Consider the following 57,671-nt stretch of genomic DNA (forward strand, 5'->3'; position numbering starts at 1 on the left):
AACTCTTTCTTAGAGTCGTTTCCGTGAGGGTAAGGGGTGTGAATCCCTTAGCGGAATAGGTTCCGCGTTCTAAACGACCAGTTCAGGTCGCGCCTGCTCATTTCACCCCGTCACAGTATGGTTCACAATTTGGTCATGCAATGGGTAAAAGCACATTAAGTCCCGTTATTTGATTTACCGGGCATCTAAAACCCCTGCTTCGGCAGCAAAATTGTGAATTTTAGCAGTGGTAATATCCTTTAGTATTGGCTTAACATCACCCAAAGAATCCAGCCATTGTAAAAGTTATAGCCTAATCCAAACTACTATCCCACAGACCGATAAAGTGATCAGAGCCAACCACAGATGATAAATCATGCCAAAGGGTTCTTTGCACACCCTCCATGTCTGCACTAATTTCACCACCGTAAAGCAGTATGCGGCTGAGAGCATTATTAAACAGGCGACAAACTACTTCCGGTAAATGCAAGCATCCATTACAAGCACCACCTAAAGTCTCTTCACAATAAGGGTCAAACATACAATCGCCTCTTTCTTGCAAAAGGCTTTGGAATGCTTGATCTAGACGCTGCTCAAAGAAGGTTTTCAGTCCGCCAAGAGAAAATTCTTGTAAGCGATTTACAAAAACGATGGTTTGGTTGAGACTAAAAAGTAAATGTTCAGAAAGAGCAGTTTCGCCGAAACTGCTTTGGTCAGCGATCGCCTTAATTAACAGATGATTGGCACTGTGTAATGCCGAACTCACCAACCAGGGAATTAGAAAATCTGGAGACAAATTATCATCAAAAGCTGGCCCACTACGGCTAGTAATCCGACTATGACGCTCCAAAAGCCAAAGTGTTGGTTCGCTGATGCTAGCTGGATCGGGAGCTAAATTATTGGCATGGAGCCATTTCACAATCCTTTTGGCATCAAACTGGAACAAAAGTGCCTCAGTTGTTAGTTTATAAACGGGCATGGGAATCCAGTTTCCCTTTGGTTCGTCACCTGCCAAATCAAAGTTTTTCCGGTCAAATGCCCACAATACAGCAGCTTCTGGTTGGTGAGATAAGCGAGTATACCCATAAGCGAGATGCAAAACAGGTAAGTCTTGAATCACCGTCACTTGACTAATTCCCAGGCTTTTACGCATTAAATCCCCTGCTGCTTGTAGATTGGCACAGAAGGGAGAGCTAATTTTACCCAAATCCTTGACAGTATCATTAAGGGTTTTACGCTTTAAATCCATTAGCACAGCATAGTCACTCAGTTGCTCTCGAAGAGTGCGAGCATTTTCCTGTGCTGTTGTTAAACTTTCTCCGCGATCTCGTGTTTCTCTTTCAGCCTTAGCATCTCCTAAAAGTTGTTTTGTACTAAGAGAAAGTTGTAAGAGTGCTTTTCTCAATTCTGCAACTACTGGGCCTCCTGCCTCACTCTCTTGGACTTGTTTTTTGTTAGACAAAATTGTTTGGATTGTTGCTTCATCTAAACCACTCATTTGAAGCGTTTTAATTAATTGCTCCAATTCCTTTTGGTCTTCCTGTGTACCTTGACCAAGAACTCGGATAATTTCTGTTATTTCACAAATATTTTTACATTGACTATTAAAATAACCTAAATGGATTGCTAAAAGAGCAGAAAGAGATTCTGAATGAGCTAAAAACTTTTCAACATTTGGAGTTGGGTTAATTCGAGAAATTGAGTGAACAACTTGAAGCTTGTTATCAGAAACGTTAGTTAGTGTCATCATTGGGCTTGGCGGTTTTCCAGTTCTTGCCTCTACAGAATCCACCACATCGGGACGCTTCATAATCGATTGCCTTGCTAAAGGAAGGACAATTGTTTCTGCGTGATTACAGCCCTCAATCTTACACCGCCAGCGTTTTTGATACCCTCTTTCTAAAACTAAATAATCTAAATCGTGAACGGGACAAACTCTGGGGGTTAATTGAACCATTGTGCCATCAGCATGAGCAAACACAAATGGAATTTCGTTTAAGGTAGGATGACCACAACGATGGCAGGTCGCATCTGCCTCTCCTCTCCATTGTCTCATGTAACGAATCGCTCCACATTTAGCGCATTCGCGCACATCTAATCTTTTCCCATTAACCGATTGAGTAGTAACAAAAACACATTCTGCGGTGTATCTTCGGAAGGCTTCCATCTGAGCATCTAAATGCTTCCAACGAGTTAATTCTTGCCGCACAGCATCTTGTAAATCCCTACCCAAGTCATCTATTTTACGTGCATAATGTTTAATAACTTCAATAGTCCCAATAGGAATTGTTGCGACACTTCCAGGTTCAAATCGGCGTAATATTTGACCTTTAGAACGAGTATATGATTGTTGACTCATATTTATTCTCCGGTTAAAAATAGTTAGTACCCAGTAATCCGAATACCAGCATCTACATCTCGCAAAGACAGTAATAAGCGGAAATCATCAGGAATATCATTTTTTGTTAAAGCACTTGTTACTTGATTCGATTCATTAGGGTCTTGTACAATGCGCTCAATTTGAGAGAGGAAAGCGTTTTCTACTAAGTTTAATGGTCTTTGAAAAACCTCTCCTTCTGCTAAACCACTTGGATTGAGAGTTGTAGAAATTTTGTGAATTACTGCGCTCAAACTAACTGGTGAACGTCCTGTTCCAATACCATGAATTAAATCTCGTAATTTATCAATTTTGTCCAATTCTGCTAGGTCGATTTCCTGATTTCCTGGGCGCGTCATTGGACCATCAATGTGAAGCAAACGCCCAAGCAGTAAACCAAAAGCTGTTCGATAAAGTGCATTGTGAGCAAAGCGGTCAATGGGAACAGCTTCCACCATTTGGTCTAAATATTCGTGCGCTTTCACAAAATAGTCGAAAATAGCTCTTTCACGAGCGCGTTGCGGTCTGAATAAAATAAACACTAAACCAGGAACAGTTCGTCCAGCACGACTTGATGCTTGGATATATTCAGCTGTTGTGCTAGTCCATCCGTAAAACAACATCAAATTGAGTCGGTCAATATCGACCCCATGAGAAATTAAACTGGTTGCTACTACATCTGATAGTCGTTCTGGGTCATCCGGTTTTAAATTTCTCTGTGGTGTTTCCATCCGCTTGAGAACTTCTTTAACTACATCAATGCCATCATCTCCAGAAAGAGTTATTGCTTCTGGAAGCATAGCATTGGCTTTGTCTTCTCCAAATTGTTCTCGTAATACTGCTTTTACTTGTTCATTAATAGAACGTCGAATATCAGAACCATCATTTTTTGAGTTTACATAAGTACAGCAAAGGTCATGCTCATCAACCAACTGCAAAAATTGATCATCGGTTAAAGAACTTAGTCCATACTCTACCTTATAATTTGTAGGATTATTACGAATAATTTCTAACTCAGTTCGCAAAGCTAAAATTAAAGACATTGAAGCATCAAGGGCATTTGCGGCTGTCGGGCGTAGTCCAATAAAGCCTCTGGTTACATAACGGCTATGTTCGTTTGCATAAAAACTGCGCCCCTGAGCAGGCCCTCGCACTGGAAATTGAGAAAGTTCTCGCCAGTAAAGATGCCTGATTTGTTGTTCTGCCCCTTCAATCGTTGCGGTTGCTGCTAGTATTTTAGGGCGGTTAGCTCCTCGTTCTTGGTGAATGGCATCGATGAGAGCTTCATAATGACCATCAAAAGTCCCCAACTCTTCGCGCAGTAGGTGTAACTCATCCTGAAAAATCAGAGGTATACCAGGGTCAACAGGTGGTGTAGAGATAAGTTTTAAATTCTTACGAGTACATCCACCTACTGAACCCTGTTTATGACAAGTATAGTTAGCAGCAAAACCATGCACCGAACAAATATGCGATGCTGCGCCAAACAAAGTACGACTGGCTGGACGGAAAGTGATGTTGGCAATTTTATCGAGAGTTCCTACCAGCAAAGTCGGTAGTCGGCTATAAATATCTTCATCAACTATGTAGAGTGGAATTTCCCGACCGCAAGCACCTTGAGGTAAAGGTTCATTGAGAGGACCACAGCGATGTCGAAGTTCTTTGGTTTGAGGATCAATGAAAGTGTGAACATTTTCTAATCCACAGTAGGGGCAACGCATCACCATACGATACTGCTGGATAGAGCTAGGAACGTAGTAGCCAACATCTGCCAATGTCAAATATTTAGGAGGTTGTACACCCGCAGCTTGCATTTGTTTTCTAGCTTGCCCTTTGTACTTTTCAACCTCATCAGGAACAGATTTAAGAGAGTTAGGGCTATTATCTCGACCGCCGTAATAACCCACTGTAAATTCAGGTGTTTTAGCTAAATCTGGTTGTGTTTTTCTGATTTCATCAGCAACAACCAAAGTGTCCAAAAAGCGTTGCAACTGTTGATAAGTTAGTAAGCGCAAGGGATAGCGCAACCAAGCCACAACACCCCAATCTCGACCCCGCAAGCGGTCAAAAAATGCTTGAGTCAGGATAATTCCCATTACTGCTTCGGATTTACCACCGCCTGTGGGAAAATGAACCACAGCCGCATGGTCAACCTGTGCTAGGGCGTTACTAGCAAAATCTCCTGTCCATTGTCGCGCTGCCAAGGCAGCAAGGTTAGACACAATGTAAACTATTTGGAAAGGTCGCCAGTTTTCATAAGGAGATTTATGACGCTGTTTGCGTTTATCGTCAATTTCGGCGAACGTTTGGTTCATTAGATTAAAAGCTCGCCGCAACTGTGCATATTTTGGATTTGATAAGACCTGAATACCTAGCTCAAATCGCTGAATTTCTTGTTGAAAATTGTCCAAATCTTTTTGAGCATCAGTGCTATGTTGAGTCCCTCCTGTTTGTGGATGTTTTTGGTTAATTAATGCTTGCCAATTATCTCGATACTCCTGCATCTGAAGCAAAATCGATTGGAGTACTTGTAGGTCAGCATCTCCATCAGCTTTTGCCAAATTTTTAAAGGGTGCTTGAATGCCAGCAGTATAAAGTCTTTTTTGCCAATAAATTGGTAAAAACTCAGTCCAAATACGAACTACACCATTAATCTCCTCAAATTGCGGTGTACAGTTAATTCCTTGAGCAGGAACAGTAGAATCAACTTGATAAGATATCTGAAATCGAGATAATTCTATTGGTTGCCAAATTTCTTTCGGTAATTTAACTGCAAGACTTGCTCCAAATAAACCCGTATCTCTTGGGTCGCCAAAACCATCAATTTGTTCACTTTTATTTCTCAGAAATAAGCGTAGTCTCGTTTGTCCGCCTAAACTTCGTCTTTGCGCTTCTACCTGAACTTTGAAGTTAACGGGAGCAACTTGACCTAACTTAATTTCACCGTCAGCAGTGGTATTGTCATTTTTATTGTTCCTTTTTTTGTTAGCTATTCGCTGACGCAGTTGTGCTTGTAATGCTTTATAATTCTCTGCTTGAGCAAAGGCAACTTCGGGACCAGTCAAATCATCAATGGTTGGATTTAGTCCTAATAACCAAGCCAAAGAATCTGCTTGATGTGCTTCAGTGATATTTTTTAGTTGTTCTGTAATATCTTGATTAAGTTTGGCAAGAGTAAGAGAACTATCTAATAAATCTTGAATAGTAGAACTGATATTAGCACTGATATCAAAACGCTGCCACATTGGTCGAAGTGACCTGTCAACAGTTTTACTCAAATCAATTTTGGGTAGAAAAACGCTGAAACGAATGCTCAAATCAACAGGTAATTGCTTTTGATTCCAATCTGCTGCTAAGTTAATTACTAAACCACAGTTACTAGGACGAAAAGTATTTTGCTGCTCACTACTGACTGTTGAAGCTGCTGGTAACGGCGAAAGATACCCAGTTGGCATTAAGCGTCGAGGTTCGGTTGAACCTGTGACAACACTTCGATGGTCAGATGTTCCTGTTATGTGACCGCGTATACGCCTATAAAAACTCTCAACAAATTGTCGATGTTGTTCCTGTCTTTGAGAATCAAATACATTTAAACCTTTGTCAGTCAAAATTGATTCTGGGTCAGTTGTTGAAGACTGATTGAACGGCTTTTGTAATGCTAATGCTTCTTCAGGTGTACCAAAATCACCAATCTCTTGAGGTAGGGTCAGCTCATCTCCTTTAAAAAACTTGCGGACAAGACTCATTACCTCGCCAATAATGTGTTGGTTGTATTTAAAAGTATCTCCAAAATTATTGTCATAATTTATAATTTGTAATTGACGATTTGCAATCTGGTCGAACTGGCGTGAAAATGTGAACTGATGTTGTTCATCACCAATTGACATACAAACCTTCAAGAAATTTGTGTCAGTGTTTGGTTGAATTTTCAAGACTTGAGTCTTCATAATTTTTTAAGATATAAGATATATGCCTTGAAGCGTCCAGTATTGCAAAAAAGTATATTTATCCATTTTATATTGGGTTTGATTCCAAGGATCTCGAATGCAAAGCCTGCCATCAGTATCGAAACCATTAACTACGACTAAGTGACCCAGACGAGAGCGTTGCTCTCGAAGCTCTGCTATCCAGAATCCTGTAGACATGAGTACTTCTAGCAGTTCCTCATCATTTGCTCCTGGAATGTCTAAGGAACCCTCAATCCATTTTCTCGAAGTATCATTATCTAGTTCCTGAATTGATTGTGCTAAAATGTATACATTTACAGGAGTACCGGATACTGAAGCAATACGTTCCTGACTAATGTCATTGACTCCAAGGGCTTTCAGTAATATCTCAGCACAAGCAGGGCCACAGGAGAGGCTATCTTGTTGTTTGATAACCGTAGGGTCGTCCACTTCATCAATAACTTGCCAATTCCCTCCTGCGCCGGAAAATTCAAGCTTTGATTTTTCAGTATTCAATCGTCTCCTTATAATCTCTGCTCGGCAAAGTAGTTTATCTCACCAAGTGTTACTCCTGGTCAAGTCATATCTTATTTACCATAAAATTTCCAGTAAGGGTAGTGTTACCGAAGGTGTCACCAGAGTGGAAGTAATCTACAAATACTACCATACAAGCGTTTGAGCCTTTATATTGATTCTAGATAGCGCAAAGCACCCACGCCCTAGCGATCAAAGTTGCTGTGCTGCTTACATTTCAAGGGTTTCAGATGCTATTTACTGGATGTGCTTAACTTAACAACTTTAACCGCTTGATCTCATCCTAAAAAGACGATTATAGGGAAATTCAGGCGGTTGACGAATTAGTTGAGGTTTAGACTGTACCTTTAACACCAACATTGCATCTCGCAGCTCACCAACAGTGATAAAAACTTGCTCGTATTGAAACACAATTTCATCTGATTTTCGCTCTTTCCATCCTTCTTGAGCGCACGCAGATATCACTTGACCAAGTTGTCTACGCTTAATTCTCAAGTCATTAGCTTTTAGCCAAAATTCTTCAAAACCTGAATGAGCTAAAGGTGGTACAAACCAGAAGAAATGTTCTTTTTCACGAGGTAGGCTGAGAAGGTCATCACCACTCATCCAATTGTACTTAATTGTTTCTTCACTAATTGGTATAAGTGTGTTACGCCGAATTTGTTGGCATACAGTTGCCAATTTCAAATTTTTAACTTGCTTTTTTACTAACTCCCGCCAACCTTCCAACTGGACGCGATAGAGATAGTTAACTTTAGTATCCTCCAGTAAACCAGCCTTTTGAGCAAATAACTCATCACGAGTCATACCATCAAATAAAACAATATTTGTTCCCGCAGTAATTTCTCTGACGGCAACAACCTGAGCTTTTTTACTTAATAAAACTAAAAAGTCACTTCCAGGTGCTACCCTAATTTTCCAACCAGGCTCAAACTCTACTAAATAATGCGAATCTAAATTATTTGAAATATAATTTTTCAAACCTGAATCTAAACTACTTACACTCAAATTACTGAAGCTTTCTTCAATTTTTGATAAATTGATACTCTTGCTTAATGTACCTTTTCCTGTATTAACTACCTGAACTGATGTATATTCAGGACTAAAGCCGTAACGTCCTAATTCTTTCCCTAGGTCTTGATTTTCAGTTAATCTCTGCCAAGTTTTACGATGCCATTCTCTAGCATCAATTTCTAAATTGCTCCACCATCGTTCCGCACGCTCCGATAGGAATGACCACAGCAAAACATCAATATGGCGGAAGAAAGTTGTTTGCAAGATATCCCGGTGACAAGCCTTTGGCTGACCTATAACTATAAGTTTTTCTCCACCCATCCCTCGAATTTGGCTAAGTGGTAAAATTTTAGGTACAGAAGAAGAGGTATTTCCTATCAAAAACTCCTGCAAAGCATTAGCTATTTCTGAATTTTCAACTCCGATAACGGTTTTCCCATCAGATGCTTTGATGATTTCAATAAAAGGATTAGGGTTGAGTTTTTGTAGTCTGAGTGCAAGAGAACTGAGAAGATTATACAAATTTAGAGCTTTATCATCTTGAGATTTATTTGCCGCACTTTGTAAGCGTTGGAGTGCGCTTTCTATAAATTTACTCCAGAGGAGGTAAAAAGGTAAAACTGGAGACGAGAGATGTCGCCAAATTTTCCATCCTGTGACTCCAACATTTCTAAGCTGAGGTTGTTTAGCTAAATCAATAAGTAAATTAGATGTTTCTTGGAAAAGCTCTGCTATTTTTTCTTCATCTTCAGTATCAAAGTCAAAAGTTTTGATAATTACTTGTGATTCTCTCAATGATTGACGTTTTCTTTCAAGCAATAAATAGCTCTCTTCAATTGGATGAATTATTCCACTATTAGCAAAAAGACCCCGTTCCTCTGGATAAGAACGCAAAGACCAGAAGTCTATTGCCCAAAGTGAGATTCCCCAGGGATGCTTTTTCTCATGGTATTCAATGTCTCTCATTACCCAAGGAGGAATGATTCCCACCATAGGAATTCCTTTCTGTCTACAAACGGTAGCTAATTCATATGCTTCATTGCCATAGGTAGATGGAGATGGATAAGTTCGCCCAGATGGGTCATCAATTACAACTAGGGAGCAATAATTTGACTGCTTTAGTAATTCAGCCGCATCTGAAAGTGACCTTACCGTTACAACTCTTAGACGTTCACTTCTTGATGATTCATCAAATTTATACGCGGGTAAACAAACAATCCTCTCTCTGAGAAGGTAGTCATCGTCCTGTTTTTCGACAATATTAAATGCTCTAGTTGTTCTTAAATTAGAGATTTGACCATTATCTTGAGGTCGAATCCAAATAGCAAAATCTTTAGCGGATACTGCATGATTTGTACTATAAATATCTCTTAATTCTCTAGGTATATGTGCATAGTAGATGATTAAAAGGATGCCGAGAGAAACGGGAGAAACAGGAAAACTAATAAAAAGTTGCCGACGCTCAGAAATATTTAAAGCAGATAAATAAACTAGGTCTTTTTCTAGCGGATGTATTTGTATTGAGTGCCTATCCGTTTTTAAACAGCCAAGTATTCGGTCGAACAATAAATGTCTGACTTCTAATTTAGGGCTCTTTGGCTGTGTTTCCTTGATGGAAGCACCAGACTCATCGTACACTTCATGGGTTGGTTCCGGATTAAAAATTTCTCTAAAAATTTCTCCCCAAGGCCGTTTTGTGCAAGCTTGTCTAGCTAAACTTATTCCAGCTTGAGTTTCAGTAGGAGAACCATCTTTAGGTGACACTGCTGCAATCTGCTGTAGACGTTCTGAGTTTAAGTTGTTTCGGAGGGTCGTTGCCAATGATGGGTCTACAGATGAAATACTTGTCACATCCAGACCAAAAAGTATACGAATAGTTTCATCTAGCGATGGTTCTGCTGGCATCCACCCTGTCCTGTTTAGACCATACTATATAAAAGATACCCAAATTATCTAAGTAACTACCAAAAGTACTTGGGAGGATTCACTAATCTAGTTAGAAAATACAGCTATTAGTAAATCTCAATTTCTTCAAGCTTCAGTTTATTCAAGTAACTAAATTTACAGATATTTACGAAGTTTTACTGTAGTAGGCTGCACATTTGAGCAAAACCGCTAGTGTGAGCATTGATCCAGTTGTCTAATCAAAGATTGTGCGATCGCTTTTGCCAGTATAGGAGGTACAGCGTTACCAATTGCTTGGACGACTGAATGATACTCGTGTCCTAACCGAAAATCGTCTGTGAAGCCCATTAATCGAGCTAACTCACGAGGAGTAAGTGTTCTTTCATACTTATAATGGTAAGCAAAATCTGCGTGACCTTGCACTGTGGGACTGTGACCTTCTGGAAGCAAGCGACGGTAAGCGCTGTAGTGACTGCGCCTCAGCTTTCCACTTGTTGGGTCGCCAGGAATTTTATAAGTTAAGGGTTCGGGTAAATCTCTCCAGTTGCCACCTGGTATAACAGCTTTTAACCTACAAAGAGTTTCTGGTCGTATGCGTTGAACTACATGACCATCAGTTTCCTTTAATTGCTGTCTTGCCCATTTTTGATAGGCACTTTGAGGAGGAGTTGAGTAGGAGCGATTACTTCCATGAGTTTTGCTTTCCAGGATTGGCAAGTCTGAGATTGCCTGTTCTACATTGACCAGTTGCTCTTCATCTGGATTAACTAGACGCGATCGCCAAGGCTCCTTAAGCTTTGGGTAGTATAATATTTTTCCATTTTGCTCATCTCTTTGCCACCAAAAATTATGATGAGGAATATCCAATCCTTTTGGAATAATTGGAACTTGCCCAACATCCCATCTAATACCCACCACAAATAATCTTTTTCTTCGAGAGGGATTTCCAAAGTTTGCAGCTTCTACCACTGCATGAGTAACAGAATAGCTGTTTCGCCCTCTTAACCTACCAATAAATCGTTTAAATACCCGAAAATTTTCTAGAGTCGGCACATTTTCATAAATAAAACCAATGGGATTTAACTCTCGCACAATCTCAGCAAACTTCATTACAAGACGATTATGCGGGTCTGAATCTGTATCTTGACCATTACGAATTTGTGTGAAACCTCGGCAGGGGCTACCACCAACAACTAAATCAACTCCACCATTAAATCGAATTTTTTCAAGTAATTCTCTTATATTTGAAAGTTTAGATAAGTCAAGATTTAATACACAAGTATTTGGTAGATTGCGCCTGTAAAGAGCCAGAGCAGGATTATGATTATCTACTGCCCAGAATGGTTCAATAACTCCAGTAGCTTTCAATCCCCAAGATAAACCACCCATGCCACAAAATAGATCTAAGGCTTTAAGCGCCATCAAATCGTCTCCCCAAAGACAAGAAAGAATCTGCACGAAACAAATCAATTATTGGAACTATATATGTTTATATTTCAAGAGAACAATTACACAGCCATACTTGTGAGACACTTGCCGTCTTGGCGGTTCCCGTCGTTAGCGCTAGCGGTAGCGAGGAACGAGCGTCTGGCAAAGTGTCGAACCCGAAGGGTGAAAGCGGCTTTGATAAAGTCTGAGTTCTATCTACGTAGCAGGCTGTATTTTTATTTTCCGTAACTTTCTGATTGATCGGTAAAGGTAAATCCTGTATCTGCATTTTTGCTAATTTTACACTCGCGCTTCGTGCATCATATCTTACTAAAAGTTTAAGTTCCAATGCTAATCGAATTACTGCTGAATCGATTTCCTAGTATTGCTGGGATTGATATCCCCCCACACAGGAATGCTAATCGAATTACTGCTGAATCGAATTCCTAGCGAACCCTTGAATTTTGTATTGCGCCACACTCACAGCTACAATCACCTGTATATGGGACTTTATTACATCCTCTCCTTAGCGGATAACGTTATCCGCCAAATCTGACTCATCCCCAAATAACAAAGAAATTCTCAACCAACTATCGTGACTAAAACTCGCATCATTACGTTATTCAACCAGTCAGGGGGCGTTGCCAAAACAACTTTGACTCACAATCTGGGCTACCATCTCGCAGCCAACAAGCACCGCGTCCTGCTCGTGGACATGGACCCACAGGCATCTTTAACCAACTTCTTGGGTGTAGACCCTGAAGAACTAGAAAAAACTGTCTACAACGCGATAATTGATGAAGAACCATTATTTGTCTACCCTGAAAAAATCCAGGGTATGGCACTGGCACCCACCAATATTAATTTAAGTGCCGCCGAACTCCTCCTACCAGCTGCCACCGCACGAGAATATCGCCTCCACGAAGCCCTTGCCCCCATCCGCGATGATTACGATTTTATCCTCATTGATTGCCCCCCGTCCCTTGGCATTTTAAGTATCCTCAGCCTAACTGCTGCTACCCACATTCTCGTACCTATTCAGTGTCAATTTAAATCTTTCCTGGGTACAGACCTACTGCTTGATACTGTCGCCAGGGTTAAAAAAAAGCTCAACAAAGGACTACAAATTGCTGGGTTTATTCCCACAATGCTCGATAGCCGCACCGCACAAGAAACCCGCACTCTCCAAGCTGTGGAAGAACAACTTTCCCAAATTGGTACGATATATCCTCCTATCCCCAAATCTATCGCCTTTGCGGATGCCTCCGAGCGCAGAATGCCGTTGGGAATGTATGATAAAAAACACGCCGCAGTCAAAATCCTAAACAAGATTGCCAAAGAGTTAGACAAATTAAAAGTGGAGTCGTCGGGCTAAACCCACAGGTCTGCCACACTTACTAGGAGGTTCTGTGAGTAAAAAAGACGCAGCGTACACCGCAAAACTCAAACACGCCAACCCAATAGATTTAATGTTTGGCGGTAGCGAAGATGAACCCGCAACGCCATCTAACAAATCAACCAACACGATTCTCATCCAAGAAATTAAATTACCGCCCACCCAACCCAGGCGTTATTTCGACCTCAAAAAGTTGGAAGAACTTTCGCTATCTATTAAAGAGCTAGGCATCCTCGAACCATTAATCGTGCGCTCTCAACCAGATGGAAATTATGAACTCATTGCTGGCGAGCGTCGTTTCAAAGCAGCTATTATGGCTGGGTTGGAAGAAGTGCCTGTCGTCATCAAGGAAATGGACGACGACACGGTTAAGCAGGTGCAATTAATTGAAAACCTCCAGCGTGAAGATTTGAATGCGTATGAGGAAACAATCGGAATTTTGGAGTTACTGGCACTGCGCCTCAATTCAACCCAGGATGAGGTAATCAGCCTGCTCAACCGTATGTCCAAGGCTAATCGCCAACAAGCGGATAACGTTATCCGCCAAAAAGAAAACAAGGAAATCTTTACCCTTGATGATGTTATCCATCCTTCAGATGATAAAAAAGCGGATAACGTTATCCGCCATGAAGAAAATGTTGTAGTAGAAGGTATATTTGCCTCTCTTGGTAGGCTTTCAGCTGAATCTTTCCGTACTAATCGCCTGCCATTACTCAATCTCCCTGAAGATATTAAAGAGGCACTGCAAAAGGGGTCAATTGAGTACACCAAAGCGCGTGCGATCGCCAAAGTGAAGGAGGATGTAAAACGCGCTCCTTTACTGCAAGCAGCAATCAAAGAAAATTTATCACTTACAGAAATCCAACTCTTGATACGAGATATCTTCGCTCAGGAGAAAGCAGACACTACCCCATCACTTAAAACCCAGTACAAGGAATTAAGCAAACAACTTGGTTCATCCAAAGTCTGGGATAACCCAAAGAAAAAGAAAGCGTTGGAGAAATTGCTCAATCAAATTAAAGTACTCTTGGATGAAGAACAAGCCATTACAAAAACTTAAATTTCCGACTCCCGTAACTTGTAGTCTTGTCATATGTATGACAAAGTTCGATTAAGCACCTAACCGTTGCTGCATGATTTGTTGTGCCAGTTCGTAGTCACGCCCAACGAGGTAGGAAAAATGATAGTAGGAGGCAACATAGAAGTCACAGTCATGATTCTGATAGCGGTCAGCAACCGCGAGAAACCCGTAGCGGGCATCACTTATATCAGAGAACCAAGTACTGTGGTAGGTATCAAATAAAAATAACGTCAGCGAGTTTTTATCTAAGCTTGCATTCAACCGCAGTAGATGGAGATGGGGATGGTGGGCACGTCCTATTGGCAGGAGTAAGTCATACCCATCAAAGTTAATAAATTCTGCAAGTTCGCCTTCGGTATAATCATCTGTGCGCGGATTAGGCAGTAAGTACTCCCAGCGGATAAAAAACTCGTGTTTAGCATCAAATCCGGGGTCGATATCGATTCGCCAATATTCACTTTGGCAAAGTTCCTCAAGCACTGATGCAGGTAAATCTGTAATTTTCATCGCCAATTTCTCCAAGCGCGTGGAAATATCATCTTGCACAAAGCTCTGCTGTAAAGAAGTTAAGTCGGTCATACTCCACCTAAATATTCCGTAATAAACAGCAGTTACCTGGGTTTAATCTCCCCTCTCTAACGATCGCGCCATCAAATAAGCTTCTTCTGCCGTGTACCGAGTACCTATGCCGCCCACAACATTTACTATGTACTTCTGCTTGCTCTTGTGGCTAAGTCGTTCTAGGTCTACAGGTGATTCAGTGTGCCCAAATACCATATAATTGGTACTAATCTCCTCCACCATCCACACCGTAATCCTTTGAAACTCGTAATTGGCGAACACTTGAGCTGCATGTTTAGCTTTTTCTAAGTCGGTCATCGCCTGCTACTCCAATCGCACCTTAATTAATTTACCACCTTTTTTAATACATATGTACCAATAAATAGCGGTATAGGTGGCGTAACAGTCCTTTACAAGCTGTCCTAATTTGCAGCTTGTCCTCGCAGGCGTGAGCACTTTGTGAGCGTCCTTTCTACGACTCTGCCTCCACTTCAGTATCCTCATCTTCAATCGCAAACTCGCTAATGTAGTCCCGCACAACACGCTCAAAAAATAGGGGAGCAGGTAAGGTAGTCCAGTCTCTATAGTGACCGAAACTATAGCGCAGTGATTCTACAAGCAAAGCAAGATTGTCGGGATTATCCCCCGGTTGTTTCAAAGCAACAACTATTTCCAGGGGATTTGGAGTTGGCCAGTGACCCAAAAATGCTTTTCTTGTTGCAATTCGATGAACTGCTAACCCAGCTTTGTTATAAAGTTTATCTCTGGAACCATCATCTTTTTCAGCATGGATGTTAATTCGGGTTGGTAGGTAGCAACTTTGTCCCCTGGAATACTGATGAGGCATTCTCTTTCCCACAGACAGATAAGCAAAACACCCAGTTTGATTTGTCTCTGTTTTTTTGGGAGTCAACCGAAATAATCCCGTAGAACTAGAAGCAGAAGGAATTTCAATGCTGGGGGGCAATTTTTGTAGTTCTTTTATAGACCGTGTATCTTCTAACGATGTTTCTGCCAACTGTCTGGCTTTTTTCTCAATAATTCCAGGGGCAAGGTCTTGACGAATCCGAACTATGCGTGCGCCTTGCCACTCCTGCTGCATCCACTGATATTGCTGCCCAAGGTCAATTTGATTAGTATCCATCCTAATATCAGCAAGCCAAGGCCACAGTTGAACGCAGTTAGAAGAATCAATCATTATTAATGGCTGTGCCCCTTCTTCCACAGAATTAGAAATAATCTGTTTTACAAATTCCATGAATCGAGTCTTACGCACTTCATTTTTATCACCCAGTTTTACTGGAGACAGTTGAGCAATGAAGGCGATCGCATGGCTAAAGTCTTTCCACGGACTAATTTCTAAACGATTTGCTTTTTCATAAGCACAGCACAGTTCGCATTTGCCTGTATCTACCTTAAGGCGCATTGCTACTGCTAAAAATGTATCTTTGATTGGGCCGCGAACACGACCCCTCTGTTTGCGGACAATTGTAATACTCAAAATTTCTTTTGGTCTGGCTTCAGGTGAGATATTTTCTAAGTATTTGTCAACTTTTTCTTGCACACTATCAATACGACCAGAATGGGCAGAAAGCAAATCTTTCAAAGCTGCTTGTAGGCGATGAAAGAAATTTCCAAGTTTGAAACGTTTTGTTGTTAAAGTCTTGCCCATCGGTTCCAAAAACTGCACGCAAGCACCTGCTTTTGCAGCCAGTGCTTGACGGGTTGAAGGTTTGTTCACCTTATCATCAGGTCTAACAGTCTTCTGACCGTCTGGGTCTGGGTAAAATTTCGGTGCTAGTATGAGACAGAAAGTTTGCTGTCTGCGGTCTTTAATTTGTTGAGCTATTGATTCCCATGCTTCAACCCGATGGCGCGATCGCTCTTTTGCTTTCAATTTGTTACCAGGCAGCAAATCTCGCAGTCCGTGGGTATTAGCAGGCAAGCGGTTAAATAGAACTTCGAGAGTATCCCCCCATAAAAGGGGAATAATAGCTTTTAGTAACTTTACTTCCACTTCCAAGCCATCTTCATAAAATACAATTAGCGACAAACGCTCGTTGGGATACAGCCGTCGCATAGCTGCTTGGTTTGCCTGAATAATAGCTTGAAGTTCCTGGGTCTGGTCTGGTAATTTGGGTTTGCTAAATTTAAGAGCTTTTCTTCCACTATCAATTGCTTCTAAACTGATGCCAAAGTATTTGTTTAGTATGCTGTTAAGTTGACTATCGTCTAGTCGATCGAGGTAGTTCGGGGTAAATTCCGAGTAGGGTTTTGGGTTGCGATTCGAGTTAGGGTTTTGATCGGTATTTGTTTCAAGAATTTCCAGAGCAGCACCAAGCAACGTAGGTAAGTTAATCATGCGTGATGCAATATCATCCAGTTTATGCTTGGATTTAATTGGCTTATAACTGTCGAACGGTTTTATTTTTAATGGTTTGAGAATTTTTGTTATTTCCTCAAAAGCTTTTAACTTATCAATTTCCGGTACACCCTTTTCAATTCCATCTTCTTCGGAAGCATCTTCGTATGAATCGGAATTGTCTTGAAGCCCATCGCGGTAAGTAAGCAATACTTTACATTTCTCGTTTGACGCTGCACCCAATGCAATTTGTTGCCCATCAAATGGCTGCATTGATAACTTGAGTTGGCGACGTATAGCTTCAAAATCTTTATCTGTTACCCAACACCAGTTTTTATTTTTATCCTGTTGACAGATTATTTTGAAACTAAAGGCGCGGTCAGAATAGTCTTCAGAAAAGATATAGCCACTAATATCTCGGCGGTCAACAAAGCTGGGAGATTTTAATTGGGTGAGCCAGCGACGTTTGGAAACATCAATTTTCAACAAAGGCTGATGTAAGGATGGGTAAGTCACAACTTCCAGTCGTATTACCAAACTAAATTTTCCGGCGATGGGATTGGTAATCAGTTCTGCCATACCATTCGTAAGTGTTCCACTGCTGGAAATAATGCGTTTTACCGAACCTAAGCCTTGGAAAATTTCATGTCCGGCAATTTGGCGAGCAACAAAGTCTGCTAGCATTCGATAGGCATGTTTATCTTTTGCCTGAGTTGTGCCTGTTTCTTTTGACCAATCCCAAGGTAAAGTATGGGATTTAAATGGAGAAATTGTTAGCAACTCATTCTCTTCTAGAAGGTCTTCCAAACGCTCGATAACTTCTGGCAATACTTTTTCTTTTTTAGCAAAAGGTTTGACATAGTTAGTTATCCAATCGTTGAGAATTGAGCGCATAACCTTTTTAGTTTCTTCTTCATTACCGCCATTTATGTAAGCAAAAGGTTCTGGCTCCCTCGTATTTTTAGGATTTAATGTATATTTATCGAACCCTAAATATGATTGAATTCTTGCTGCATTGTTCAATCCTACTTCTAAAAGTCCTCGCAGAGATGCATAGGGGATATTTTTGACATTAAAAGCTTCATTACTGGAACTTACTTTTAAAATTTCTGCAAAAATTCCTAGAGATTTCTTTGTCCACGCAAGTGTGAAACCTTCTACTAATATTGTTGGTAAATTGTCTGCTACGGTCAAAGCTAAAGGATATCGTTCGATCAGCTTGGGAACTCTTGATAGTGGAACGTAAAAAGTTTCTGAGAGCAAAGTAAATTCTGCTATTTCATCTTCATCTAAAATCAATGATTCTTCATCCATCTCGGATAAATCTACTCCTACAGATAAGTAAGCTTCATTTAACTCAAAATCATCAGAAAAGTTATTACTCATGATTGCATCTCCTAAAAATACTAAAAATTATCGAATAGTTCTTAGTCTATCAACTGTTATTTTGCTGGCATTACCCCAATCGTAATAATCGTTGCGCTGTAAATAACCAAGGCTTTGGCTACACATCATCACCTCTTAAGACATACGATTTTGCAACCATGATTTTTTGAGAATAGATTCAATTTTTTCAGCATAATTTCGTATTCAACAACATACTATAAATGCAATATTTCTGAAAAGAATTTAATCTTCATTAACTCTTACACCGGCATTTTACTTTTTCAGTTTCCATGCACTTTACATTTCCAATAATTGTGAAAATTCATCGAAATATTCTTCGTCTGTCAATTCTTCTTTTGAACGCATACTTTCAGGATAAATTACGCCTTCAATTCGCCGCAAAGGTGTCAGAAATGCGCCGTAAAGTTCCTGATAAATTTCTCGAGTTACAGGGTCAGGATGATTTACACATTCTTCTAAGATGATTCGCATCTGCACCAACATACTGTCTCGCCCAGAGTCGGGTTTATCCTTTGTGGATTGAATCGCCCAAGCTGCGTCCACAAAATAAACTGCTACTGGACAACCATTCCGCATACCTCGCCCAATTGTTTGCAAAATGGCAACCATTTGATTAGCTGTAAATGGTCTAAATAGATCGGAACCAAGACGGCTAGCCATCAAGGGTTCGCGTAACAATCGATTGGCAGATCGCCAGAGATTTTTTCGAGACTGGTGCCAAGAAGAAGCGATCGCGCTCAGGTCTTCTGCTTCGGTAAAAACTTTACTATCAAATTCTTGCGTTGACCGTCCTGCTAGGCTGTACAAAAGCTGCATATCATCCGTGGACGGATGAGGACGAGTGAGAAAGTAAATCGAGCCAATTGCAGCATCAAGTTTCCTTTGCCCTTTGGTGAAAACAATATTTACGCCCCGACCAATTGCAAGTATGGGGAAAATTAAAATATCGCAGGTTTCATCATCTCCAAGTGCTTCGCACTGGGCAGTTGTAACAAAATCTGTCGGTTGCTCTCCTTCTTTTAGGGAGCGAACAACTGCTTTTGTGCGTCTGCCAACCTCTGGATGATAGTCGTTAAGAAATTTTTTGATAGTGCGAGCTTGCTCGTAGCTATTGACGATTAAGGCTGCTTTGCGGTGTATGCCGTCTTTTACATCAAAATTGCGGATAGACTTGAAAATTTCTGATTTTGTAATGCCACCCCGTACCAATGCGTCCACCATTCGCTTGAGATTGCGTTCCTGAAGTTCGCCAGCGCCACTGTATCGCAGGGGTTCATCGCCACGCTCGCGATCGGGAATCCATTTGAAGCGGTAAACACTACGCTCCGAGTCATTTATTACCTTCGACGAAGCTGAAGGCGTAGACGAGGCAACACTTGCATTCTTAAACTGGCGCGGTTTGAGTAAATAATGCGGGCCAGCATTAATGTGGTAAGCCGGACTTGCTTCCAGAAATGATGTTGCCGAGGTCATTAAAATAGCTGGTTTTGATTGTTCCCCATCTGCTTCTAACAACTTATAAAAGCGGTGCATCAACATTCGCGGCGCACCTACAAAGGTAATATACGAAAGTTCTACATTTCGAGCGGTGGTACGAGTTGTCTGTGCTTTCTTGAAACTGTATTTCACCCCAGAGAACGAACCGAGAATATTTTCCGGGATAATCTTTCGCAGTTCTGGCGTTGCTGTAGACTCCACAATTGGTTCTCGGATTAGCCCTTCTGCCACCATTGTCCTGGTTCCCGGTACAATGCGTTGGTAACCCAAAATCATGAAAGTGACTGACACCAACAATGTAATTACGTCGTTTGCTTCGGTCGGGGGTTGACGGTCAAGAAAGCAGAGGGGAAGAAACAATTCGGCAATCTCTTCCACAATTTTGTCGCGTTGCTTAATCGAATCCTCAGCTAGGTAACGGCGAAAGTGCTTAATTAAATTCTGCCACTGTGGTTCTAGAACATTACGGTTTGTTTCTAGAATTTGAGCGCACAAATCAGCTTTAGCCCAGTCTGTTTCCTCAATACCTGTACGGTTGTAAAAGGCACGGTAAGCTGCTGATTCCCAAACTTCAGTCAGCGCCCGACTTTTACTGAAACCAAGTTTGACTTCAAGGTCATCAAGGCGATCGCGTTTGGAGTATTTCTCAAAGCCATCTAATAAATCACTAACAATCCTCAGTACGGTTAGCAGTTGGTTTTCGTAACGTTCTCCCACCCGCGACGAGGGCATATTCTGAATGGCGGTCATTAGCGAAGTATTGTGATTGCCAAATTCCGCTAAGTAACGACTGTAGAGTTCTACATCCCGGTCAGATAGTCGATGATTTTCCCCACGAGCAAAGCGGTTATGGATTTGTTCGAGAATTTCCCGGTGAATTGACGTGTCCGAACCTGAGATGCTTAAAGTTGCTGCCCCGTAAGCATCCAAAACTGATTGCACCATGTCGGCTTCGTCAAACACAACTACATCGAACGTGCGAGCAATCAATTCAAAATATCGCAAATTCTCTCGAATCGCATGAGGTGGCACTTGAGTATCGAGGGAGCGCACATGACCAACCCAAATATCTGCGTCTATCAAATCTCGCGGTGCTTTGTTACGACCGCACATTGTCCACAAAGGACATAGACACTTCTTCATTTGCCCTTTCTTACCCCCACCTTGCAAAATCTCTTCGCAAGGTGCGTAACCAAAACCCCACATCGAAGTATCAGCATTTGAAAAGGCTGGTAAAACACAATTCAAACTAAATACTTCTGCCCCTTCCAAACTGTGGGCAAAGCCACCATTACCTCCACCAGCTGCAATTGCCTCAGCAATATTATCTGCATGACGACGACGAGTCTCATCACTTTGACCCACTAGCATTCCCACTTTAACTTTATGAAATGCCAGTTGAGCCATGTACTGTCTGGCTACTTCAATGGAGGGGAAAAGAAACATGGCTTTGTAACCGTTTCGTCCCAACCAAATAGCTGTCAGCACGAGAAGCGTTGTTTTACCAGCCCCTGGCAAGCCAATTAAATGCTTGATGCCCTCTAGTTCCAATGTGTCATCTTCTTTCCGCAGTCCCTTACCAATAGACGGTATCATCAGGTCAAAGTGTTCAAAACGACTCGCCCAGCTCCCAGATCGCCGTTCGGGATTTTTGGACTCACGCTCGTCCATCTCAATAGCTAAGTCGCGTAGTTCTTTCAGGGGAATGCGGATTTTTCCTTTGGGCTGGCGATTGAGAGAATGCGTGCGGCGATCGGCAAGAGGGGCGGTGATAGGATTGATTGGTACTCTCACTGCCGTTGTCTCTTGACCTAAAGAAACCACCATTGGCTGACGAGGGTCGGCAACCGTTGCAGTATGTAGCTGATAGGACATTGGCGCATTGAGAATTTTACGCGCTTTTGCAATCAACGGGTCTTCTAAAGGGTCTGTTCTTTTGAAGCGAAGCGTCTGAGCGTCAATCTCATAGGTTCCTTTTGTTTTGTTGCAGTAGTGATGGTCGTTATAAAGCGCCACCGCGTGTTTTACTGACTGCTCTGTAACATAGGTCAGCGACATCTGCCGCATATTGAAAATGGCTTGACGAGCTTGCTTTAATTTAGGTGCATTCAAGATACTCGCCATGCCTGACATCGCCACTGGTGCATAGTCCAGTGAATTAGTACCAATAAATTCTTCCATCAATACGCATAGCCAACAAATTCGGTCTGCACCTTGCCAGAAATTAGGTTTGATTCGCATAAGTAAAAGAAAGAAGGAAGAGGAAGAATGGGAAAGCTTTTCTCAGATTATTTTTGCTGGTTGGAATGTTACGTTTAATGATTTCCACCGATTTACTAAGCTGTCACGTCTTTACTTTTCTAAAGCATTTTTGATATATCAAGGGTTACGGTCTCCAAAAAGTGCAACTTGTAGCTCTGACAACTTACATCTGTTTTAAAAACTCAATCACCAAGGAAACTGGCAGAATTTCTAAAGTAGTGGGGTCTCCCTTTTTATCGAGTGTTGACTTTAGGGTCGAAATGTAACTAGGGTTTTCTTCAATTAACTGGTCGCTAATAGCAATAATGCGACGACGATAGTGAATCAATCCCCCAATGCTACGGTTGAGGCGTAGAGCTAGAGATACAGGACTTGTGTAAGATTTAGCATCAATACCAATTGCCCGTTCATTTATCGACACATCACATAAATCAGATTCTGGGTACAATTCAGCATTTAGCCCGTGTTGTCGAGCTGTATCAAAAATTTCTAATTCATCAATTGCTGGGCCAGTCCAGTAGGTGAGAATTTGAGGCTTGGCAATCAATAATTGAGTTGGGTCTAACTTCTCCAAAACTTTTGGTCTTTTGCGGCTGTTACACTGGCGGATTGGGCAGCGCCCTTCTGGAAAAATTTTCTTATTAGGATGCGGTCGCATCAACGTGCCACAGTGGGCGCAACGATGAGCTAGCCCTTTGATTAGCCAGATATCTGGTACTGAGTCGAAGAATGTGTCAATTATCGTCCCCTGTATGGGGGTTAGGTTGTTGTCAACCAAATAATCCCATAGTTGATGTTCGACTATCAGCGAGTACCTGCCAACTAGCTCCCGTAAAGCAGTGTAGGCTTTGTGCTGGCGACGACTTCCCATTCGCTCAGTTGCCTCACGCAAGTATCTATGCAGCCGATGCTCAATCACATTGTCTTCGCCAAAGGCTCCACTGATAGCAGCAATCTCCGAACAATCTGAGGTTGGTACGCGCAAGTCTGGGTCAATTAGGGTAACTCCACCGAAGCGAAAATCAGAGTCGCGAAAAACTTCCAATTTCCATTGCTCGCAAACAAGCGAGTATCTAGCACGTTCCAAAACAGTATGCACGCAAGCAGCGCTATCGGTTAGTCCTTCTTCTATATATAGACGACCCAACTTACACATTGCCTTATAGAGTTCGGGTGGCATACTGTCGTGTTGGCACACGATTTCTCTACCAGAAAGAACCCGGTCATATTGGCGAAGAATTCCCTGCGCCAACAGGACAATAGCATCTTCAGCCAAATCGGATACTTGGCGATGTCCCGTAGATAGTGGCAAAGGAGTTGTTTGCATTGCAGGTGACCAGATGGGGTCAAGACCATCAGCTTCTGCAATGATTTGCCTTTCTAAAACATCTTCTGGAAATGAAGGCAAAACTTGAGCGATCGCTGCGAGTGTCCAACCTTTCTTTAATAAAAGAGTAACCGCCAAGCCCTCCAAAATCTGACGAAATCCAAATTCTTGTCCTTTGGGTTGTGATAGGAGTTGCTTCGCTCTCCACGAGCGAACAGTACGTAGTGCAGGTGGTTCAACTGAAAGCCCAAGCTGCTCAATCTGGCGTTTTAATTCTTTTGCAAGGGTCTCCGCAGTTCCCTGCCACTGACGCACGTCGTCAAAGTACATGATTAACAAAAATGTATTTACATGAATATGTAAATACACTAATTGATGTAAATTAGAATGTCAATTGGTTTTGTTGGCATAGAGTTAAATTAATTTGCACTAGTGAGGAATATGCATGAAACTAACAGCAGAATCTCTGGAATTTGCGCGAAACCACATTCAACGCTTTTATACGTCTGACTTTTTCCCATCTTCAGAAGTTTTAAATGCACTTTGGGCTGATTGGGATGAAATACAGAAATTCTTGTCTAGCGAGTCAATTCAGGAACTCGGACACCCTCCCCTGATAATGCAAGCTCCTAAAGCACGAGGGGGCTACCGCATCGTACATGATCCGAATCCGTTTGACTCCCTAGCTTATACAGCAATAGCTCATACTCTTGCACCATATATTGAATCACGGCGAGAGAACTTAGGCGATCGCGTGTTCTCCTATAAGCTTAATGTAAATAGCCGAGGTGATTTCTTTGATGAGGCGCATAACGGTTTTCAACACTATACCTTGCGCTCTTTGGACTTAGCAAATAGTTTTGACTACGTTCTAGTCACAGATATCGCTGCATTTTACAACCAAATCTATCTTCATCGTCTACAATCCTCAATTGAGTTGTGTCACTCAAATCTCACCAGTATTTCTTCTGCGGTAGAGGAGTTCATGCTCAACTTGAATGAGCGTGTGTCGATAGGTATCCCTGTTGGTCCCGCACCTAGCATTATTCTTGCAGAAACGGCATTGCTTGATGTTGATCAATGGATTCAACAACGGGGTTTTGAGTACGTTCGATATGTTGACGACTTCCGAATTTTTGCCAACTCAAAATTAGATTTAGAAACCCTATTACAGGATCTCGTTGGGTATCTTTACACGAACCATCGATTAACTCTGGCATCAGAGAAAACCTTTATTTTACCCACTGAAACGCTAGTTGAGCAGTATCTTGATTCGCCTGAATCCAAAGAAAGAGATATTATACATGCAAATATTGCTCAGTCTATAGCTAGTCAAACAAGCGTTGCTTTTCGTACATCATTTACTGAAAACCCACCTTCATGGACTAAATTAAGTCCTGAAGAGCGGAGTAAGCTGTTAAATAGCTTGCTGCACAGCATTCTCCAACAGAATCACTTAGATCTTGGGCTTGCCCGACATCTCTTGCGTCGTGCAAAGCACGCAAGACTCAGAGCAATTATTGTTCCTCTTCTGGATAATATCGAGTTCTTTATACCAGTCTTTCGTGATGTCTGCCTCTACCTCGATCATGTAATGAATGACGATGCTATTAATAGAAATCTTGATCGTCTTGAAATAATAATTCGTAATCAATCTATAATCACTAGGAGTTCTTTCTGCTCAATGTGGTTGCGTTGGCTCGTGACTCGGAAGCAAGGCTACTCAAAATCTCAAGTGGTACGTGACTTCATAATGGGTGAGGCAAAACCCCTCCGTTTTCAAGCAGATCATGCAAAACTTTTTGGTCATGAAAGTTGGGTTAAGGAACACCGCTCTAACTGGCAGCAACTTGGCTCCTCAGATCGTTGGTCACTATTACTTGCTGCAAGCGTGTTAGGTGTACGTGAACGTACGGTTTGGATGAACCAAGTGTTGAGAAGTGCAGATCCGATTGATCGTGCCATAGCCCGGTACGTACTTAGCTATGGAGGAGCCACCTAACAAACGTAGTACAGTGGACTGACTGAAACCGCCTGTGAAGTTGCCAACCCTGCAATAGCTAAATCACGTATTAGATTAGTTCTAGAGAATAGATAAGCTCACAACTTCTCCTGAGATTTGGCAGCTAGTGAATGAAAGGCGCTCTCCTATGCTAAAAAAAGCGTTTTTGATTTTTAGAAGGAGTAATTTTTGATTTGCTCACAGTTCCAGTCCCTGCCTCTGCGGCTGAGTGTGCCTCTGTTGCTCCTGGCACTTTGGTATTGCACACAGTGCCGCATTCCAATCTTGGGCTTTGGGTTTGACCAAAGTAGCCTGTGGTAACAGTTCCCTAATGTTTCGTGCAGTTTCATGACCAGCGTCATCATTGTCAAATGCCACTTCCACTGTGGGAACAGTTTTGAGAAAATCTACAGGCAAGCTTCTGGGACTATCCACTGCCAAATACATTGTCCTTTCTTTGAGCATTCCTTGCTCCACTTCCAGTTCAAATGTTGCCAATGACAGAGCCTCAATGGGAGATTTGCACAATACTGCCCTTTGAATTTCGCCATTTGGTTGACCGCCCAAGTTGAAATGGAACCACCCATCAGTACGCTTGCTTCCTTTCTCATACCCTATGAAGGTGTTATCCTTCCCTCGCGTCCCTCTTAAAAATGCACCCCTAGTTTCACCGTTCAGCCCTCTCATCAAAAACACAGCATTTTGTTGAGAGTCTGCATAAACTAACCCGCTTGTGTGGAGGTGTTGCACTAATTTTGATGGCAATCCCCGTTTCTGAGTCAGATAATTATGAACTGCCTGCCAGTTAGTTTCGTCCTCGACAGGGGGTACAAACTGGGGCGTTGGTTCTGTTTGGGCAATCTCAGCAGCCTGTTCCCTGGCGTGGTGGGTGACGGCTCTCTCCATAAGAGACTCCCCAAAGCGGTCATTTAAAGTCGCGATCGCTTCTTTAAAGTTGCACCCGTTTACGTGCATCACCAAGTCGATAGCCCCACCGCCACCTTTATTTACACTGGGAGAAAAGTCATACCATTTAGAACCATCTATATTAATGATGTGGCCCACACCTTTCCACCGGAGATTGCCCTTGGTATCTTGAGTTAGTCCCAAATGCCAAGCCACATCTTCTAGGGGAAGGTCGCGCAGTTGATCAGCAAGTTGCTTAAAGGAAGAACGCAACTGTTGGTTTTCGGCTGACAACTGTTGAATGCGTGCTTCTAGCGCTTCCTGATCTTTGACCAGTTGTTTAGCAGTCGCTTCCATCTCCTTTTTCTTTCTAATAGCCCTGTCTCTATCAGCAGCTTTAGCTTGAAGTTGTTCGCTTGTAAGTTTCCCAGGTTCTAGGTCTTTCCCCTCTTCAACAATCCGGTAAAAGTCTTTTATATCCTGGTGTTGGGCTTTGCTACCCTTGATGCCTCTTTCTAACCCCAGGTGCTGCATCGCGGTGTGGTAGTCATCCTGAAAAGCCATCATCTTTTGGCGACCGTCGAAGAAATGATTGCACCGGAGTTGTCCATCCTTGTCGAGGGGTACGAGGTAAGCGTGCAAGTGTGGTGTCGCCTCATCTAAGTGCAACTCGCACCTCACAATCCTGTCTTGGTAAGTCTCCTGTAACCATTTGAGGTTTGCATCAACCCATTGTTTAAGTTTGTCTTCGTGGTAGTACCCGGCGCGAGTTGGGTCATCTGGACGATAGTACTGGGGTGATGCGGTGAGGAGAATCTCAACGCAATAGACAGCATCAGTACGAATCTTGCGCTTTTGTTTGTACTGGGCAATTGTTGCCAGTACCAAATCTTCCAAACGTTCGTTTTGTTCAGTGCTGCCGATGAGCCTGATATTTTGTTTGGATGAATCCGCGTTAGGTGTTTCCCGTGTTCGGGCAGTATGCGCTTCACTGCCAGCAAGATTGTGGCGTTTGAGTTTTTTGGTACGAGCGATCGCGTAGCCGTATGTCATATTTGAGTTGAATCATTGTGGTTTTCATGGTGTGTTTGTTGCTTGATTGATGGGAAGATAAACTGTAGTAAATGCTTTTATTGCTGATAGGAGCATCCGCGATTCTCCCAGAGGGGGTGCGCTACTTGCCCCGCAGGGCGAACGCAGGTTATTTGTGACGAGCGGCAGCAAGGCATGGGCGCAGCCCACCCGTAGGGCAAATAACCGTAGTGAGTACGACTATTCTATACTCTCCACCCGAAATCTGTCTTTGGGATAGCACCTAGTGCAGCATGGGCACAGTTTGAGTGCAATTTCTGCACAATTTGTGTTGGTTAACATGGCTTGATTCCTCAACAGTCGATTTAAATAGTGGTGCAAAATACGTAGATTTTTTGAGGCGATTTGAGGCATTGTTGAGCCAAGATGGTGCGGTAGTGTTTTTCTGATTGAATGCATGACCGACATCTATCTCAGCGTGGACGTGGGAGGCTCCCAAACTAAGATTATTTACCAGCTAGCTGGCTCCCCAAAACCCAATTACTTGTTAATGCCACCTGCGGTTGAAGAGATTACCAAAACCAAACTCGACAATTACATGGCACGTTTGGGATGGATTGGCAGTCCTAGCCCCGACCAACAATTGTGGGTTGAGTGGAACGAACGTGTGGTGGTGTTGGGAGATTTCGCGTCTTGTTTTGACCCCCAAGACAGAATTAAGGAACTCAAATACGAGAATGCCCTGTGGAAGGTGTTGGGAGCAATTGGGCTGATTGTAGAAACTAGCAATATTAAGGTGTCGCCGAAAAAGCCGTTAAAGGTGGAGTTGGCGCTGCTACTTCCCTGGAATGAATATTCAGATCGTAAAAGGTTTGAGGAGCAATTACTCGTAATGCTGGCTGGCTTTGGGGTACGAAATACTCCATTGAAGGTGAGCCTAGAGCGTTTTTTATGCCGTCCAGAAGGTGGGGGATTGGCTGCTGTGAGGATTAAGCAACAGGGAATTGATTGGTTGCGTTCTGTTCAGTTGGGGGTGCTGATGTTTGGTCACAGGAATACGACTGCACTTTACTTCGACCGAGGACAGTTAAAGCTGGGAGATAGTCCGCTATTGGGGTTTGCCAATATGCTGGATATGGTGATTGAGATGACGAGCGGTCTAGACCGGGAACGTTTAGCTCTAGCTATATTCCAAGCGCGGTATGCTGTCAGAGATGAGATATATAACCCAAATTATTCACACACCCGCCGTCCCAACTGGTCTACATGTGCGGCAATTATTGCTTTAGCCAGTGCCAAAGACTCAAATTTAAGAGATAAGGAAGTTCAAGATATAGATAAGGCTATCTCTGTGGCGACGGCTGAGTATTGGGATAAGTTACAGCGGTGGATGAGTCGGGTTTTGCCGGAGCAACTGGATGAGGTGATTATTGGTGGAGGTGCGGCTTATCACGTTGAGCCGGAGTTGGAGAAATATTTCAACTGCGAACCAAAAATAGAAACTCAGTCTAGTTTAAGTAGGGACAGTTACGGTAGTGGCGGTACAAAAATTAGAACTTCGGGATACAAAAGTAAGAATTATAACAAACATTTCACACGGATGATTTGGGGTAGTGGTATAAGCGAGCAGGTTAAACAAACTTTTAACTTGGAGAAAAAGCAGTTTGGGGAACAGTGTACTTCCTCTCGCCTTGTGGACTGCTTTGGGCTTTTTGATTATTTGGTGGGGCTGGAGTCGAAGGAATGAATTTTGGGCTTTTTGATTATTTGGTGGGGCTGGAGTCGAAGGAATGAATTTTGGGCTTTTTGATTATCGTAAATAAAAGGGTTTAAGATACTTGCCGCTATACGTAGCACCAGTTTCAGTCGGGGTAACAGTCCCCTTATGAAACTGTCTTTAATGCAAGAATTTTGAATGAGAGAATTTTGAATTGTTAATTAGTGGGTCTGGAGGCGGGTGAATGAATTTTGGGCTTTTTGATTATTTGGTGGGACTGGGATTCGGCAATGAGTAGAACCAGGAGAAAGCGTGTTTCTTTGAGTCTGCGTCTCCAGCCTTATGAGGGCGACCCAATGGCGGAAGTTGTTGACTACCTGAATTCTCTGCCCAAGGATGAGGTTAATCGCAAGGTGGCAGATATTCTGGTGGCAACTTTGTTGCCTTATGCCCGATATCACAGTGGGAAGTATACTCAAGAGCAGTTGCGTTTTGCGTGCTGGGAAGCGCAGGATTCTTTGAACAAACACGGCAGTAATATGCGTTTGGCTTTAGGAGTGGAACAGCCACAGTTTGTTTTGCCTACATCTGTGGTGGGGGTTAATCCCAATCCCCCAACCCATCACAATAGCGCCACTAATCAGCCTGACACTGAGGCAGACGCTCCCGATTCAAAAAGACCAACAACTCTTATTCCAGGACAGGTTTCATCACTTGATTTGAATACGATTTTTGGAGTTGATTAAGCGAATAATTTTTGAAGTGCCAGCAGCGGGGTGAGATTTGTGAACTGTTCAGTTGGTTTTGTAGTTTTAATGTAGCTTGTTAGTAGTATTAGGTGCTGGCTGTGACTCTAAAATCAGTTTCCAACCTAGAAGCAAATAGGTGTGACTTGCTCAAACCCAATGAAAAAGCTAGTTGCTGTAGTCGTTATGTTAGACCATGCTGAGTTTAACGAAACGCGAAAGTCCCCATCTTCAACGAAGTAAGGGCGGGTAGTTCATATAATTATGGGACACTCATAACCGGATAATTAAACTGTGTTAGGGTGTGAGAAATGATTCCAGAATTTAACGACAATGGGAATTTACCACCAGGAGTGCATTGGGCAGAATGGGAGGAATTTAAAGAAATATTTGGTACTTCTTTAACTAGACAGCGCATGGTAGATGGTCTAGAACTGGCAATGACGCTTCTTAAAGCAGCAGGTTGTAGAACTATTTATATTGATGGTAGTTTTGTCACCACTAAACAAAAGCCTGGAGACTTTGATGCTTGTTGGGAGGACAATGGGGTTGATATAAATTACCTACAATCTATTGCTCCTACTTTATTTAATTTTGCGCTGCGTCGTGCCGAACAAAAAATTCAGTACAAGGGTGAAATCTTTCCGTCAAATTATCCAGCTAATGATTCTGGTACAGCCTACATAGATTTCTTTCAATTTGATACTAGGACGAATACGCGCAAAGGAATTATTGCTATAGATTTACAAAGGTGGAAACCATGATGATCAAAAACGAGCAACAGTATCAAAATTCCTTAGATTGGTTGCAACGCTTTGAACAGTCTATAGCCCAATTGGATAGCAATGAACAATTGAAAGTAGAACCAGAACGGTGGAAGCTTCACCGTGATTCATATCAGAGTCAAGTTGACGAGTTAAAGTTAGAAATTTCGGAATACGAAAGACTTATTAATTGCGACAACAGCAAGCCTTTAAAAATTAAAATTGATTCTTTAAATAAGCTACCAAATGCTTTAATTAAAGCTCGGTTAGCAGCCAAAATTAGTCAGCAAGAACTTGCTGATAGATTGGGAATTGATGAACAAAGAGTTTATGAGTATGAGGATACAGATTATCAATGTGCCAGTTTTGTAGAAATCCTCGAAGTCAGCACTGCTTTAGGTGTTGAATTTGAAACTGCAACCGTCCAAGTAGATTTTGCAGAGATAGAAGCAGTTAAAAAAAGCGTTGACAAATGGCGCAAGGAAAAAATGAATATTAAAACTAAAGCTTCATAAGTAGGGTTGACAGAATGAAAACTCCAAAACAATTGGTGTAATGTCGCCCAGATGTGCGTTGGCGCAAGAAATAGGTACTATACCTATTAAATAGGTACTGTCAAGCCGTTTAGTACCTATTTGTTGGGAAATTCAGTTTGGAGTTGAAGTTTGGCAGCAGAAACTGTGTCGCAAACATTATTTGAAATGGTAGTACGTCAACCGCCCCACCCACTCTTGGGTTGGGGTTTTACGCGCGATCAATAAAAAAAAATTTGACAGCCCCAACTATACCGCATCGACAATTGAAGCGGTTACGGTTAACATTCCCGTCTGAGTTTCAGTACGATTCAGTACACTTAACTCAATAACGTATAAAAATTCGGAATCATTTGCTCCAATTTACGTAGCTCACTTGATGCTATTTCCTCCAGCAGCAGCACAGCACACCACCGTCGCTCAGAAGTCCAACGGCATATTGTGGCTTTTACCGCCTCCACTCCCTGCACAATCGCTGAGCGAAGCATCTGGAGGCTGGTTTCAATTGGGGTGCTGTCCCCATCGTTCGGTTTCCAATCCCCACAAACTTCATATATCGGGGAGGAATTATCGCTTTTGTCCAAATTCACCCCCTGTTTTTCGGTAGTATCCACCCCTCCCAATGGGGGTTCCCCTATACCATTAGGGGGGGGAGTGGATACTGGGTCAGGAGGAGGCGTAACACCATATAGGGCTTGCATTGCAGCCTGATATCGCTGTTGCTCTTGGGTTGATTGACGCGCCCGCTCTTCCTTTTGGGCACGTTTATTTTCTCGATGCTTAATTACCGCATGAGCAAAATCCAATTCCGCTTTTGAAAGTAAAAAATGTTTAACTTGTTTGCCCTTCGGTCCCACTTTATGGTTAGAGAGTTTTAATCCCAACTGGTCTAGCATTGTCCCTAACAACCATATAGGTTTACAGTTAGCAGGAACCCTAAACCCTAAAATCGCTTTAATGTGAGGCGCTAAGTATACAGCAAATTTGGTCATTTGCACCAATTCTGGGTCAGCAGCAGTCACTTCCTCCCCATTCATTAAGCGTTTGAGAATGTTTGGCAGTCCTAAAGTAGACCTAGCCACCCAAGTAGCCGAATAATTCCCCCAATCCATACATAATGGCAGCTTGTTTCTCTCAGCAAGGTCTTTGTCTGTGACAATTGTTGGTGGTAAGGGGTATATTTTACCCGTCTGGGGGTCAGTAATTGTATCTTCAGACTCGGAGATGACAGCTTCCAGCGAAGCGATCGCTCGACTTAATTTCCCGCCTTGATCTTTTTCTACCAGCGATTCTGTCACCTCCATCCCGTAAGCATCTTTGATCCGGAATTTCTCGCATTCAAAAACTTCTGTCGGCTTAAGGTAATCTTTACTTTGACGCTGGCGATATTCACTAGGAGAAATATCCTTAGCTTTTGCTACCGCCGCACAATAAGCAGCATCCAATGCGCGTGCTGCATCTTTCAGATTCTCCTGTGCCAGATAATCATCATCCGCACCCGTTGGGATAATAATATTACCCATCTCTGTCAACAAATTGCGTAAATCAGCCCGCAAATTGTTAATAGATTGGTGACGGTTAGCTTGAATTTGGCAATAAGCATCAAGCGCCCAATCTTTCTCAGCCCCCCGCCGTCCCGTTTCGCGGTCAATCCGCAGTAAGAAAGCGGTCATTTCATTGGTTTGCAGTAACCGTTCTTTGATTTTACTGGCATTGGTGTCCAGATAACCAAAAGGCGGTCGCGGTGTCACCCAAACGTGAATTGGTACTTTTGGGCGATAGCGCCAGAGTTGTTGGGCGCATTCCGTCGCCGTTTGCGATACCCCGTGAAAAACGCCATAAACGGCATCAAAATGATAATTAGGTATATCAACGCCAGTTCCCAGGCTAGGGGACGTTAAAAGGGCATCTAGACCCTTTACAGCGTTAGTTATATCTTTGATGAAGGCGACATTTTCTTCACTACCGGAGTTTTCGGAGTGAATCGCCCAGATGCGGAGGGGAGATTCTGAGGTGGGCTGTGGCTCATCGGTACTTCCCCTAGGCTCCTTAATCTTTACGGACCGTGCATTTAGGGAATGCTCTAATTTTTTAATAAATCTCTTGGAGTCGGAAGCCACCATGATCTTCTGCCCCGTCATCAGCGCTGCGGAAATTTGGGCGACTAGGGCGCTGGAGTTATTACCTTCGTACCAGTAAATTGGGCGATCGCCATTTTTCCACTCGTTTTTGATAATAAAAGGCTTTTCGCCCACAGGACGCATTGCTCGGAAGAAATCCACTGTCACGTCGTCCATGTGCGCGTCGGCGATGACTACCAAGGGGGCATTATACACTATGTATTCCAGTACTTCTAAAATTTGTGCCCGGTATTCTTTGCAGGTTTTGCTGTGCAGTAGGTGGGTGAGGTACTGACAAGCTTCATCGATAAACACGCAGCCATAGGTAAGGGCTTGAGTGTTAAGTTTGTGCAAGCTGTCGATGGTGATGCTGAGGGCAGTAGCTTTGGCTAAACCTGTATAACCCAAATCCGAATACATCTCGGTGTTGAGACGTTCTGCGAGGTTTTTCAGTAAATTAACCCGATGTCCGTTGTTGAGGAACCGCTTGTCAGGATATGCAACGCGCCACTGTCGCATGAGTTCGGTTTTACCCGTGCCCATGTCACTCCACAAGACAACCAGTCCAGACTGGGGTAGTAAGAAACTCTTGGAGTGATGGCTATGGGGCTGTGGGAGCTTAGACTCTCCAATGTGAGTGGTGGTTATGGGGCTATGAGGCTTAGACTCTCCAATGTGAGTGATGGCTATGGGGCTGTGGGGGCTTGAACTCCCCTTTGGGTTTAGGGACTTTGCGACTGTGGGGGAATGGCTCATGAAGGAGAACCCCACCTCATCTTCCCCTACACCCTGGACCCAAAGGGCTTGAGTTAGATACTTGACATTTACTGTAATATGTGGTTTGTATCTGCTGCTTAGTCCCCGGTGTTTTTGGAAGTACGAGCGCTGGTAATCTTTAAGGCTTTTGGCATCATCGACGATCGCACTCAGTAACTCGTCGGCTTTTTCGCCACGGGCAACAACAAAATCATCTACGCCTTTTTCTGGCCCTGGTAGCAATGCTACCTCACAGTGACAACCAACGGCCTCAATTGTCTTGCCAGTACGCACGGTGGCGAGTAAGACTGACCAACGAGTTTTAAGTTTTGTTTCGTGGTCGAAGAGGATGATAAACTTGCGCCCCTTTTGTGCTAGCGGCATTAAATCGGGGTGCAGGCGTTCGTCAAAATCTTTTTTCCCAACCCGTCCGTTCCAGATACCGGGGAGGGCGATCGCCACAAATCCCAGACTTAACAAGCTAGCGGCTTTCTTTTCGCCTTCACACAGGATTATTGGGATTTCTGGGTGTCGCTGCACCCACTCCCAAAATAAGCGCGGATTAAGCCTATCTTGCAAGCGCAGCGCTAGGGGGGAATGATACCGCTTGATATTGTACCGTTGCGCTACTAAATCCCAAATGCAGTCGGGAATATCGAAATAGGTGACACGGTTGGGCGTTTTGGGTGGTGATTCGTACTTGACAAGTTTGCCTTTTTCTGAATCAATCCGGGGTAGGGAAGGCTTAAATCGCCCCCATTCCATCGGTTGCCAATTATTAAGGGGGTCAAGTCCGCTAATCCATAATCCCCCGGAAGTGGCGTGCTGGTACTGCTTTAAGAAGCCATCCGTGACTCGACCAGCATTTTTACGGGGGATGGCGTTGGAGATGAACAGGTAAGAGAAAACTACTTCTCCTACGATGTGGATGAAATTGCGATCAATCAGCGCGGGGTGGATGGCGCTCTTAGCGGCAAGTTCGTGGTACTCGGCAGGTGTGAGGTTATTCGGGTAAAGGTTGGGGGTGTTGTCGTTCATGAAGCATCACCCCTTCTGCCACTATTACACCTCAATAGTCCGGGAATGGGACACAAAAGAGAGAAAGGTGAAGGGGAAAGCGATTGACTTGAGACGTTAGATACGCTTGAAATTTGTATAGAAATCTTCACGGTGGCTATTCCGGTATAGGAATAATCACGAATAAAGCATCTTCTGTAACAGGCACTTGGCGCTCCCATCAAAACTGATCAATACTTATCTAGCTGTTAACTATGGCTGAAACCATTGCTAAATAAGGGTTTCAGAAAAAGCATCTCGCCCGATGGGGCGTTTTTATCGCCCGATGGGGCGTTTTTATCGCCCGATGGGGCATTTTTTGTTAACTGCTGAAAGTATTGCCCTGCAAACTTTAGAAGCCTTTTTTAGCAACTTTTTTTGGTTAACAAAACTGTTAACTATTTACCCCATAAGGTGTTAACACCCTTGTGGGGTGTAACTTGCTTGATTGAAAATCCTGAAACCCTCTTGGAGCTAGGGTTTTACCATCGCAAATTCCAAATTATCTTGGGGAAGGTAAAATCACGGTTGGTCTGACTTATTCGCCAAAAAGTCAATACCCGCCCAAAGCTCTTTTGCTTCTTTCGGGTCTAGTTTTCGTTTGCCCTTCTCCACCATGCACAGCCAAGCTTTGGTTTTACCCGCCCACTCAGCCAGGGCTGTTTGGCTTACTCCTTTGGCTTCTCTTTGCTTCCGGATATCAGCCCCTGTTAAGATAGCTTCTGACTTGGTGCGTGTGACTGGCTTCAGTTGTAATGGTTCAGTCTTGGCAGCTAGCAGCGCTGGGATAGGGTCAGGCGGCTTAATCGTCAACTTGGCTTTCCACAGTCGGTCAATAATTTTCTCTTTTCTCCAATCAGAAGGTTTGGACGCTTGGCTATTGGGTCTCAACCATTCTGGGTAGGTGGAATCGTCAAAGATAACTCGCCAGTCCATACTCATTAATAAAGTCAGAGAGTTATCCCATCGTTGCTTCAGGTTGTAGGCTTCCCGAAAACCTTGACGCGCTGCATTAATTCGGGACTCAAGCTCTACGGCTTCTAACAGGCTGCCAACTTTGTGTTCGTACTGGTTTTTATCCCACATTTTGATGCGGCTAACCATTGTGAGGTGAATTGCCAGTTTCAGTGCCAGTTCTTCATGGTAGGGGTCGATTTTCAAGATTTCTGTGGCTAGCCAGCCAAATTGATGCAGCGCAATTCCAGCTTTTATTCCCATCCTATTTAGCCATTTCTCAGCCCAAGGACCAGGACTAACATTGATGTAAACTTCCAAAGGAGCATCCACCTTTCCTGTAAATATATTCTTCTGTCCTCTGGCATCTACCTCGATTACCCATAGTGGAGAAACACTAACACTAACATCAACTTTATTGCCCTTCGGCTTGCCTTCAACCCAGGTACATTCCATCAACATTCGTCCCAGATGAAAGGCAATGCTAGCAATTCCAGCGAGTTTTTCAGATACAGTTAAACGATGTTTTTTATCCCAACCTATTTGCTTAATGACTTCTGTACCTTTTAAACTGAAATTGGATTGAAAAGGGTTATGTTGATTAAAAAGATGGGAAGCAAAAACTAACTGAAGTTTTGCGGCGTCAATTCCCATTAAATCGATAACTTGAAGGGCTGCTTCCCATGCCAAAATATCACCATCCTTTTCCCCGCCTATGAAGACTTCTACCCGATTGTTGGGGTTAGTCTTAGAAGCCGCTTCAAAAACACCGTAGTTATTGGCATTTCTTTTCCATTTATCGGGACGATAGTGAGACTCAACACCAGCCCTCAGAGGTGCTGGAGTGGGTAAGCCTGTAATTTCAGGTAGTTTGGGTTCAGTGGCTGGCTCTCCTAATGTTGGCTCTCCTAATAGATTTTCTAGAGTTGACAAACTGAGCTTATGCAATTCCATTTTTTGTATTAACTCAGCAGCAACTCGGAGCGCACATAGCTGAGTTAGGGAATCTTCGATAACGAATACAGTATCGCCATTACTAGAACCTGGCTTGCATCTTGAGGGAGTTTTTCTAGATGCAAGTAGGGTTTTATCAATTTCTATGTCTTTGAATAAATCCAGATATGGGTTAAGTTCTGAATTTAAAAATTTCTGCAATTCTTTCTCATTCTGAGCTAATTCGTGAGCCTGCTGTAGCCATTCATATTTCAAATCCCAGAATTCGTCAGGAATTTTAAAATACTTTTCTAAAAATACTGTCTCAACTCCAAGAGGTACATTATTTATATTTTGTTCTCCTCTTATATCTGGGTCTAGTTTGGTAATTCTTTCTAAGAGAAACTCTTCTAACAGACGGATTATTTTAAGTTTGAAATAATCCTTATTATCTTGGTCTAACATAATCTCTAAGACTGACCAACTAATGCGGGTTCCGCGCTTATGTTGCATCACAAAGTAAACAACAGGGGCGGAAGGGTATCTGCGATCGCTGACAAACTTTGTGACGGGCAGTGTCAAGTGTCAGCGGGTCGATACAGATGAGTGTTCATGCTTCCCCCTTTTCTTTCTTGACGGGCGAGGGGTTTTCGTTTTCTTCTAGCCATTCTTCTATAAGGTCAGTTATCACTTCGCTCATAGTTTTTTGTTTTGCTGTGCAAGCCAGCTTAAATCTCAGCTTCAAATCCTTGTCGATATAGCTGCTCAGTTCCGTCATGTCTGGCGGTAGTTTCGCCATTAGTTCCTCAAGTCTCATATACGCTTATCCTCGTATATTACTGTTTTGCTTTTTCCAGTTTACTCAGTTACGCGTTTACGAGTAGTAGTGTTATACTACCACCATAGACTAAAAACGCCCAAAAACCTGACTGCAAGCCAATTTGCCGTTGAATTTGGGTGGCAGAGTTTTATTGTCAAAAAAATCGCCTCAATCAACTCTGACAAAGGATTGAGCGCCTGAAACTCTAATATCTGGAGGAACTTAATAATGATTGCTACTCAGCTAAAAGAGGCTGAAACACCCCAAACTACCCCAGCAATAGCTGTAGGAGACGATTCTGGGGCTGGGCTAAAAAAGCTTTGCTTAGGCAATGGACTGAACCAAACAAGAGTCCGTACTCCCTCAAAAGTCTTGGAAATAAAGGAAGAATTGCACGATATCCTGACCTCGAATGAAGGTGGACACTTCTTCTACCACTCAGGCGACAGGTTGGATTTAGTTGGGCGGGAATTCCTCACTGGTACACTCGCAGCCTGGAAAGCCCCAACAACCCACATCAAACTCAGCGACGACCCAGCACTAAAAGCTGAATACGGCTTGCACACGTTACTTGGGGCGTTGGCTACCCTGCCCTACCGTCAAGAGTGGAACCTGCATTTAGTGCTATCTATACATAATGTGAAGATTTTCAAAAATTTGTTAACTGACAAAACCAGTGGTAGTCACACAGTCAGTTTCAACGGCAAAAATACGCCAGTGTCACAGGTCAATTTGAACGTGAGTTTGGTTGTCCCCGAAGGTGCTGGCTCCTACTCCTACTGCGTTTCTGCTAAACCTGAACCATTAATTGACCGCAGCGCCCATGCCATCGCAGTAGATTTTGGTACATCCACAGTTATCCCCACAGTTTTTGCCCCAGGCGGCAGCATCATCCACCGCCAAGTGTTGGAAGTCGGTGGTTGTATCGACTTGTTGGATGCAATAGCCGCAGATCCAGAATTGGTTCAATTCTTAGGCACTGGCAAAGCTGGCAGCATTGAAATTATTCGCCAGGGTATTGAATCGCATCTATTCCAGTATGGCACTCGCAATTTTAACTTCCGTCACATTTATGCCCGTCATCTCAAACCTTGGTTAGCAGATCGCCTGCGCCTAGCCTTTAAGGAAGTTGAGGAGTGGCGAGATGCAGCTCAAAGCTTTGTCGCTTGGGGCGGTGGTGTCGAGATGCCAGGAATAGCCTCCATGCTGCAACGAGAAGGTATTACTCCAGTACCAGAAGGATGTTGGGCCAATGCAGTTGGATTGCAACGCATGGCATTTGGAAGAATGCAGCGAGGGAAATAATTATGGCTGAGAACAAGCGAGTGCGCCTAGAGCCACACATTGAGGAATATCTCAAGTCACATGCACAGAGGGTGTTAGACAAACCAGCATCTTTAGTTACCAGTGCTGAGTTAACCACACTGACAAACGCCATTATTTACGAACACAAGTTGGCGCAGTCGATGGCGAAACAGATACCATTCACCAAACTGTTTAGTTGGCTGATGAGTTGGGTTCCTGGCGGCAGAGTTGTTGGATTGAACCAACAGGCGACGGATGCTCCAACACTTAAAGCATCTGTTCCAGAACCAGACAACTTTGAGTTTGACGCAGACTTGGGCGATTTATACGAGGAGGCAGCATGACAATAGACCAAATCGCCAAACTCAACCAAATCGAGCAGTGGTTGGGCGAAATCATCGCCAGTGTAGAGTTTAAAGCCATTGTCGATGACTATATTCCTTCCGTGGATGTAACCTTGGGTGACGCAAAGATGGCAGTCAGCCAGTGCATGGAATGTGCAGCCAAAGCATTTAAAGGAGAGTGACACTACGGACTGCGAATCTCAGGTGTCACTCCTCCTGCCTTCATAAATCCCAGTAATGAGATTTAGGACATTAACCATCATGACAAAACCAGTAACTTATTTCACCCAGACTGACCAAATTGACCGCCTTGTTGAACGCTTCGGGTCACAATTAGACTCCTTAGACCATACTGAGAAACTTGCCTTGAGAGCTACACTGACTTACTACCTGTTTCACATCGAAGTTGCTGAATTAGGAAAGTACACCCTGGAACACGCTGCTCATGAAACATTGCAGGGTTACTCAGAAAAATGTCAGAGCAATATCCGTGAAGCGATCGCCATTCTTGAGGGCATTGCTGAAGACGAGGTAGAAGGGCTAATCGAAGCGCTGACTGCCCAAATCCGTTGGGGCAATACCAGAAAGATTTTGACTAGACATTAATAGTCATTAAGCAACGTCCCAGGTGTTGACCTGGGGCAATTTCTAGGAGGACTTATGGATTTTGGAATCAAGAACCCAGCAATGGGGCACAGCTCCCACATCGACGAAAAATCCCTCGCCTGGGGTGGTGTAGACGCTGATATTCTGGCTTATCTCTCCGATGTCAGCAAGCTAGAGCAGTTTGCTGACATGGCGCAAAATGCCGACCAACTCGCGCAGTACCTCGACCCCTTTCTGGAAAACGCCTCAAAGTATTTGGAGGCGATGCAGAAGCTGGCAGATGGTCAGGTGACATGGACGGAACTAAGGAAACAGTTCGGCTCGAAGGTTGCGAACGCGATCGCCAAAATCAGGAAAATAAACGCCGAATTTGATACTGAGATGCAGAAGGTTGATGCCCAGGATAGGGCTGACTTGCTGCGGATTGAGCAAAAGCGGAAGAATGCACTAACCGAGATAGCCACGCAACTACACCAAGACTTGCAGGCTGAACTGTGGCGGCATGAAAACAAGATTTCCTCCATCGAAAGTCGCCACCAAGTAAGCGAACAACGTCAAACCATCCAGGAGGGGTTGAGGGCTAGAAGGCAGGAATTACTTGCCCGTGCCCGATACGGCTCCAGGGCGCTGAACCCCCACCAAGAGCAACCGGAAACGATACCAGTATCAGTTGCTTCCAGCGGCGCTCCAGCTAGTTCCGTATCAGCAAGTGGCACAGTTCGCGGTTTTGGAAATTGGTGGACGAACTTCTGGGATGGCTTAGGTAAGCGCTAAGGGGAGGAATTAGTCGTGTTGGCACGTCAGCCTGAAGATAAACCGACTAACACCAGCCCTTTTGAGTATATGGGGCTGGTACAACCACAACAACAGAAATCCCAACAAACCAACACACAACCCCCACCCGTACCAGAAAACAACCGACAACGGACATTTCGACGAGCAGGTAATCTATGCGAGATTGTGGCTGGAGCATCCCTCAACTCCGCCGTGATTTTTACCTTCCACCTGCTCCAAGTCCACCCAGTTGGTCTGCTTTTGGCGTTGGGTGTAGCACATTTGTACTTCACCGCAACGGCAGTAGGGGAGAAGGGGAGACAAGTAACCAATATAATGACGGGCTGTAGTGCCTCCCTTGCTCTGCTGTGTTCCCTATCAGAACCTGTGGGCGAATGGTGGGAAGCAAGTAAATCTAAATCTGTGGCACAAAGCGAAATCCAACAGATGTATGCACCACCTACCAACAAATCAAATTGGACAACGGGAGTAGGGATTGCAGTAGTTATCGCTGTTTTGGTTGTTTACATTACCAGTGGTAGTAGGGGGAGAAGATGAGCTACTTGACCCCCCAACACGAGCAATTAGCTCGTCAGCAGCAGTCCAGTTTCATGCAGTGGTTTGGACAACTGCCTTTTGATAGGAAGATTGCAGCCATTGGGGTTTCTCTCACCATCGGCGTAACCTGTGCCGCGGCTTCGTGGACTCTGGAAGCGAGCGATCGCATTTACTTTTGCATTCGCACTCCCCACCAAGGACTACGGTGTGTCGATAATAACAAACGACCCTACCGCATGACCTTATGGCATTGGCAGCAGTGGCAGAAAGACGGGATGCCCACGGTTGTTGTACCCAATGAGGGTATTTCACCCAAGGGTTTGGTCAAAGCTACTAACCCCCACAAACCCCTGTGGGCATTGGGTGCATTCGTTGGGTTTGCCACTGCGGGGTGGATGCTCAGGCACTTGCAAGACACAGAACGCCAGCTAGCCAATTTCCAGACTGTAGCAGAGAAACGGGACTATGCACGGGCTGAACTCAAGGCACAGTCAGAATTACTAGATGATTATCGCTCTGTCGCAGTCAAGCAGGTGGAATTGCAGGCTGACCTAGAACTGATAGCCAACGACCACACGGTAGACATCCAAAAAGCTGAAATCTTGGGCGAAACCGAAATCAAAATCACCCAGATGTCAGCTAACGACGCGGTGTTTGAAGCAGAAACTGCTGGGATGAGTGAGCAACAGAAGCAGGAGTACATCAACTTTCTCAAGTCTCAGAAAACCCCATACCTGCAAGGAAGCCAAACTTTACAAGGAACCGTTGACCCCAGCGACAAAGTAGAAGGTTCGGGGGATAAAGAAGCACGCTTAGAAAGTGAAAATACAGGGGGTGAAATTTCTGAAACAACCCAAAATCAGACTTCTAGGAATGATGCAAGCCCTACCCTAGAACCCTTAAATCGCATCTTGGGTGCAAAGCGCTCAACCCTAATTGTCGGTGGCACTGGTGCTGGTAAATCGGTGACTGAAAGCTATATGCTCAACAGATTCAGTAAACGGTTTCCCCAGGCTGATGTCTGGGCGATCGCTCAAAAGAATGACAGTTTTTGTGGGCTAGACAAAAAAGGACGGGTACTTTTATTTGACCCCCTAGAACCACAACTGGCGATGGCTGCCATTGACCAAGTTTACAACAGCTACGACCAACGCCGTCGAGTACCGGAACACCGCCGCCATGAATTTGATCATCAACCAGTCAGGTTAATCCTAGCTGATTGGCATTCAATCTACGAAACTTGCAAGGACGAAGCATGGTTTCAGCCCTACCTCAAGAAAATCAGCACCATTATTACAGTCGGTAGAGAACTAAATGTTTGCCTGATTATCGACACTCAATCGTTTAATTTAGCTGCCTTGGGTATAGGTGACAGTAATATTAGAAAAAACCTCTACATCATCGCTCAGGGCAATTATAACGTTGAAGCAGACGGCACAGTTAACGATAGCTATGGCGTGCTGTACAACCTAATAACTAATGCCAAGATTGTAGAAGATGCAGAAAAGCGTTCCTCATTAAAAGAAAGATTTACCGAGCTAAAATCACAATCCAAGCAACTAGGACAACCGCTAATATTTATCTCAGTTGACCCGATGCAGCTAGATATTCTACCAGATATCACCAGTTATAAACCAGGAATAAAACCAGCCATTCAACTTGATACAGTTAGTCCGGAATATCTTGATAATCTACTCAGGCTGGAATTCGATATTGATGTACCCACGACTAGTATAAATAGTCCGCTTAATCAAACAACCAATCATCGTGTTGATGAAAATGCTAGTGATGACAATCAAGCAAGCCCAGACATCAAACTAACCGAGATTCAAACCAAACTGGTTGATTATCTCAAGGGTAAAGGTGCAAAGACTCCACGTCAAATTAAACAGAATGCAGGTAGTAAATTCAAGGGCGTATCGGAAGCACAAATCCGCGACGAACTCAACCTACTTGTACAAAAAGAGAAAGTCATTTCTACAGGTGAAGATAGTTACAGATTAGTCGATTAGGTTGGACTGTTGGTTGGGTTGGATAAATTGCACTTTTTGGGGAATATATGCACTCTTACCCAACACATCCAAAACCAACCTACATACCCAAAAGTATTGACATATCGAGATTACAGTATCCAATACCAATCCAAAACTTCACTCAAGCACCAACACAAATCCAACTTATAAGTAGTAGATAATCCAACAATAAATATTTGACCTATATCTCCACCATCAATTCAATTTTAATTAGCAGCAATGGATAAATTAATTGATAATTTAGTTATTTAATTGCAGCACATATATAATAAAATTATTAATTGTGATAAAAAAATCTCCAATATTAAAATTGAATGACGCGCTTTATACATGACAAATTTGCCAAGGATTATCTGGAAGAATTACTAAAAAATTACGGAGAAGTCAAGCCATCGGAAAAAGTTTCAGGAGAGATTAAAGAAATAGATGTTTTGTTTACTCCTTCTAAACAGCAAAACTCTAATTTACAAGTACTGGGTTTGCTAGGAAGATTTGCTGAACATCCTGCAATAATAGAACCATTTCGCAATCCAGCTTCTACCGATGAAATATGCGACTGTATTCTAAAATTATTAGAAGTAAAGGCTCTCGTGCGACGAGAAGCTAAAGCAAATAAAACCAAACTTCAGGACTCAGAAATTCCCAAGTTGTGGGTTCTTACACCTACCGTATCTGAAACTAGATTGTCTAGCTTTAGAACTATTCAAAAAGAAGGTTGGTTATCGGGAGTACATTTTCTGCCAGATGCCTTGCGGACAGCAATTGTGGCGATACACCAACTACCGCAAACACCGGAGACTTTGTGGTTAAGGCTTTTGGGTAGAGGAAGTGTGCAGTCACAAGCCATTGTTGAGTTGCAAGCGTTACCATTAAATCATCCATACCAGAAAGCAACACTCGAATTAGTTTACAACTTGCGCGAAAACTTGAGAGTAAATCAAGAATTAGAAGCAGATGATAGGGAGTTAATTATGCGATTAGAACCACTTTATCAAAGAGACAGAGAACAAGCTATACAGTTCGGAAATAAACAAGGAGAACAACGTCTAGTTCTACGCTTACTCAATCGCCGTATTGGGGAAATTAATGCATCATTAATCGAGCGAGTTCAAGGATTATCGATTGAAAAATTAGAGAATCTAGGAGAAGCATTACTAGACTTTTCTAGTGTTGCTGATTTAGAAACTTGGTTAAATCAACAAGAAGGATAAATAATTACTAAACTAACTTGATCACTACATTACTAACTAAATCATTTATAAAATCCTCAGCTTGAAGCCTTGAGATAACTACATTTGAGGGATGAGCAGCCATATTACGGCGATTTAATTTCTCCCGTAAGATTTTGTGAAGGTTGCCTGAAATTATTCTGGCAGATTTACAAACCTCAATCACTTCAGATTCCTTCAATTCGCTGAAGTCATCTTTTGTGATTATTGTTGTAACACGAGGCTTTGGAGATTTGATTGAAAGTTGCGTATTGAATGCAACAAGATGCGATTTCATCACATATTTACACAGATGATCAAAAGCTAAATTCCAGGACATAACAATTGCTGCACGAAAAGCACCACAGCGAAAACAGGCGATCGCCTCTTGCAAAAAAACCTGCTCTGCTAAATCAGATACTTTATCTGGTAACTCCGTAAGGAGTTGGTCAACTTGAATAGATGTTTGACGTTGACCATACTCTTGATCCAATTTTTCTCTAACTTGTCGAACTAGATAATAACCTCGCTTATCCTGAACAACTTCTTTAGGCTTTCGCTCCCGTAACTGGGCGAGATAGGGGCTGACATTGGACGGCTTCTCCAGATAAAGCTCTTCATAGCAAGCTCTAATATCGGCTTGCTTAAAACGCTCCTGGTTACGATACAAATGCAAATACCAAGCAAAGAATCGAATTTTCTGAACGTGTGACCAAGCGGCGAAGTCTTCTATATGATTTACAATGTCATGCAATTGCATGGCAACTCAATCTCCTAAAAGTCTACAAATTACTTAATGAGTATTAAATTAAACTTACATAAACTCAGAGATGTGAATTTAAGTTGTGGTTTTCAGCTTCACTGATACCAGCTGTCTGCCATTTTTTCAGCTTCACTGATACCAGCTGGCAGCAGTTTGAACCCACGTTGAACTTTTATTACAGATCCTTTTCCGGCGATATCTTGCAGGCTCCGCTCAAGATTACTCTCATACACTTTGACACCAAATGCAAGGTACAAAAATTGCTTGAGCATATAGCTGGAGACCACCTGCTCAGGATCGCAGGTCACCTTCCCCACTGCCCACAAAGCAAAAATTCCTTTGTCTGAGATTGAGCGGTCTTTGATAGCAGAAAATCCATCAATAGAAGGAGGTAGAGTCTTCCATGCCGTAACCCATGCCTCTACAGTCTTAGAGAACTTATTATTTTGCCGACTACCATTTTTGGGAGAATCATCTGTATTTTCATCTCCTTTAGTGTTGGATTTTGATCCTCGTGTCCCTCCACCTGTGTTTAAAGTCCATTTATTCGGGATGTTGGAATCAAGGACTTCCATAAGGATTTTCTGAGCCTCCTCTCGACCTGATTTTTGCAGTCCAACTTTGTCGTCTTCACGGAATAGGTCGGAACTGTTGCTAATCCAGGAAACTGCATGGGGATTGTGCACTCCAGCTTTCTTTAGTTCTTCATTGAGGACTAGCCGTGGAATCTCAGATCGTCCCTCCAGTTCATGTGCATACAAAAAGAGGTAAGTCAGGCGGCGTGCAGCGTCTAACTTACCATTAGCTTTTAGTCGAGTTTCCATCAGACGTAATTGTTCGCCGTTATAACGAAAGATTTGCCGTAATTTTTCTGCATCCGCTCTGAATTCAGCCGAAGCGAGAGTATGTTGACTTGAGACATCAACTAGAGCCTCATCATGACTCTGATTCAATTCAAACAAAGGGAGTTGCTGTGTTTCGACTGGGTGAATATTTTGCCGTTTAGCGCGATCGTTTCCAGAACTTACGATTAAGGTACCTTCTCCAATTGCTGTTATTAAAGCACTACCTATGCTAGTTCCTACCTCATTTGTTAGTGCAGCCTTAAACGAGCGTGAATAGCTTTTACTAGCTTCAACAAACTCTATGGTGTTGATGGGAGCATTACCGACGCCATTGATATGGTGAGTTTGGGGGCTGGTATTTGTAGTGATGCCAGCTTCACTAATCGGCGTACCACATACAACACAACCATTTGCATCGATTTCCAATGGCGCTTTGCAATCCTTGTTCTTGCAGTGTAGTTGTATCCGACACTTCGGACAGTAGAAGAGGTCTTCACGAGTGGGGAGCTTGTGGTGACAGGCAGGACACTGCTGCATATGTTCAATTTGATGTGTGAATTTGTAACATATTAGACCCTCAATTATGCTGGCTGCTAAAAATTCACGATATTTTTAACTGAAAAGTAAAAATTTTGCAAAATTAGACGGTATATAGCTTTCAAGCCTCTTAAGTTGTTTAGAAAGAATACTTTCTAATATTTGACAGCAGTTATATGAGCAGTACAGGCACGATACATTCGTATTCCGACACCCAAGCCTTTGAACGGCTGATGTTGCTAATTGCCACCTTGGTTAAATATCCCGGCGTAGGGTACTTTGACTCACCAGAAGACCACTCTGGAAAACATCACAATGCGTTGCAAGAAGTTTTGGTTTGTCTTCAAGACGTTGCAAAAGAAGTTGGCATCAACATACCCTTCTATTCAGAACACACTATTCGCAAGGATATTAAGACCCTACGTCGCTACTCCATCCTTGACCAACATACTTATCGACAGGGATACTACTTGGGTTGTGGTGCATTGAATCGAGAGGAGCTACAAGTCGTCTTAAATGCGCTGTTTTCTCAAGCAAAGTATCAACAAGACCCACAAATCAGCCAAATTTATCAAGTTTTAGAGAAACGGCTACGGGGATTGGGACTAGGAGAGAAACTATTTTACCCAGTACGAACTTATATTGACCGCCCAATTGTCTATACAAACCCGGAAGAAATGATGTCTCAAAGCAAATACAGAGGCACATTATTTGAGTTACTTGAGGAATTAGAAACAGCAATTATTAAAGGTCAAGTGATTGAAATATATCGTTGCCGCAACCCCTATCACAGCAATAATAAGCATTTCATAACAGTTTATCCTCTACAACTTGTTTATTCAGAAATTGCATGGTATCTCCTTCATGAAGATTACCAAACTGGTCATTTGGCAATGTCCAGACTAGATAGATTTAGCGATGAATTCAAGCTAATAGATGCTTCAGGTCGAGGAAAAGAAAAGCAGTGGAAAAGTTTGCAGATAGGACATAAACTCCTGAAAGCCGGATGGGGACATTATCTAGGAACAAGCCTCGAACAGCAGCTAGAGCGACAAGGTAAATTACCTTTTGTAAAGGTGATTGTTCGATTTTTTGGAGAAGCGATGGCTTTTATTCAAGAAGGCGAGAAGCGCCATTTAAAGCAAGAAATTTCATTAGAAAAAAATGCAAAAGATGGCAATCCAGAGTATTTAGAATACAGTGTGGATTTGCCGAGGCGTTCGCTTTCGGAGTTTTGTTATTGGGCTTGTCGATTCATGGGCAATGTGCAGTTTATCGCTCCTCCTGAGCTAGTTGAGCGACATCGAAATATGGCACAGGAATTACTGAACAAGTATTCTTCGTAACTTATTAATTTGCTGTCAATCATAACCGATCATCTTCATTAAATCGCCAACAAAGCGAGCCTGGGTCACGATACCTAGTCCATTTTTCAAATTGCAGGTATCTCGGCAGCCACCCATCAACGACTGTAAGTCTTGCAGTAAGGCAAAACTAAGTGGCAGTCTGAAAATACAATCGGAAATGCTGAAGTGAAATAAATCTTTAAAAGTCCAGAAATTTATGCCAAACCGTCGTTTTTGGGGTGTAGCGGCTTTGGTTGCGCTTGTGATTGGGTGTTCGCCAGCGCAATCCCAAGTGCCACCTAACACCGAACTTTCCCCATCAATAAGCGTGCATTTACTCCTGGGAAATCCCAGCAGCGCAACTCCAACAAAGCTTACGCCTGATAATTACCTTATGGTCAAAAATCAGTATGCACACAATATAAACATCAACCTCTTTGTGTCCAAGGCGATACACCTGCAAATTGCTCAGGTTTTCTTTAAGTGTTTGCACAAGAGCTTGAAATTTGTTGACGCTTGCTTTCTCCTCTTCGCCGTGCCAATCTTCAGGAGTCGTAGCTACTTTGAAAAAGTCGTCAACCCCCACGATTTCAACGGGTGTATCTTGTGAATGATGTGTCTGTTGTACAACTTTTTCAGGTGTTGCAGGTGAAATACCTTCCCAAAGAAAAACCTCAAATGGATATTCCGACTCACTCATGAACAGTAAACCATCGGATGCACGTTTTAGCTGCTCAACAATTTCTGAATTGGTGCTAGTCATAGAAAAGCAATTACTTGTCGAATTTCGTACTTCCATTGCGGTGTGGTAGCACTCCGGAGCAGGCAGGGTTAGCGCAATGGCAAGCAGCGGTACAAGTGTTCATGTTACTTATGTTAACTAAATCACTTGACAGAAAGTAAGTTAAGACTAACCGTGAGTAATAATTTCAACATTTTCTTTTTTACTTTCTTGTCTTGCCATTTGATCAAAATCATCTCCATCTAAACTCTTGTCCCGTTTTTTAAACTCAGAGAGCAGTTGAAAGAACTTCTCAAACCCTGCTTTATCGTCGTGACAGTAGAGCATAATTATCTTAGCCCAAGAATTTGAGGTATGCAGTTTATATTTTCTTTCTACGAAATTATGAAACTCCTCATAAAATTCAGCTTCTGATTGAGTTAATTCAATACTCAATTCTCTTCTGGCAGTTTTATAACCAACTAAAAACATAAATAAGTCACTTATAGAAGCCGTACCGATATACATCCCAGGTCTCGCTTTAATTTTATCTAAAATCTCAAACAATCCGCCGCTCATATTTATCTCCTATTTATTTATGAAAAAGCTTGATTTTATGAAAAATCAAACTCTTTAATTTCAAATTTTTCGCTTGGACAGTGGAAATCTTTTATCCAATCCTCTCTAAACATTCCCTCAGATGAGAGATTATCAAAGACTTTGCCTCTAACAAACACACCGTAATGCTTACCATTAATTGTAATCGAATCATCTATTCCCTGACGCAGTAGTCTGTCACTGAGAATATAATCTTCATCCCGGTATTTAGTTTTCAGTCTGAGAATCTTCCCCTTAATGCCATTTTCCACCAACCATTCCATTACAGCATTAGCGCACTCGTAACATTCAAGAATGTCAAAACTTGCAACTATCTTACCGACTTCTTGATAAATCTCCTCATCAGATAACTGATACACCCATGCCCCCCAATATCAAATAAATACATCCATTAATTAATAATGCATAATTTATTAACTAAAAAAGCGAAAATTAATACAATTAAATAATCCGAAAATTTACACATTATTCATAACCAAAATCAACAGAAATACTAATATCTATGTCAAACATACATCCCTTTATTTGCATCCTGTTTGGAGATGAGTTTACAAAGATAAGAAAGGGAATTATGGTGTAGTCTTTTTCTCCCACTTTATTAAGATAAAGTTGTTCAAAGAGCGTTTAACTTACCGGATGATACAGTCCCGTATCCTGATTAAACTCCCACCCTATACCTGATGCATCCTTGCGCTTGCACCATGCCACAAAAAGCGGTGGTTGTAGGTTATTTCGCTCCTTGCGTACAGTTTCTACACTTACACCAAGTCTTGAAGCTAAACTTTCTTCCGTTAGCGGTTGGATTCGAGGAGTTTGCCCTTGATAATATGAATTGTTGTAGTACGATTTATTCTGCCGCCTCGGTTGATTGTTGAGATGATTTTGAATTTTAATAATCGCCTCGGCGAATTGTGCCATCCGGGCTGTCATCTCCTCAATTTTTTGTTCTAAATCGGCGAGATTATGGATTGAGGGTGTTTCTTTGCTATTAGATTCGCCTGACAACTGTAACTCTAGGTTATCAAGTCGTGAGCAAATAGCTAATATCGTTTGATTCATAGAGTTGGCGCTTCTACTGTTACTGTCCAACGCCAGTATTAATTCATCCAAAGAGTGAAGCAACTCGCTTGTTCGTCCTTGTCGGTGCAGCCGGGATAACTCCCTAACTGCTGGAATCAGGGGAGTGGGTACACGGATCATCTCGCTGGGTTTGTTCTCGTCAGGCATAGTGATATCGCAATTGATAGCAACAGCTATCGATATCAAGTAGATAGCAATGCTATCAACATATCAGGGATTGGTGATTCAAGCACAAACCCGTTCGGGAATCGTCCGCCGTGTTTTGGGCTTTCACCCCGCACTTTAGCTTGCTACGTTGTGCAGGCTGTTGGAATTATTGATGAAGAGTGCCGACAGTATATTCACGGCGCTGTCGTAGAATATAAAAGCTTCCTGAAACGACACTTCCAGGAAGCTATATGTTTATGGTCGCGTAACCCTAAAGACCAGATGGATGTTACTAATATTGAGGTGGCGCAGGTCGAAATTCTGTCTACTACTCCCCAACCAAGTGTAATTAAAAACACTAATCCTCAAGTTACGCCGGAGTTGGTGTCGGAGGTAATTCGGCAATATTATTACCGCACGCCTGCGGTGGGTAATGATGAGGAGTTAATTTTGGCTTGGGCGGGTAGTCAAAACCGCGAACAAACTAAACGAAAATACTATCAATTTGGTCAAAAATTGCTTGATTGGGTACGTAAATCAGGTATACCCGATTTAAGATTGCTACAGCAACCATTGTTACTAGAATTTATTGCTTCCTGGGGTGAGGTTTCCCCTTATACTAAAAGTAACCGAGTGCTGATATTGCGATCGCTCTGGAGTTACGGTTCGGCTGAGAATTGTGGCTATTTCTTGCGGAATATTGCAAGTAGTATAAATTACGATAATTTTAGTGATTTACCTAAATCTGAGCGATATCTAGAAGATTGGGAGATGACGAAGCTAGCTGATGCTGCCAAACAGTTAGGGGGGCAGCATTGGTTGGTGTTCTCTCTACTTTTTTATAGTGGGATGCGGGTTGGTGAAGTTGGTCGGGTGACGGTTCCAGGTGATGTACCTTTTAAACCGAGAGAAGATTATCCGGGGTTATATTGGCATAATTTCCAGTGGTATCCCGACGCGACACCAGAGGATAGAAACCGGGGATACTATACGATTAAGTTCCGAGGCAAAGGTGGCAAGTACCGCGAGATTGGGTTAGACCATCAGACTTCGCTCGTTTTCAAAAAGTATCGGGGGATGGCTAGTGATAAGATGCCCGTGTTTGCAAATATGTCGCCTGACCCGAAAAAGCGGGGTTTGCCGTTGAGCGATCGGGCAATTAAAAGGTTAATTCAAGATATCTCCGAGGTGGCGAAGGTGAAGTTTTCATGTCACTGGTTGCGGCATTCTCACGCGACAAGAGCAGTCGAGCATAAAAATGTTTTTGAGGTGCAAAACCAGTTGGGGCATAGTAAAACCGATACAACCAAGGCTTATGTCCGCACAAAAAAAGACGCAGGCACGGGTACAGTCTTGCCGAGGTTTTGATTGGTTGATGTTTATTTTGACAATTTGCATTTATGTACTGTCCTATGTGTAGTGACCTGCAATGCTAATCGCTCAGACCTGCAATCAAGACATTTACAAACCAGGATTAAATGCAACTATAATTACGTGTCAGCCAGGATTAATTGCAACTGAGCCAGGATTAAATGCAACCAGCCTGCAATCATCGGTTTGAGCCAGGATTATTTGCAACTATAAATACTTCAGTTTTTATTGCGATTCAATTTGCTCAAAGTGGCAGCCCCGCAGCCAACATTTGCTCCTGCAACTCACGCGCACGCATTGGATCAAGTTGACCACGAAATAACAACTTAATTTCAGCCGGTTTGGCATTGAACTGTTCCGCCAAGTCCCTTATGTTATAACCATGTCGGGTGAGAGTCGGTTCCAAATCGTCAAGAAGCTTCGACAGCACCGACTCAATAATCACCGCAGTCACAGGCTTGACTGCAACTCGGTACGCCGCCTCCAAAGCTAGTGTCAAATGTTGTTCGATTTGTAGTGGAGTCCTCAACCGCGCAGCCAGTAATTCAATAGCCTCAGCATCCAATATGTCACTGATGGGAGTATCAGACCCAGTACATTCTGATACCAGCCACTGAATATATTCTCGTTGATTGCCGACAATACCCTCCAAAGAGAAAACCGTTGCCCGATACCCAATTTCCTCCATCGTGGGACGGCGCAAATCATTTTTCAGTTTGGGATGACCAGCCAGAACCACCGAAAGTGTGCCACCACCGTCTTCAACTACCTCGATTAAACGTTTAAGTCCCGTCAGCGTACTGTAGTGTAGGTCATGAGCCTCATCAACAAACAGCGCCACCGGCTTTTTACCTTTTCTAATCAGATCGCGCAATTCCCGTTCCCGTTTTTCGCCGTCTTTCGGGATTCTAATTTCCTTATCTGTGGATAAATCGTAGAATAAGGCAGCAATCAGAGTGGGTAGCGTCGCTCGGTCTTTATCCACAGACAGCGACTTTGAGACCGTGATTTTACCTTCTTGCTCCAAAACGCCAAACAAACGTCGTAAAGTCGTTGTCTTCCCACACCCGATAATTCCCGTAATGGCAACCAACTTCCCAGAATGGATGGCGGCGTTAATATCCTTGAACATTTGTTTTTGGTGTTCAGTCTCGTAATATCCTGCCTTGGGAAACTCCTTCACCAAACTAAAGTGTTCCATAACCTCAGTGAGCATTTTGTTCCCCTCCTTTCGGTTTGTGGAAATACTGCCTTACCCGGTCAATAATCACCTTTTTGTTGAGGGTTTCAGTTAGCAGTGCATTAATAAACGCCATTTGTTCAGGAGATAATTTAGCCAACGGCAAAGCCAAATAATCCGAAATCGCCAATTTTGCGAATATTATGCTGGGATATGTAAATTCTTGGAACGGATCTGGGTCGTTGAAAGGTGTGACAGTCGGCTCAATATCTTTATACTTGTCCACTAGAAATTGGAGATCGGCATTTTTATCTAAGGCTGTCTTTGGCAAGCCCAACTTTTTAGCCAAATCCGCAATTCGGTCTGCCCGTTCTTCGGTTTTAGTTTTCTTGTGTTTGCGATAGCGATGTAGTGGGATGGGCCCATCAACCGGGTAAAATGGCCCGTAGCGGCGATCGCTAAACTCAACGTATAACTCGTTGTCAAATAAACCCCACCAAAGGACAACGGTTTCACCAGCCAAGTCTGGCTCTACCTCGTAAGCTATGCCTTCAACTGATACTCTGGCATCGGAACCAACTTTTCTACGTTGCGGTTCCCGGGCAAAGTTACAGAATCGCTCCCAACTGCACATTGAGCGTAAGCCTGACTTGGGGAGATGACGCAGCCAATCTTCTATCCGCGAATGTGGTGATTCTCGGTGTGGTTTATCGTTGTAATGCAACAAATACTGGCGCAGCCAAAGGTTAGCCTCTACGTCGTTTTCTGGTTCGTGAAAGTGATACAGAGTTTCGTGAGCTTCCTTGACTGTCCGAAATGGTCTTTCCACCTTGCCTTTGGAGCGAGCTGTCACCCGACGACCATCTTTACCCGCAGGCATATGGGTGACTAGCTTGATTCTGAGGCAGTCCATGACATTTTGAAATACCTGACTTTTGGCAATAGGCCCGTTGTCTGTATAAATCATCTCTGGAATTCCTTGGAAGGGAAATCCATCAGTTGTTTTCGCGGTCATTGCATTAAATAAGAAACGCAATGCCGCTTCTACATCTTCTCCATAGACGCAGTGGTATTCTTGATAACATACGCCGCTACGATCATCAACGACGCTATAAAGCATCAGCAGTGGATTTCCTTTAACCGGTTCCACGCATAATGACTGCTTGACGTGTTTCAAATCAGACTGGCTCAGGTCGAAATGCCAACATTCGTTGCTGTATTCTGCTTGAAAACGCACTGCCGGAGGTTGCCGGGTCATGCGTTCATTGTCATACCCCCACGCTTTCAAGTAATAGTTGACAGTACTTTTAGTCAATGTACCCGAACAAGGTTGGATAAAACCACTTGGTGTATCCATCCCAAAACCTTCCAGTAATTCAATCGCCCGTGCAGTGGAGAGGTGTCGCCCTTTCTTATTGCTGGTGCGGATTTTCATCGCCGCAATGATTTCACAGTAAAGTTCCATTTCCGAGAGTGATAGCTTTCGAGGTGTTCCACTATCTGAGCGGTTGATGGATTTAGGGCGTGATGAATTACGTAAAGCCCGATACAGAGTATCTGTTGACACACCATACAAAGATGCTGTTTCTTCAATAAGAATTCGACGTTCTTGGCAACGACTAGGCAACCCGTCGAGACGTTGGCGTAAATTAATTAGTGCCTCTATCGGGATTTGCTTATGTGCCATGTTAGGTGTTTATCTCTGCAATGTAGTTGTAGAGCGTTGGTTTGGAAATCCCCATCAGTCTACAAATTTCCATAATTGTGTGTTGTCCATCGGTATAAAGCTTTACTGCTAATTGACGTTTAGCGGGGTCAAGGGCTTTTGGTCTGCCTCCCCTATGACCGCGCGAGCGCGCTGCTACAAGTCCAGCAGTTGTGCGTTCGCGGATTAAGTTGCGTTCAAATTCCGCCAATGCACCGAACAGATGGAAAATCAATCTGCCACTCTTATTTGTGGTTGTTATGGATTCTTGCAGGCTAGAGAGTCCAATTCCCCTTTCATCTAATATGGACATGATCTCAATCAGGTCTTTGAGCGACCTACCCAAGCGATCCAGTCGCCATACTATGAGGACATCACCAGTCCGCGCTACCTCTAATGCTAGGGACAGTCCTGCTCTGGCGGCTTTTGCACCACTTATACGGTCAGAGTAAATCTTCTCACAGCCCGCTTGCTGCAAGGCATCCATTTGCAGGTTCAGATTTTGGTCGTCTGTTGAAATTCGGGCATAGCCTATCAACATCCTTTTAAACCCAGTTAGCGAGTTAATATACTCGTTACTCCATAGCGTATGTTGACTTAGATTTAATTACCGAGTTTCGTTACTAAACTTGAGCAGGTTTCAGGGGTTGTTGAGTTTTGGTGGCAATAGTCAAGAAAACGGTCGTTTCTTTTACCTTTATAGTTGCAGTTAATCCTGGCTGAAATTTCAATAATTTTGTTTGTAAGTCAGAGCGTTTTTGCAGCCAACTGTCAAACTACCGTTTGACGGGACTTTCCGTTAGTTGCAAATAATCCTGGCTCAAACCGATGATTGCAGGCTGGTTGCAATTAATCCTGGCTCAGTTGCAATTAATCCTGGCTGAAGCGCAATTATAGTTGCAAATAATCCTGGTTTGTAAATGTCTTGATTGCAGGTCTGAGCGATTAGCATTGCAGGTCACTACACCTAGTGTTGTACTACAAGTTCCCGAACATATTCGCTTGACCGTTGGTAATCCCGAACGGCATTGGAAAATACCACCTGTAAATCGGCGTGAGGTACTCAAGCGAGACAACCACACCTGCCAATACTGCGGTAGCACCAAGCATCTGACCCTTGACCATGTAATACCCCGCTCAAAAGGTGGGCAGCACAGTTGGGACAACGTTGTAACTGCGTGTGAGAAGTGTAATTCAATCAAGAGCGATCGCTTACCGCATGAAGCTGGAATGGTACTCAAAAGCAAGCCTAAAGCTCCAATTCACCCAGCAATTGCGTTTGCCGAACAGTTTTGGAACGCACAACGCCTGAGTGAGAACGAGTAATTAACTTCAAACCTAGTCAGAGAGGGCAATAAGCTCGATTACGTAACACTGCCCTCTCAGTTCTTTCAAAAAGTTTGTAGTATGCCCTTGACATCTTGTAATACATTGTGTAGTATAAATGTAGTGATGCACTACAGCCTCTCAAAAAGGCATAGTGCAAACACTTCTGAACCATGAAAACTAAATAATTGCCATCCAACGTGGGGGTGTAGCTTAGTCCGGTTTAAAGCAGTCGCCTGTCGAGCGAAAGACCGTGGGTTCAAATCCCACCATTCCCGTGTAGCCTTGTGGACAAATAGACAAGTCGCTGTGCCTCTCAAGCACGGAAAAGCGGGTGCAACTCCCGTCAAGGCTTCCAAATGAGGATGTAGCTCAGTCGGAAAGAGCGCTTGTTTCCGAGGCAAGTGGTCACAGGTTCGATTCCTGTCGTCCTCGTAGTATGTCCAGGTCGCCTAATGGTAGGGTGTTGGTCTGCAAAACCGACTGTGCGAGTACCCTTCGGGAACGCTAACGCGAACGACTCTCGCCCTGGACTCCAAACATTGCAGTGTAGCTTAACGGCAAAGCCCCAAGCTCATAACTTGGTATATGCGAGTTCGACTCTCGCCACTGCGACCAAATTGCAGGGATAGTGTAACGGCAGCATAAGGGTCTCCAAAACCTTTGGTCTGGGTTCAAAACAAGCGTCTCTGCGTTCTACTGCGTACCCCAACATAAGAAGCTTACAAACTGGTTAATCGGTCTAAAAACCGAAGTAGGTTCGACTCCTACAGTCTCCGCCAAACCAAACCTGGAGGCTGTTAAAAACAGCTTCTCAAACTTGCACGTGGTAGAAATCTCACTCTTGGTGCCGTAGGCAAATTGGTAAAGCCACCTGTCTTTCAAGCAGGAGATTGCGGGTTCAATCCCCGTCGGCACTGCCTCATGGGTCGGTATCCAAGTCCGGTTGAAGGAAGCCGTCTGTAAAACGGATGCCTATGTGCCTCGTAGGTTCAAATCCTATCCGGCCCATTATGGAGAGATTGCTATTGGCAGGGCAAGCTGTTTGCTAAACAGTCGTGGATGTAAGTCCACTGTGGGTTCAACTCCCTCTCTCTCCGCCTTTGAGAACGTGGTGTAACTGGATAACATCTCAGATTACGAAACTGAAGATTGAGAGTTCAAGTCTCTCCGTTCTCGCCTTATCCCCTGGTAGCTCAGTTTTGGTAGAGAGCGCTGGTCTGAAAAATCAGAGGTCGTCGGTTCGATTCCGATCTGGGGGACTGGCACATTGCCCCATAGCTCAATGGCAGAGCAAGCGGCTGTTAACCGCGAGGTTGCAAGTTCGACTCTTGCTGGGGCAGCCATTTATTGGGAAGTAGGCAAACAGGCAAAGCCGTCGCACTTTGAATGCGAAGTTTGAGGGTTCGATTCCTTCCTTCCCAGCCTATGTATACTCCTGTAGCCCAACTGGAAGAGGCGGCTGTCTCAAAAACAGTCTGTGTACGGGTTCAACTTCCGTCAGGAGTACCAGATATCGGGATGTAATTCAGTGGTCTAGAAGCCTTGTTTTGGGGACAAGGAGTCGTAGGTTCAAATCCTACCATCCCGACCATTTGCCCTTGTGACGAAACTGGCAAACGTGCTGGTCTTAGAAACCAGATTTTGTGGGTTCAACTCCCACCAAGGGTATTAAATTGGGTCGTTGGCAGAGCGGGTATGCAGCCGCCTTTTAAGCGGATTCATCCAGGTTCAACCCCTGGGCGACCCACCAAGCAAAAACGGGCTGTTAGCTCAGTTGGCAGAGCA

44 protein-coding genes, 17 tRNA genes and 1 pseudogene are annotated in these 57,671 nt (G+C 43.3%); 36 read left to right on the forward strand and 26 right to left on the reverse strand.

Annotated elements, in window-relative coordinates:
* Positions 1–292 precede the first annotated feature (292 nt).
* The 6 genes from ACYTXL_RS27675 to ACYTXL_RS27700 all read right to left on the reverse strand — a co-directional run bounded on the left by ACYTXL_RS27675 (position 293) and on the right by ACYTXL_RS27700 (position 11,473).
* On the reverse strand, positions 293–2,338 hold the full coding sequence (locus ACYTXL_RS27675) for a hypothetical protein (RefSeq protein WP_461921296.1): 2,046 nt from the start codon (positions 2,336–2,338) through the stop codon (positions 293–295).
* A 23-nt stretch (positions 2,339–2,361) separates the two neighbouring features.
* On the reverse strand, positions 2,362–6,303 hold the full coding sequence (locus ACYTXL_RS27680) for a helicase-related protein (RefSeq protein WP_461927488.1): 3,942 nt from the start codon (positions 6,301–6,303) through the stop codon (positions 2,362–2,364).
* A gap of 6 nt (positions 6,304–6,309) precedes the next feature.
* Positions 6,310–6,819, reverse strand: a complete 510-nt coding sequence (locus ACYTXL_RS27685) for a papain-like cysteine protease family protein (RefSeq protein ID WP_461921298.1) — start codon at positions 6,817–6,819, stop codon at positions 6,310–6,312.
* A gap of 282 nt (positions 6,820–7,101) precedes the next feature.
* Entirely contained in the window at positions 7,102–9,615 is a 2,514-nt protein-coding gene (locus tag ACYTXL_RS27690; protein ID WP_461927489.1) for a hypothetical protein, read from the reverse strand.
* 351 nt (positions 9,616–9,966) lie between these two features.
* Entirely contained in the window at positions 9,967–11,214 is a 1,248-nt protein-coding gene (locus tag ACYTXL_RS27695) for a DNA cytosine methyltransferase (RefSeq protein WP_461927490.1), read from the reverse strand.
* 31 nt (positions 11,215–11,245) lie between these two features.
* Positions 11,246–11,473, reverse strand: coding sequence for a hypothetical protein (locus tag ACYTXL_RS27700; protein ID WP_461927491.1), 228 nt, complete (start codon positions 11,471–11,473; stop codon positions 11,246–11,248).
* A 126-nt stretch (positions 11,474–11,599) separates the two neighbouring features.
* On the opposite strand from ACYTXL_RS27700, the gene ACYTXL_RS27705 reads away from it, so the two are divergent.
* The 3 genes from ACYTXL_RS27705 to ACYTXL_RS27715 are packed head-to-tail and all read left to right on the forward strand — an operon-like array spanning position 11,600 to position 13,640.
* On the forward strand, positions 11,600–11,740 hold the full coding sequence (locus tag ACYTXL_RS27705) for a hypothetical protein (RefSeq protein ID WP_461927492.1): 141 nt from the start codon (positions 11,600–11,602) through the stop codon (positions 11,738–11,740).
* A 39-nt stretch (positions 11,741–11,779) separates the two neighbouring features.
* Positions 11,780–12,559, forward strand: a complete 780-nt coding sequence (locus ACYTXL_RS27710; RefSeq protein ID WP_461921301.1) for a ParA family protein — start codon at positions 11,780–11,782, stop codon at positions 12,557–12,559.
* A 34-nt stretch (positions 12,560–12,593) separates the two neighbouring features.
* Complete coding sequence (locus ACYTXL_RS27715) at positions 12,594–13,640, forward strand: ParB/RepB/Spo0J family partition protein (RefSeq protein WP_461921302.1); 1,047 nt, start codon at positions 12,594–12,596, stop codon at positions 13,638–13,640.
* 51 nt (positions 13,641–13,691) lie between these two features.
* Here the strand turns inward: ACYTXL_RS27715 and ACYTXL_RS27720 are convergent, their stop codons facing one another.
* The 5 genes from ACYTXL_RS27720 to ACYTXL_RS27740 form a co-directional block, all read right to left on the reverse strand.
* On the reverse strand, positions 13,692–14,240 hold the full coding sequence (locus tag ACYTXL_RS27720; protein WP_461921303.1) for a hypothetical protein: 549 nt from the start codon (positions 14,238–14,240) through the stop codon (positions 13,692–13,694).
* A 42-nt stretch (positions 14,241–14,282) separates the two neighbouring features.
* Positions 14,283–14,540, reverse strand: coding sequence for a hypothetical protein (locus tag ACYTXL_RS27725; RefSeq protein WP_461921304.1), 258 nt, complete (start codon positions 14,538–14,540; stop codon positions 14,283–14,285).
* A gap of 154 nt (positions 14,541–14,694) precedes the next feature.
* Complete coding sequence (locus tag ACYTXL_RS27730) at positions 14,695–17,970, reverse strand: RNaseH domain-containing protein (RefSeq protein ID WP_461921305.1); 3,276 nt, start codon at positions 17,968–17,970, stop codon at positions 14,695–14,697.
* Positions 17,971–18,267: 297 nt separating this feature from the next.
* The gene (locus ACYTXL_RS27735) at positions 18,268–21,729 is read right to left on the reverse strand and encodes a pPIWI_RE_Z domain-containing protein (RefSeq protein WP_461927493.1); all 3,462 of its coding nucleotides are present in this window, start codon (positions 21,727–21,729) and stop codon (positions 18,268–18,270) included.
* Between the two features lie 184 nt (positions 21,730–21,913).
* Positions 21,914–23,407: a restriction endonuclease-related protein gene (locus ACYTXL_RS27740; protein ID WP_461921897.1), complete on the reverse strand. Its 1,494-nt coding sequence runs from the start codon at positions 23,405–23,407 to the stop codon at positions 21,914–21,916.
* A gap of 115 nt (positions 23,408–23,522) precedes the next feature.
* On the opposite strand from ACYTXL_RS27740, the gene ACYTXL_RS27745 reads away from it, so the two are divergent.
* Positions 23,523–25,079 (forward strand): RNA-directed DNA polymerase, encoded by a 1,557-nt coding sequence (locus tag ACYTXL_RS27745; RefSeq protein WP_461921896.1) that lies wholly within the window; start codon positions 23,523–23,525, stop codon positions 25,077–25,079.
* Between the two features lie 198 nt (positions 25,080–25,277).
* Here the strand turns inward: ACYTXL_RS27745 and mobV are convergent, their stop codons facing one another.
* Positions 25,278–27,038 carry a MobV family relaxase gene (mobV, locus tag ACYTXL_RS27750; protein ID WP_461921895.1) on the reverse strand — a complete coding sequence of 587 codons (1,761 nt, stop codon included), beginning with the start codon at positions 27,036–27,038 and terminating at the stop codon, positions 25,278–25,280.
* A gap of 436 nt (positions 27,039–27,474) precedes the next feature.
* On the opposite strand from mobV, the gene ACYTXL_RS27755 reads away from it, so the two are divergent.
* The 4 genes from ACYTXL_RS27755 (at position 27,475) to ACYTXL_RS27770 (ending at position 30,759) form a co-directional block, all read left to right on the forward strand.
* Entirely contained in the window at positions 27,475–28,764 is a 1,290-nt protein-coding gene (locus tag ACYTXL_RS27755) for a ParM/StbA family protein (protein ID WP_461921894.1), read from the forward strand.
* Positions 28,765–29,024: 260 nt separating this feature from the next.
* Entirely contained in the window at positions 29,025–29,480 is a 456-nt protein-coding gene (locus tag ACYTXL_RS27760; protein ID WP_461927494.1) for a hypothetical protein, read from the forward strand.
* A 311-nt stretch (positions 29,481–29,791) separates the two neighbouring features.
* The gene (locus ACYTXL_RS27765; protein ID WP_461927495.1) at positions 29,792–30,244 is read left to right on the forward strand and encodes a DUF6932 family protein; all 453 of its coding nucleotides are present in this window, start codon (positions 29,792–29,794) and stop codon (positions 30,242–30,244) included.
* Positions 30,241–30,759 carry a helix-turn-helix transcriptional regulator gene (locus ACYTXL_RS27770; protein ID WP_461927496.1) on the forward strand — a complete coding sequence of 173 codons (519 nt, stop codon included), beginning with the start codon at positions 30,241–30,243 and terminating at the stop codon, positions 30,757–30,759. Before ACYTXL_RS27765 ends, ACYTXL_RS27770 begins: the two co-directional genes overlap by 4 nt.
* A 338-nt stretch (positions 30,760–31,097) precedes the next feature.
* Here the strand turns inward: ACYTXL_RS27770 and ACYTXL_RS27775 are convergent, their stop codons facing one another.
* From ACYTXL_RS27775 to ACYTXL_RS27785, 3 genes are all read right to left on the reverse strand, one after another.
* Positions 31,098–34,691: a plasmid replication protein, CyRepA1 family gene (locus ACYTXL_RS27775; RefSeq protein WP_461927497.1), complete on the reverse strand. Its 3,594-nt coding sequence runs from the start codon at positions 34,689–34,691 to the stop codon at positions 31,098–31,100.
* A gap of 540 nt (positions 34,692–35,231) precedes the next feature.
* Complete coding sequence (locus ACYTXL_RS27780) at positions 35,232–37,178, reverse strand: helix-turn-helix domain-containing protein (protein ID WP_461927498.1); 1,947 nt, start codon at positions 37,176–37,178, stop codon at positions 35,232–35,234.
* 28 nt (positions 37,179–37,206) lie between these two features.
* Positions 37,207–37,395 carry a plasmid partition protein ParG gene (locus ACYTXL_RS27785; RefSeq protein ID WP_461927499.1) on the reverse strand — a complete coding sequence of 63 codons (189 nt, stop codon included), beginning with the start codon at positions 37,393–37,395 and terminating at the stop codon, positions 37,207–37,209.
* 249 nt (positions 37,396–37,644) lie between these two features.
* Between ACYTXL_RS27785 and ACYTXL_RS27790 the strand changes: the two genes are divergently transcribed.
* The 8 genes from ACYTXL_RS27790 (at position 37,645) to ACYTXL_RS27825 (ending at position 44,247) form a co-directional block, all read left to right on the forward strand.
* A complete protein-coding gene (locus tag ACYTXL_RS27790) occupies positions 37,645–38,721 on the forward strand; it encodes a ParM/StbA family protein (protein WP_461921584.1) in 1,077 nt (358 codons plus the stop codon).
* 2 nt (positions 38,722–38,723) lie between these two features.
* On the forward strand, positions 38,724–39,065 hold the full coding sequence (locus ACYTXL_RS27795) for a hypothetical protein (RefSeq protein ID WP_461921585.1): 342 nt from the start codon (positions 38,724–38,726) through the stop codon (positions 39,063–39,065).
* Complete coding sequence (locus tag ACYTXL_RS27800) at positions 39,062–39,247, forward strand: hypothetical protein (protein WP_461921586.1); 186 nt, start codon at positions 39,062–39,064, stop codon at positions 39,245–39,247. The genes ACYTXL_RS27795 and ACYTXL_RS27800 overlap by 4 nt, the downstream gene beginning before the upstream one ends.
* Before the next feature lie 79 nt (positions 39,248–39,326).
* Positions 39,327–39,671 carry a hypothetical protein gene (locus ACYTXL_RS27805; protein ID WP_461921587.1) on the forward strand — a complete coding sequence of 115 codons (345 nt, stop codon included), beginning with the start codon at positions 39,327–39,329 and terminating at the stop codon, positions 39,669–39,671.
* Between the two features lie 81 nt (positions 39,672–39,752).
* On the forward strand, positions 39,753–40,445 hold the full coding sequence (locus ACYTXL_RS27810; protein WP_265277652.1) for a GumC domain-containing protein: 693 nt from the start codon (positions 39,753–39,755) through the stop codon (positions 40,443–40,445).
* Positions 40,446–40,460: 15 nt separating this feature from the next.
* Complete coding sequence (locus tag ACYTXL_RS27815; protein ID WP_461921588.1) at positions 40,461–41,003, forward strand: hypothetical protein; 543 nt, start codon at positions 40,461–40,463, stop codon at positions 41,001–41,003.
* Positions 41,000–43,015 (forward strand): hypothetical protein, encoded by a 2,016-nt coding sequence (locus tag ACYTXL_RS27820; RefSeq protein ID WP_461921589.1) that lies wholly within the window; start codon positions 41,000–41,002, stop codon positions 43,013–43,015. The genes ACYTXL_RS27815 and ACYTXL_RS27820 overlap by 4 nt, the downstream gene beginning before the upstream one ends.
* Positions 43,016–43,350: 335 nt before the next feature.
* Positions 43,351–44,247, forward strand: a complete 897-nt coding sequence (locus tag ACYTXL_RS27825) for a DUF4351 domain-containing protein (RefSeq protein WP_461921590.1) — start codon at positions 43,351–43,353, stop codon at positions 44,245–44,247.
* 7 nt (positions 44,248–44,254) lie between these two features.
* On the opposite strand, the gene ACYTXL_RS27830 is transcribed toward ACYTXL_RS27825, so the two are convergent.
* A complete protein-coding gene (locus tag ACYTXL_RS27830) occupies positions 44,255–45,004 on the reverse strand; it encodes a hypothetical protein (protein ID WP_461898692.1) in 750 nt (249 codons plus the stop codon).
* 98 nt (positions 45,005–45,102) lie between these two features.
* Complete coding sequence (locus ACYTXL_RS27835; protein ID WP_461898691.1) at positions 45,103–46,278, reverse strand: hypothetical protein; 1,176 nt, start codon at positions 46,276–46,278, stop codon at positions 45,103–45,105.
* 287 nt (positions 46,279–46,565) lie between these two features.
* Between ACYTXL_RS27835 and ACYTXL_RS27840 the strand changes: the two genes are divergently transcribed.
* Positions 46,566–47,735, forward strand: a complete 1,170-nt coding sequence (locus tag ACYTXL_RS27840) for a helix-turn-helix transcriptional regulator (RefSeq protein ID WP_461927500.1) — start codon at positions 46,566–46,568, stop codon at positions 47,733–47,735.
* 15 nt (positions 47,736–47,750) lie between these two features.
* Here the strand turns inward: ACYTXL_RS27840 and ACYTXL_RS27845 are convergent, their stop codons facing one another.
* The 5 genes from ACYTXL_RS27845 to ACYTXL_RS27865 all read right to left on the reverse strand — a co-directional run bounded on the left by ACYTXL_RS27845 (position 47,751) and on the right by ACYTXL_RS27865 (position 50,301).
* Positions 47,751–48,041 (reverse strand): hypothetical protein, encoded by a 291-nt coding sequence (locus tag ACYTXL_RS27845; RefSeq protein WP_461921628.1) that lies wholly within the window; start codon positions 48,039–48,041, stop codon positions 47,751–47,753.
* A 28-nt stretch (positions 48,042–48,069) separates the two neighbouring features.
* Complete coding sequence (locus ACYTXL_RS27850; RefSeq protein ID WP_461921627.1) at positions 48,070–48,498, reverse strand: nuclease A inhibitor family protein; 429 nt, start codon at positions 48,496–48,498, stop codon at positions 48,070–48,072.
* Positions 48,499–48,645: 147 nt separating this feature from the next.
* Positions 48,646–49,035 carry a hypothetical protein gene (locus ACYTXL_RS27855; RefSeq protein WP_461921626.1) on the reverse strand — a complete coding sequence of 130 codons (390 nt, stop codon included), beginning with the start codon at positions 49,033–49,035 and terminating at the stop codon, positions 48,646–48,648.
* 35 nt (positions 49,036–49,070) lie between these two features.
* Complete coding sequence (locus ACYTXL_RS27860) at positions 49,071–49,433, reverse strand: papain fold toxin domain-containing protein (protein WP_461921625.1); 363 nt, start codon at positions 49,431–49,433, stop codon at positions 49,071–49,073.
* Between the two features lie 265 nt (positions 49,434–49,698).
* Positions 49,699–50,301, reverse strand: a complete 603-nt coding sequence (locus ACYTXL_RS27865) for a hypothetical protein (RefSeq protein ID WP_461921624.1) — start codon at positions 50,299–50,301, stop codon at positions 49,699–49,701.
* Between the two features lie 150 nt (positions 50,302–50,451).
* Between ACYTXL_RS27865 and ACYTXL_RS27870 the strand changes: the two genes are divergently transcribed.
* The gene (locus ACYTXL_RS27870) at positions 50,452–51,669 is read left to right on the forward strand and encodes a tyrosine-type recombinase/integrase (RefSeq protein ID WP_461921623.1); all 1,218 of its coding nucleotides are present in this window, start codon (positions 50,452–50,454) and stop codon (positions 51,667–51,669) included.
* 247 nt (positions 51,670–51,916) lie between these two features.
* Here the strand turns inward: ACYTXL_RS27870 and ACYTXL_RS27875 are convergent, their stop codons facing one another.
* The 4 genes from ACYTXL_RS27875 to ACYTXL_RS27890 form a co-directional block, all read right to left on the reverse strand.
* Positions 51,917–52,888 (reverse strand): ExeA family protein, encoded by a 972-nt coding sequence (locus tag ACYTXL_RS27875; protein WP_461921622.1) that lies wholly within the window; start codon positions 52,886–52,888, stop codon positions 51,917–51,919.
* Entirely contained in the window at positions 52,878–54,524 is a 1,647-nt protein-coding gene (locus ACYTXL_RS27880; RefSeq protein WP_461921629.1) for a transposase family protein, read from the reverse strand. The genes ACYTXL_RS27875 and ACYTXL_RS27880 overlap by 11 nt, the downstream gene beginning before the upstream one ends.
* A gap of 16 nt (positions 54,525–54,540) precedes the next feature.
* On the reverse strand, positions 54,541–55,098 hold the full coding sequence (locus ACYTXL_RS27885) for a recombinase family protein (protein WP_461921621.1): 558 nt from the start codon (positions 55,096–55,098) through the stop codon (positions 54,541–54,543).
* A gap of 279 nt (positions 55,099–55,377) precedes the next feature.
* The gene (locus tag ACYTXL_RS27890) at positions 55,378–55,509 is read right to left on the reverse strand and encodes a hypothetical protein (RefSeq protein ID WP_461927501.1); all 132 of its coding nucleotides are present in this window, start codon (positions 55,507–55,509) and stop codon (positions 55,378–55,380) included.
* A gap of 2 nt (positions 55,510–55,511) precedes the next feature.
* Between ACYTXL_RS27890 and ACYTXL_RS27895 the strand changes: the two are divergent.
* From ACYTXL_RS27895 to ACYTXL_RS27980, 18 genes and pseudogenes are all read left to right on the forward strand, one after another.
* Positions 55,512–55,883: pseudogene (locus ACYTXL_RS27895) on the forward strand (HNH endonuclease); the annotation flags it as partial.
* 202 nt (positions 55,884–56,085) lie between these two features.
* A tRNA-Asp gene (locus ACYTXL_RS27900) sits at positions 56,086–56,161 on the forward strand.
* 3 nt (positions 56,162–56,164) lie between these two features.
* Positions 56,165–56,241 (forward strand) — tRNA-Glu (locus ACYTXL_RS27905).
* Positions 56,242–56,244: 3 nt separating this feature from the next.
* Positions 56,245–56,318 (forward strand) — tRNA-Arg (locus ACYTXL_RS27910).
* Between the two features lie 6 nt (positions 56,319–56,324).
* Positions 56,325–56,421: transfer RNA gene (locus ACYTXL_RS27915), tRNA-Cys, on the forward strand.
* Positions 56,422–56,426: 5 nt separating this feature from the next.
* A tRNA-Ile gene (locus ACYTXL_RS27920) sits at positions 56,427–56,501 on the forward strand.
* An 8-nt stretch (positions 56,502–56,509) separates the two neighbouring features.
* Positions 56,510–56,665 (forward strand) — tRNA-Trp (locus ACYTXL_RS27925).
* Between the two features lie 64 nt (positions 56,666–56,729).
* Positions 56,730–56,803 (forward strand) — tRNA-Glu (locus ACYTXL_RS27930).
* Positions 56,804–56,809: 6 nt separating this feature from the next.
* Positions 56,810–56,894 (forward strand) — tRNA-Tyr (locus ACYTXL_RS27935).
* A 4-nt stretch (positions 56,895–56,898) separates the two neighbouring features.
* Positions 56,899–56,983 (forward strand) — tRNA-Ser (locus tag ACYTXL_RS27940).
* A 5-nt stretch (positions 56,984–56,988) separates the two neighbouring features.
* A tRNA-Arg gene (locus ACYTXL_RS27945) sits at positions 56,989–57,062 on the forward strand.
* 6 nt (positions 57,063–57,068) lie between these two features.
* Positions 57,069–57,145 (forward strand) — tRNA-Phe (locus ACYTXL_RS27950).
* Positions 57,146–57,154: 9 nt separating this feature from the next.
* Positions 57,155–57,229 (forward strand) — tRNA-Asn (locus tag ACYTXL_RS27955).
* Between the two features lie 5 nt (positions 57,230–57,234).
* Positions 57,235–57,308 (forward strand) — tRNA-Gln (locus ACYTXL_RS27960).
* Positions 57,309–57,317: 9 nt separating this feature from the next.
* Positions 57,318–57,395: transfer RNA gene (locus ACYTXL_RS27965), tRNA-Leu, on the forward strand.
* 5 nt (positions 57,396–57,400) lie between these two features.
* Positions 57,401–57,477, forward strand: a tRNA-Pro gene (locus ACYTXL_RS27970).
* A gap of 3 nt (positions 57,478–57,480) precedes the next feature.
* A tRNA-Leu gene (locus ACYTXL_RS27975) sits at positions 57,481–57,554 on the forward strand.
* 7 nt (positions 57,555–57,561) lie between these two features.
* A tRNA-Lys gene (locus tag ACYTXL_RS27980) sits at positions 57,562–57,636 on the forward strand.
* The last annotated feature ends 35 nt before the right edge of the window (positions 57,637–57,671 follow it).

This window comes from Nostoc sp. (genome assembly GCF_054880495.1).

What these genes read in the sequence shown, in the direction of transcription:
- ACYTXL_RS27675 (WP_461921296.1), bottom strand. Translation starts at nt 2,338, where the DNA reads ATGAGTCAACAATCATATACTCGTTCTAAAGGTCAAATATTACGCCGA.
- ACYTXL_RS27680 (WP_461927488.1), bottom strand. Translation starts at nt 6,303, where the DNA reads ATGAAGACTCAAGTCTTGAAAATTCAACCAAACACTGACACAAATTTC.
- ACYTXL_RS27700 (WP_461927491.1), bottom strand. Translation starts at nt 11,473, where the DNA reads ATGCAGATACAGGATTTACCTTTACCGATCAATCAGAAAGTTACGGAA.
- ACYTXL_RS27705 (WP_461927492.1), top strand. Translation starts at nt 11,600, where the DNA reads ATGCTAATCGAATTACTGCTGAATCGAATTCCTAGCGAACCCTTGAAT.
- ACYTXL_RS27720 (WP_461921303.1), bottom strand. Translation starts at nt 14,240, where the DNA reads ATGACCGACTTAACTTCTTTACAGCAGAGCTTTGTGCAAGATGATATT.
- ACYTXL_RS27725 (WP_461921304.1), bottom strand. Translation starts at nt 14,540, where the DNA reads ATGACCGACTTAGAAAAAGCTAAACATGCAGCTCAAGTGTTCGCCAAT.
- ACYTXL_RS27730 (WP_461921305.1), bottom strand. Translation starts at nt 17,970, where the DNA reads ATGAGTAATAACTTTTCTGATGATTTTGAGTTAAATGAAGCTTACTTA.
- ACYTXL_RS27735 (WP_461927493.1), bottom strand. Translation starts at nt 21,729, where the DNA reads ATGCGAATCAAACCTAATTTCTGGCAAGGTGCAGACCGAATTTGTTGG.
- ACYTXL_RS27740 (WP_461921897.1), bottom strand. Translation starts at nt 23,407, where the DNA reads ATGTACTTTGACGACGTGCGTCAGTGGCAGGGAACTGCGGAGACCCTT.
- ACYTXL_RS27745 (WP_461921896.1), top strand. Translation starts at nt 23,523, where the DNA reads ATGAAACTAACAGCAGAATCTCTGGAATTTGCGCGAAACCACATTCAA.
- mobV (WP_461921895.1), bottom strand. Translation starts at nt 27,038, where the DNA reads ATGACATACGGCTACGCGATCGCTCGTACCAAAAAACTCAAACGCCAC.
- ACYTXL_RS27755 (WP_461921894.1), top strand. Translation starts at nt 27,475, where the DNA reads ATGACCGACATCTATCTCAGCGTGGACGTGGGAGGCTCCCAAACTAAG.
- ACYTXL_RS27760 (WP_461927494.1), top strand. Translation starts at nt 29,025, where the DNA reads ATGAGTAGAACCAGGAGAAAGCGTGTTTCTTTGAGTCTGCGTCTCCAG.
- ACYTXL_RS27765 (WP_461927495.1), top strand. Translation starts at nt 29,792, where the DNA reads ATGATTCCAGAATTTAACGACAATGGGAATTTACCACCAGGAGTGCAT.
- ACYTXL_RS27770 (WP_461927496.1), top strand. Translation starts at nt 30,241, where the DNA reads ATGATGATCAAAAACGAGCAACAGTATCAAAATTCCTTAGATTGGTTG.
- ACYTXL_RS27775 (WP_461927497.1), bottom strand. Translation starts at nt 34,691, where the DNA reads ATGAACGACAACACCCCCAACCTTTACCCGAATAACCTCACACCTGCC.
- ACYTXL_RS27785 (WP_461927499.1), bottom strand. Translation starts at nt 37,395, where the DNA reads ATGGCGAAACTACCGCCAGACATGACGGAACTGAGCAGCTATATCGAC.
- ACYTXL_RS27790 (WP_461921584.1), top strand. Translation starts at nt 37,645, where the DNA reads ATGATTGCTACTCAGCTAAAAGAGGCTGAAACACCCCAAACTACCCCA.
- ACYTXL_RS27795 (WP_461921585.1), top strand. Translation starts at nt 38,724, where the DNA reads ATGGCTGAGAACAAGCGAGTGCGCCTAGAGCCACACATTGAGGAATAT.
- ACYTXL_RS27800 (WP_461921586.1), top strand. Translation starts at nt 39,062, where the DNA reads ATGACAATAGACCAAATCGCCAAACTCAACCAAATCGAGCAGTGGTTG.
- ACYTXL_RS27805 (WP_461921587.1), top strand. Translation starts at nt 39,327, where the DNA reads ATGACAAAACCAGTAACTTATTTCACCCAGACTGACCAAATTGACCGC.
- ACYTXL_RS27810 (WP_265277652.1), top strand. Translation starts at nt 39,753, where the DNA reads ATGGGGCACAGCTCCCACATCGACGAAAAATCCCTCGCCTGGGGTGGT.
- ACYTXL_RS27820 (WP_461921589.1), top strand. Translation starts at nt 41,000, where the DNA reads ATGAGCTACTTGACCCCCCAACACGAGCAATTAGCTCGTCAGCAGCAG.
- ACYTXL_RS27825 (WP_461921590.1), top strand. Translation starts at nt 43,351, where the DNA reads ATGACGCGCTTTATACATGACAAATTTGCCAAGGATTATCTGGAAGAA.
- ACYTXL_RS27830 (WP_461898692.1), bottom strand. Translation starts at nt 45,004, where the DNA reads ATGCAATTGCATGACATTGTAAATCATATAGAAGACTTCGCCGCTTGG.
- ACYTXL_RS27840 (WP_461927500.1), top strand. Translation starts at nt 46,566, where the DNA reads ATGAGCAGTACAGGCACGATACATTCGTATTCCGACACCCAAGCCTTT.
- ACYTXL_RS27850 (WP_461921627.1), bottom strand. Translation starts at nt 48,498, where the DNA reads ATGACTAGCACCAATTCAGAAATTGTTGAGCAGCTAAAACGTGCATCC.
- ACYTXL_RS27855 (WP_461921626.1), bottom strand. Translation starts at nt 49,035, where the DNA reads ATGAGCGGCGGATTGTTTGAGATTTTAGATAAAATTAAAGCGAGACCT.
- ACYTXL_RS27865 (WP_461921624.1), bottom strand. Translation starts at nt 50,301, where the DNA reads ATGCCTGACGAGAACAAACCCAGCGAGATGATCCGTGTACCCACTCCC.
- ACYTXL_RS27875 (WP_461921622.1), bottom strand. Translation starts at nt 52,888, where the DNA reads ATGCTCACTGAGGTTATGGAACACTTTAGTTTGGTGAAGGAGTTTCCC.
- ACYTXL_RS27885 (WP_461921621.1), bottom strand. Translation starts at nt 55,098, where the DNA reads ATGTTGATAGGCTATGCCCGAATTTCAACAGACGACCAAAATCTGAAC.
- ACYTXL_RS27890 (WP_461927501.1), bottom strand. Translation starts at nt 55,509, where the DNA reads ATGCTAATCGCTCAGACCTGCAATCAAGACATTTACAAACCAGGATTA.